The organism is Curtobacterium sp. C2H10 (assembly GCF_025407985.1).
Taxonomy (GTDB): Bacteria; Actinomycetota; Actinomycetes; order Actinomycetales; family Microbacteriaceae; genus Curtobacterium.
In genome coordinates this window covers 1-47,602 of sequence record NZ_JABXGF010000027.1, presented here as the reverse complement: position 1 = coordinate 47,602, position 47,602 = coordinate 1, and the positions used below count along the sequence as shown (strand labels likewise).

The following is a 47,602-nucleotide window of genomic DNA, read 5'->3' as shown; positions in this document are numbered from 1 at the left end:
CGCCACAGCCGGCGTGACCGTGCCGGGACCGCCGGGGAGGAGCTGCGTGGCCGGAGCAGCGACGTCGTGGCCGAGCGCACGGAGTCGCTGTGCGGCCTCGGCCGCCGAGGGCCGGTCCGCCGGGTCCTGCGCGGTCATGACGTGCAGGAGCGTGCGCCAGGCGGTGGGCAGGTGCGGGTCGATCTCCGGACCGCGGGTGAGGCGAGCGGTCGCGGACTCGACCGCGCTGCCCGGGAACGGCTGCTTGCCGGTGAGCGCCTCGAGGAGCATGAGCCCGAGCGCGTACACGTCGGCCTTGCCGGTGATCGGCTGCGCCAGGACCTGCTCCGGTGCGATGTACGCCGCCGTGCCCATCACCGTGCCGGTCTGGGTGGCCCGGGCGCCGTCCCGCAGCAGGGCGATGCCGAAGTCCGCGAGCTTGACGTGGACGCCGTCGCTCTCGAGCAGCACGTTCGCCGGCTTCACGTCGCGGTGGACGATGCCCTGCGCGTGCGCCGCCGCGAGGCCGTCCGCGACCTGCGCCCCGACACCGGCGGCGGTGGCACGGTCGAGCGGCCCCTCGCGCAGTCGCGTCGCGAGGTCGCTGCCCGGGACGAGTTCCATCACGAGGTACGAGTCGCCGTCGACGTCGTCGAGCGCGGCGTCGTACAGGGTCACGAGTGCCGGGCTGCGGAGCGCCGCGAGGGTCTGGATCTCCGCCTCGGCACGGGCGCGTTCGCCGTGGTCGACCGCTCCGATGCGGAAGACCTTGACCGCCACCTCACGCCCGAGCTGCTCGTCGACCGCTCGGTAGACGGAGGCCATGCCGCCGTGCCCGAGCGTTCCCGTGACGCGGTACCGACCGCCGAATACCCGTTCTTCCATGCGGGGCAACCTACCGGGACGACCTGACGGGTCGCGCACCGCGGCGGAGCGCCGTGAGGTAGAGCCGGTGCGCCGTGATCACCAGCGCGAGCCAGGCGAGCCCGAGCGCCCACGCCGCCAGGACGTCGGTCAGCCAGTGGTGGCCGAGGAACACCCGCGAGATGCCGACCGAGACGACGAAGAAGGTGCCGGCGACGATCGTCAGCACCCGGGTCACGAGCTTCGACTGCCGGAGGAGCAGCAGGTACACGATCGTCCCGACGATGACGGTCGCGTTGAGCGTGTGCCCGGACGGGAACGACGGCGAGTGCTCGTACGGCGGGACGGCATCGCGCAGCGGCGGGCGGGCACGGCCGATGAGGTCCTTGCCCGCGATCGTCATGAGCAGGGACCCGCCCGCGGCCGCGACGAGCAGCACGAGGGGCGTCCAGGCACGACGCTGGATCGTGAACCCGACGAGGAACCCCAGGGCGACGATCGGCATCCCGATGGTGCCGGCGACGTCCGTCCACCAGGTCACGAGGGTGTCGGCCGTCGGCGACCGGAGCGTGAGCATCCAGTCGAGCACGGGGCGGTCGAGCACGGCGACGTCGTCGGCCTCGCGCACGGCGTCGTAGACCTCGGAGGCCGCCCAGGTCGCGGTCACGGCGACCCCGATGCCGATCGCGAGGGTGACCACGAGCAGCGGGAGCGCACCCCAGCGGTGGCCGAGCGCTGCCCATCCGTCCGCGGATGCCCGGCCGGCGCGGGTGCGCCACGTCGTGAGGTCGACGTCGCCGACGCGCTGGTCGGGGGCCTCGGGGTGATCGGTCTGCATCGACCCACCCTGCCCGAGTCCCGGTGTGCGGGTGCGGGAGGTCAGCGGAGTGCCGGTGGACGCATCGTGACGGCCACGACGTTCGACGCGCGGAAGACCCTGATCCCCTGGCGCTCCACCTCGCTGAGGATGCCCAGCTCGCACAGCTTCGCCACGGCGTTGCTCGCGGCCTGGTACGTCCTGCCCGTCGCCGCTGCGAGCATCGGGATCGAGACGAACGGCGTACCGATGAGGAAGTCAGCGATCTCCAGCACCATCCCGCGTCCGCCGCTCGCGCGGATGCGCTCGCGGTACTCGGCCTGGACGGCGAGCAGCTCGGTCATGCGCGTGCCGGTGTCGATCGCCGACTGCTCGATGCCATCGGCGAAGAACCGCACCCAGGCGTCCCAGTCCCCGGACGCGCTGACCTCGGCCAGGTGGTCCTGGTACCGCTCTCTTCGCGCCTCGAACCACGGGGACACGCTCAGGAGCGGCTCGGTCAGCACTCTCGCACGCATCAGCTGCAGGACGATCAGGAGCCGACCGAGCCGACCGTTGCCGTCGTTGAACGGGTGGATGGTCTCGAACTGGTAGTGCGCCATCGCCGTTGCGAGGACCGGATCCTCCTGCCGATCGCCGGCATCCTCGATCCAGTGCACGAGGTCCGTGAGCGCCGCGCGCAACCCGGTACCGGGTGGCATCGGGACGAACCGCGCGTCCTCGATGCCGCCACCACGGGTGCCGATCGCGACCGGGACCTCACGGACGCGTCCTGCCTGCCCGGTGTCGGCAGCCGTGCCGCGGACGAGCAGCCCCTGGAGTTCCTCCAGGAGACCGAGGGTGACCGGCGCGGTCGCGACCCAGTCGAAGGCCCGCTCGGCGGTCTCGACGTAGTTCAGCACCTCGGACAGGGCAGCCGAGCGCCCGCTCCCCCCGACCGCCTCGGCTGCGAGCACGTCGTCCAGCGGCGCGAACGTCCCCTCGAGCGCTGACGTGCTCTGTGCCTCGCGTCGGAGGGTCGGTTGGCGGAGGATCCCGGGGTTCGGAAGCAGGACGGCGCCCTGTTCGAGCCGGCCCAGCGCACGGTTCGCCCGCGAGACAGCGGCCCAGGTACTCCCGCTGAGCGGTGGGGCATCCCCGAGCGGGTGCGGCGAGAAACCGAAGTGGTCGTACCGCAAGCCGGTGCGACCGTCGACACCGCCGACCGGTACGAGCGCACCGAGCGGGCTGTCGCGGAAGCGGGCGATGTTCACCTGACGAGTTTAGGCGCCAGGACTTGAATCACGAGAGAACATGTTCAATCAACAAGCCTGGTACTTGCAGCATCGCCAGGTGGTTCAAGTCTTCGTCAGTCCTTCGCGGCGCCGTAGTCGTCGACGACCGCCACCGAGAGCGGGAACACCACCGGGAACTCGCGGAAGAGCAGCCGCCCGGCATCGGCAGCGGCGGCCCGGATCTGCTCGGCCACCCACTCGGCGTGCTCGGCCGGGGTGTGCACCACGATCTCGTCGTGCACGAAGAACACCAGGTGCGGGCCGTCCGTCACCGGCCCCGGGAAGCGCTCGGCGAGCCGCGAGCGCAACGACCCCATCCACGCCAGCGCCCACTCGGCAGCGGTGCCCTGCACGATGAAGTTCCGGGTGAACCGCCCCCAGCTCCGTGCCCGCGACTCCACTGCCCGCTGCATCGCCGGCGTCCCCTCGACCGTGTAGGCCTGGTTCCGCGCCGCGAACCACGAGGCGTCCGGCACCGGTGACGTCCGGCCGAGCAACGTCGTCACGGGTTCGCCCCGCTCCCCCGCCCGGGCTGCCCGGCTGACGAGTCCGAGAGCGGCCGGGAACGCCCGCTCGAGCCGCGGGACGAGCCGCCCGCCCTCGCCCTGGGTCGCCCCGTACATCGCGCCGAGCATCGCGCCCTTGGCCTGCTGCCGGGTCTCGACCGCGCCGGAGGCCACGACGCCGTCGTACAGGTCGCGCCCGTCCCCGGCCGCCGCCATCGCCCGGTCGCCGGCCATCGCCGCGAGCACCCGGGGCTCCAGCTGCGCCGCGTCGGCCACCACGAGCTTCCATCCGTCGTCCGCGACCACGGCGGCGCGGATGCCCTTCGGCAGCTGCATCGCTCCCCCGCCGTCGGCCGCCCAGCGCCCGGTGACGACCCCGCCGACCAGGTACTTCGGGTGGAACCGACCGTCGTGCACCCACTCGTCGAGCCAGGTCCAGCCGTTCGCGGTCAGCAACCGCGCGAGCCGCTTGTACTCGAGCAGCGGCTCGATGACCGGGTGCTCGATCTCCTGCAGCTCCCACTTCCGCGTGCTCGTGACCATCAGGCCGGCTCGGCGCAGGGACTTCAGGACGTCGGCGGGCGAGTCCGGGTTCAGCGACGGGTCACCGAGCCGCTCGCGCACGACGGCCGCGATCTCCTCGAGCCGCCGAGGTCGCACGCCGTACGGTACCCGCGGTCCGAGCGCGTCCTCGAGCAGTCGTTCGTGCACGTCGGCGCGCCAGGGCAGCCCGGCGTGGAGCATCTCCGCCGCCACGAGCGCGCCGGCGGACTCCGCCGTCACCAGGAGCCGCAGCGCACCCGGCGCGGTCGACGACGCGACCGCGTCGAGCTGCGCGCGCAGCTCGACCACCGGGTCCAGCTCGTCGTCGGGAGGCGACACGTCGAAGAGCGCGTCATCGAAGAGACGGGCGTGCGTCGGGCGGGTGACCCGCGCCTCCTGGACGGCGGCGTCCCACGCGTCGACGGGCGCGTCGGCGAGCGCGGTGTCCCGTGCCGCGAGGGCCGATCGCAGGATGCGGCGGCACAGGCGCAGGTCGATGCAGCGCCCGACCCGGCCGCCGGCCGCGAGCACGGCCGGGTACCAGCGCGCGGTGTCGTCCCACACCCAGCGCACGTCGGGCGCGTCCCGGGACGCGACGAAGGCCGGGAGGCGCGGCTCGTCCACCCGGATCGGCTCGCCGTCTGCGGTCCCCGCATCGGTCAGGGGCGTCGCGAGGACGCCGCCGTCGACGCGGCGGAGGACGAGGTGCACGGAACGATCATGCCGTGCGCCACCGTCAGTCGAGCTCGACGACCTCCGCGCCGGGCGCGTTCTGCTGCACGGAGGCGATGCCGTTCTTCGCACCCGCCTTCGAGGCGTACCCCTCGGACGTGGCGATGACCTCGCCGTTGCCCGCCTTGAGGTGGAAGCGGTACTCCCCCTTGGCGTCGGTCCAGATCTCGAACTTGCCGGCCATGTCGACTCCTCGCGTCGATCCGATGGTGCCCGTTGTCCGCGGAACGCGGTCTTCTCCGCACGCTACTGGCCGGGACCGGATCGCGGAAGCCTCAATCCGCGGTGTTCGCGTCCCCGTCACCGCGGGGTCGCTGCGAGGTCCCGCCGCCTGGGCGGACCGCGGCGCTGTCGGAGACGTCGATGCGGACGTCGCCGTCCTCGGCGTGGGACACCTCGACCCGTGGGTCGGCGTCGTGCTCGTCGGAGCCGGACATGCGTCGGAAGGTGTCCTGGCGGCGTTCTTCGAAGGACATGTCGACACCGTCGTCGAGGTGGTCGCGGTCGGGCTTCGTCATGGGTGGGACGGTACGCCCGGGGTGCTGGCACCGGGTCGGGCGGCTCCGGACGATCGCGCTCCGGGCGGTCGCCCCGGGTCGGCGACCCGGATCGTCCCGGTGCGGGCCGTCCAGTGCTCGCCCGACCGCCACCGGGCTGCGACCCCGGCGGCGAGGCGGCCGGAGGGGATCGACCCGCGTGACACCGCCGCGCGGGCGTCGGGCAGCGTCGTGCCGAGGACGAACTTCGCGACACCGCCGTCCCCTTCGGCGGCGTCACCGGACGAGGGCGGTCCCAGGTCGAAGCGGCGGCCGAACCGTACGAGGTTCGCGTCCGTGCCGAGCACGTCGGCGAGCCCGGGGTCGAGGATCCACGAGCGGCACTGCCACCAGCCGGCCACGTGCGCCGGTGCCACGGCACGGAGGATCGCGGGCGCTTCGTCGAACGATCGGTCGCACGCGAGGGCGTCGAGCGGACCCGTCTCGGGGACGTGCACCCCCCAGGCCGCGGAGCCGTCGGCCGTCGTGTCGCCGATCTCGAACTGGAGGCGCCCCACCGTCACCACGCGGGCGGTGAGGACCGCGCAGAACCAGTCCAGCCCGGTTCCCCGGAGGCCGTACCGCGCGAGCTTGCGGTCGACGTCCGCGATGCTGTCGGCCGCCTGGTCGGCCGAGGCGCCGTGGGCACGGAGCCAGGCTGCCGTCCGGGGTCGGACGGCGCGGAGGACGTCGACGATCGAGCTGTCGGGCAGGCCGCGGACGGTCGACTCGAGTGCGGCGGCCAGCTCTCCCGGGTCGGGGACGGTCCCGATCGCCGCGGCGAGGAGCTCGGTCCCGTCGTGCACGATCCGGTCGTGGTCGGGCCGGTCGTGGTCGGGCGTCACTTCAGTCCGGACGCTGCCAGGCCGTCGATCACGCGGCGTTGCAGCACGACGAACATGATCAGCACCGGTCCCATGGCCATGAGGCTCGCGGCCATGAGCACGGGGTAGTCGATCGTGCGGTCGCTGGAGAGGGTCGCGAGACCTGCGGCGAGCGGCATGTCCTCGGCACGGGTCGACACGACGAGCGGCCAGAGCAGCTCGTTCCACGACCAGAGGACCGTGGTGATCGCCAGCACGCTGATCGACGGGCGGGCCAACGGCAGCATGATGCGCCAGAAGGTCTGGAACGGGTTCGCGCCGTCCATCCGAGCGGCTTCCTCGAGCTCCGGGGGGAGGTTGAGGAACGCGGTCCGCATCAGGAACGTCCCGAAGGCACTGAACAGCCCCGGTGCGACGATGCCCATCAGGGTGTCCAACCATCCGAGCCCCTGCACGATCTGGTACTGGGAGATCAGGTACACCTGCGACGGGACGAGCAGGATCGACAGGACGATCGCGAGCAGGATCGCCCGGCCGCGGAACCGCATGCGGGCGAACGCGTAGCCGGCGAGGGTGCAGAGCACGATCTGCGCGAGCGTCCGGATGATCGTGACCATCACCGACGTCCCGAGCTGGCTCAGGAACGGCAGGCGTTCGAACACCTGCGCGTAGTTCTGCCACTGCAGCTCCCCCGGCCAGAAGGTCGGTGTGACGGACTGCACCTGCGCGTTCGTCGACAGGGACATGATGATCTGCCAGAGGAACGGGAACGCCATGACGAACCCGCCGACGCCGAGGACGACGTGGATCCACCAGTGGCTGCCGCCGCGGCGCCCCGGCCGGCGGCCGGTCCTGGTCGGTGTGACGGTGGCGGTCATGCCTGGACCCACTTCCGCTGGAACCGGAACTGCACGAGCGTGACGATGCCGATGAGGACGAAGATCACCATCGCGATCGCCGCCGCGAAGCCCTTGTCGTTGTCGATGAAGCCGGCGCTGTAGAAGTAGAAGACGAGGGACATCGTCTTCGGGATCACCGGGTTGGTGCTGCCGAGGATCGCGTAGAGCAGGTCGAACAGCTGGAAGCTCGAGATGGTCGTGACGATCACCACGAAGAAGATGCTCGGGCTGAGGAGCGGCACCGTCACCGACCGGAACTGCCGCCAGCGAGAGGCGCCGTCGAGCTCGGCTGCCTCGTACAGCTCGGGCGGGATGTCCTTGAGGCCGGCACCGAGGATGATCATCGAGAACCCGAGCGAGGACCACAGCCCGACGAGGCTCACCGCGACGAGTGCGAAGCCGGGCGTCGAGATCCAGTACGGCCCGTCGATCCCGAACAGCCCGATGAACCAGTTCACGATGCCGTAGTCGCCGTTGAACATGATCCGCCAGACGAGTGCGATCGCGGCGGGCATGGCGACGTAGGGCAGGAAGAAGAGCACACGGTAGAACTGCGCGAACCGCAGGCCCGGGGTGTTGAGCAGACTGGCGAGCCAGACCGCCACGGGGATGCCGAGCAGGACGATCACGGTGTAGATCACCGTGTTGAGCAGCGACTGGTAGAGCTGCGGATCGGAGACCAGCCGGACGTAGTTCGCGATGCCGGAGAAGGTGGCGCCGCCGAACACACCCCAGGTGGTGAAGGAGTACCAGAACGTCTGGATGATCGGCCAGATGTAGAACGTCCCGACGCCGACGAGCAACGGGAGGACGAACAGCCACGGCCAGAACCCGTCGGTCCGGTGCGCCGGAAGTCTGGTCGTGCCGGCGGTCGGACGCCGGGAGCCCGGGGCCCCGGGCCCGGACGCGCGCTGCGTCCGGGCCGGGGCGTCCGAGGTCGGGTGTCGCTCGGTGTGGATCGTCACGGTGTGGGGCTCACTGTTCCTTGGTGAGGGCGGCGTCCATCTTCTGCGCGAGCTGCTTCGCCACGTCGTCGACCGGGGTCGATCCGTCGAAGGCACTCGGCAGCAGGTTCGTCTCGAGCGTGTTCCACGCCGCCGTGTTCTTCGAGACCGGGAGCGGCTTGGCGTAGTCCACCGCGTCGAGGAAGACCTGCAGGTCGGCGTCCGGCATCGTCTTCGTGAAGGCGCTCTGCGTGCCCTCGTACGCCGGGATCACCGCACCCATGTCGCCCTGTTGCTGCTGGGCCTGCTTGCTCGCGAGGTAGACCTGGAGCGCCTGTGCAGCGGCCTTGTTCTTCGTGTTCGCGGACACGACGTTGGAGACACCGTGGATGACCGTCGCCTGCTCCTTGCCCTTGGGGAGCGGGTACACGACGACGTCCTTCTCGAGGTCGGTGCCGGTCAACGCGGAGCGGAACCAGCTGCCGCCCTGGTACATGGCGAGCTTGCCCGAGGTGAACCACTGGTCGGCGGTGGTGTCGGTCAGCTGCTTGATCGAGGGCGACGCCCCGGACGCGATGAGGTCGGTCCAGAACTGCAGCCCGGCCTCGGCGGCGGCGGCGTCGTACTCGGACTTCGTGCCGTCCGCGTCGATCACGTTCCCACCGGCCTGGAAGATCGTGTCGTAGTAGGTGGTCTGTCCGTCCATGCCGCCGGCCGCGCCGTACGCGCCGTCGGCCGTGAGCTTCTCGGAGAGCTCGGCTCCGGTCTTCTGGAAGTCGTCCCAGGTCCAGTCCTTCGAGGGCATGGCGACCCCGGCCTTCTCGAAGAGCGCCTTGTTCATCCAGACGCCGATGGTGTCGAAGTCCTTGGGGACGCCGTACTGGGTCTTGTCGTACGTGTACAGGTCGTTGAGGGCGGACGAGTACTTCGCGGGGTCGATCGCGCCGGCCTCGACCTCGCCGGTGATCGGCGCGAGCTTGCCGTTCGCCGCGTAGAGCTGGAAGTTCGGGCCGTTCATCCAGAACACGTCGGGCAGGGTGTTGCTCGAGCCCTGCGTCTGCAGCTTCGTCCAGTAGCTGGCGAACGGGGTCACGTCCACGTTGACCTTGATGTCCGGGTACTCCTCGTTGAAGCCTTCGAGGTTCGCCTTGATCGCCTTGACCTGGTTCTCGTCCCAGACGGCGTACGTCAGGGTCGCCTTGGTGTCCTTGGCGGCCTTCTCGTAGTCGCCGCCGGCGCCGGAGGCGCCGGAGGACGTGCTGCAGCCGGCGAGGAGCACGGCTGCGCCGATCGCGGCGACGGCGCCGAGGAGCGCACGGCGACGGCCGCGGCCCTTGGCAGAGGTGGGTGCGTGCATCGGGTGTCCTTTCGCGAGTCCGTCAGCGGGTGACGGCCGGGGTGGGGTCGGTGAAGTGGGCGATCGTCGCGGCCGCGAGCGGCGGGACGTCGATGGGGACGGAGCCGTTCCGGAGCGACCGGGTCGCGAGCGCTCCTGCGGCGACGGCAGCACGGGCCGCGATCGGCGAGAGGGTCGTCGGCTCCCCCAGCGCGACGTGCCGGAGGAACTCGGTCATGGTGAGGAGGTCGGCATCGGCGTGGCCGGCGGCGACCCCGTCGATCGGGTACTCGCGATCCCCCGCGACGTCCCAGCCGCGACGACGGCTCCAGACCTTCACGACGCCACCGCCGGTGTCGCCGATGTTCTCGAGCCGTCCCTCGGTCCCGATGACCGTGTAGTTGCGCCAGTAGTCCGGCGTGAAGTGGCACTGCTCGTAACTCGCCTGCACACCGTTGTCGAGGGTCATCATCACCATCGACACGTCCTCGACGTCGACGACGGGGTTCAGCCCGGTCTGCTCGAGGGGCGGCCAGTTGTCGAGGGAGAACCAGTCCCCCATGAGCTCGCCGCTGCGGTCGCGACGGTCGGTGACGTCGCCGTAGACCGACAGCGACCCCATGCCGACGACCCGCGCGGTGTCCCCACCGCCGAGCGCGTGGATGACGTCGAGGTCGTGGCTGGCCTTCTGCAGGAGCAGGGAGTTCACCTTGGTGCGGTCGGCGTGCCAGTCCTTGAAGTAGTAGTCGCCGCCGTTGCCGACGAAGTGCCGGCACCAGACCGCCTTGACCTGGCCGATCTCCCCGCGGTCGACGATCTCGCGCATCAGCCGCACGACCGCGGCGTGACGGAAGTTGTGCCCGACGTACAGCGGCGTGCCGGTCTCCGCCGCGGTGTCGAGGACGGCGTCGGCGTCCTCGACCGTGATGGCCATGGGCTTCTCGAGGTAGACCGCGATGCCGCCGCGGAGCAGGTCGATCGCGATCGCGGCGTGCGTCCAGTCGGGGGTCGTGACGATCGCCGCGTCGACGACCCCGACGAGTCCCCCGTGGTGCTCGACGACGAGGGCGTCCGGGTACTCGGCTCGGGCCCGCTCGCGCCCCTGCTCGGTGACCTCGGCGACGGCGACGACCCGCGCCTCCAGGTCGGGAGCGGCGGCAGCCGCCTCGGCCACGTGGCGGGCGATCGCCGCACGCTGCCCCATGCCGACGATGCCGACCCGTAGTGGTCGTCCTGTGAACGCGTCACCCATGCTCATCTCGCTCCCTTGCGTGATTGTGACGCCCATGATGCCGAATCGATCATGAATGCACAATAGGCGCTCAACGAACGCTCATGGGGAGGGTGTGGATGGTTTTACACGATCGAAACGTCGTGCACCTGCCTACGCCGGGGAGTCCCCCGGAGGACTCGTCCGCTCAGTCGGCGACGACGAGCTCCACACCGGCACTGGCGAGCTCCGCGGCGAACGCCGACGGGACGGGCTGGTCGGTGACGAGTGCGTCGATCCGGGCGAGCGGACAGATCCGCGCGAAGGTCGCCCGTTCGATCTTGGTCGAGTCGGCGACCACGATCACCCGGCGCCCGACCGACGCGAAGTGCCGGCTGACCTCCGCCTCGCCCTCGTGCATGGTCGTGGCGCCGTAGTGGCCGCTCAGCCCGTCCACACCGAGCACGACGACGTCGAGCGCGAACTCGTCCAGGGTGTCCCGGACGAGCGGGCCCACGAGCTCGTAGGACTGCCGCCGCGCGACGCCGCCCGTGACCACGATCTTGACGTTGGCGCGGACCGACAGCTCGTACCCGATGTTCAACGCGTTGGTGACGATCGTCACCCCGTACTCGCCGTCCGCCCGGGTGAAGCGCTCGCTCTTGCCGAGCTCACGGGCGACCTCGGTCGTCGTCGTCCCCCCGTTCAACCCGACGGTGTCGCCGGGCTGCACCAGCCGCGAGGCGGCGCGGGCGATCGCGGTCTTCGCCTCGGCCTGGCGGGCGATCTTGTACTGCAGTGGCAGTTCGTAGCCGGCCCCGAGCGCCGCGGCACCGCCGTGGGTGCGGGTGACCAGGCGCTGGTCCGCCAGCGTCGCGAGGTCGCGTCGGGCGGTCGCGGGCGAGATCCCGAGCAGCTCCCCGATCTCGGCGATCGACACGTTGCCGCGTTCGCTCACCAGTTCGAGCAGGGCGTTGAGCCGCTGTTGAGGGGTCATGTCGGCCATCTTATGGCGTCACCTCGCACCTCTGATGATCGGGAATGACGTTTTGCTCTTCCATCGCGCACGATCGCTCGCTACGCTTCCTCATCATCGATCACCCGGATCGAACCGGACCGGAAGGCACCCATGACCGACACCTTCGTGAGCGCAGAACTGACGTCGCAGCCGGAGACGTGGCGCGCTGCCGCCGCGCTCCTCTCGTCGTTCGAGGCGTCGCTCCCCCAGCCCGGAGAACGCGTGGCCGTGGTCGGCTGCGGGACGAGCTGGTTCATCGCGATGAGCTACGCCGTCGCCCGTGAGCAGGCGGGCCTGGGCGTGACGGACGCCTTCGCCGGCTCGGAGTACCCGATCGGCCGCGACTACGACCGGGTCGTGACGATCAGCCGGTCCGGCACCACCACCGAGATCGTGGACCTGTTGCAGGCCCTGCGCGGTCGACGCACCGTGCTCGTCACCGCGGTCCCGGACAGCCCGGCCGCCGCCGTCGCCGACGTCGTCGTGGCACTGCCCTTCGCCGACGAGCGCTCGGTCGTGCAGACGCGCTTCGCGACGACCACGCTCGCGCTCCTCCGTGCGTCGATCGGTGACGACGTGGACGCCCTCGCAGCGCAGGCCGAGACCGCCCTCGGCCTCCCGATCGACGACCTCCTCGATGCTGAGCAGGTCACCTTCGTGGGCCGCGGTCCGGCGGTCGGCCTCACGTTCGAGGCCGCCCTGAAGACGCGCGAGGCAGCGCAGTTCTGGGCGGAGTCCTACCCCGCCATGGACTACCGGCACGGTCCGATCGCGATCGCCCAGCCCGGCCGACTCGTCTGGTCGCTCGGAACCGCGCCGGAAGGGCTCGCGGACGAGGTCGCTGCGACCGGTGCGCGCTTCGTCCAGCACGACCTCGACCCGATCGCCGGGCTCGTCGTGGTGCACCGGTTCGCGGTCGCCCTCGCCGAGGGACGCGGCCTCGACCCGGACAACCCCCGCTCGCTCACCCGCTCGGTCATCCTCACCTGATGCGCGGTGCAGGCGCGGTGCTCGGGGTCGACGTCGGCGGCACGGGCATCAAGGCCCGACTGACCAGCGCCGACGGACTCGTCCTCGACGAGACCCGCGTCCCGACGCCGCGCGGCGACACCGACGCGACGATGCTCGCCACCGTCGTGGCGGAGCTCGCCGAACGGGCGCTGCGCCGTGGCGACCTCGATGCGGTGGGCCTCGTGACGCCGGGTGTCGTGGACGACGGGGCCGGCACCGTCGTCCTCGCGGTGAACCTCGGGTGGCGGGACGTCCCGGTGCGGAACCGGGTCCGGGCCGAGTTCGCCGCACGGGGGATCGACGTCCCGCTGGCCTTCGGACACGACGTGCGTGCCGGCGCCCTGGCGGAGACCTCCGGCGCGGCACCGGCGCTCACCCGTGGTTCCGTCGCCTTCGTCCCGGTCGGCACCGGGCTCGCGAGTGCCCTCGTCGTCGACGGCGTGGTCGTCGCGGGCGGCGGTTGGGCGGGGGAGATCGGACAGGTGCGGATCCCCACCGGTCCGCACGCGGGGCGCCGCGTCGAGGAGATCGCGTCCGCAGGGGGAGTCGCCCGTCGGTCGGGCTCCACCTCGGCACACGAGGCGATGCTCCGCGTCCGCGCCGGGGACCCGGTGGCCACCGCGGTCTGGCACGAGTGCATCGACGTGCTCGCGGACGCCCTGGCGTGGACCACGACGGTCGCCGGCTGCCACACGATCATCGTGGGCGGGGGGCTGGCCGAGTCCGGTCCGCTGCTGTTCGATCCGCTCCGGACGGCCCTCGTCGAACGGCTCCCGGGGTTGCGCGTCCCGGTCCTCGCCCCGGCACGGCACGGCGATGCCGCCGGTGCCATCGGTGCCGGGCTGATGGCGCGCACGGCGCTCGACGCCGAGGTGCACGCATGAGCACCCTGGTGCGTGCGCGGCGGATCCTCACCGCGACGCACGACCTCCACGACGGGTGGTTGGCGGTCGACGACGCCGGTACGGTCCTCGAGAGCGGATCCGGGACGCCCCCGCGGACCGACACCGCGGTGACGATCGAGGGAACGCTGCTGCCGGGGGCGGTCGACCTGCACGCCCACGGGGCGCTCGGGCACGACTTCGCCACGGCCACGACGGACGGTGCCGCGCTCGCTGCGGGCCACCACCGCGCACGCGGGACGACGTCGCTCATCGCGTCCGTCGCGACGGGCCCGGCCGCCGAGACGATCGCAGCACTCGGACGCCTCCGTGTCCTCGTCGCCGAGGGCACGCTCGCCGGGCTCCACCTCGAGGGGCCGTGGCTGTCACCGGCGCGCCGCGGTGCCCACCGGTCGGACCTCCTGCACGCACCGGACCCGGCGGAGCTCGACGACTTCCTCACAGCGGCGGACGGCACGCTCCGGATCGTCACGCTCGCACCGGAACTCCCCGGAGCGATCGACGCCGTGGGCCGCCTCGTCGACGCCGGTGTCGTCGTCGCGATCGGTCACACCGATGCCTCCGCCGACGAGACGCGCGCAGCGATCGACGCCGGTGCCACCCTCGTCACGCACCTCTTCAACGGCATGCCCCCACTGCACCACCGCCGGCCGGGCCCGGTCGGCGTCGCCCTGACCGACGACCGCGTCCTGGTCGAGTGCATCGTCGACGGGCACCACCTCGATCCCGCGGCGGTCGAACTCGTGCGGCGAGCCGCGCCGGACCGCCTCGTGCTCGTCTCGGACGCGATGGCCGCCACGGGCTGCGGCGACGGCGAGCACGCGATCGCGGGTTCGGCGGTCTCGGTCCGTGACGGCGTCGCGCTGCTCACCGACGGCTCGTCCCTCGCCGGCAGCACCATCACCGTGCGGGACGCCGCCCGACGCCTCCTCGACGGTGGCACCCCGCTGCCCGAGGTCGTCGCGGCGACGTCGGCGCGACCGGCACGCCTGCTCGGCCTCCCGGCGCCGCTCTCGGTCGGCGCTCCCGCCGACCTGCTCGTGATCGACGAGGGCCCCAGCAGTGCCGCGCGGTCGGAGCCCTGGCGTGTCCTCGACCTGCAGACGACCGCGGCGGTGCACCGGTGATCCTCATCGTGACGCCCAACCCGGCGGTGGACGTGACCTACCGTGTCGCCCGTCAGCGCGTCGGGACGACGCAGCGCGTCCTGGACGTCGCCCGTCGTCCGGGTGGCAAGGGCCTCAACGTCGGGCGGGTGCTCGACGCGGTCGGGATCCCGTCCCGCGCCGTCCTGCCGCTCGGTGCGGCTGCCGGCCGGTGGATCGCCGACGGCCTCGACGCCCTCGGTCTCGCGCACGTCGACATCGCGGTGACGGGGGAGACCCGCACCACGGTCACCGTCGTCGACGACGTCGAGCACCCGACGATGTTCGGCGAGCCCGGACCCGAGGTGACCACCGACGAGTGGGTCGCCGTCACGGACGTGATCGGTCAGCAGCTCGACGGCGACGTCGAGTTCCTCGTGGTCTCGGGGTCCCTGCCGCACCGCGCCGATCCGGGCGTCATCGCGGACTGGGTGGCCGCCGCTCGGATGCGCGGGGTGCCGAGCCTCGTCGATTGTCCGGGTGGTGCGCTCCTCGCTGCCGCCGACGCCGGGGCGACGATCTGCAAGCCCAACCGCGACGAACTCCTCGAGGCGACCGGTGCCGACGACGAGCGGAGCGGCGCCCTGCAACTGCTCGACCGTGGCGCGGGCGCCGTCGTGGTGTCCCGTGGCGCGGACGGTCTGGCGGCACACACGCGCACCGGGGTCACCGAGGTGCGTGCCGTCCCGGGAGTCTCCGGCAACCCCACGGGTGCCGGTGACGCGGCCACCGCCGGGCTCCTCGCTGCGCTGCTGCGCGGGTCGTCCGACGGCCCGACGAGTCCGACCACGACCACGACCGCGCCGTCCACGCCCCGCGTCGACCACGCCGCGCTCCGATCCGCTGCCGCGTTCGGTGCCGCCGCCGTCCTCCGGCCCGTCGCCGGCGAGGTCGACGTCGACGCCGTCCGCCGGTTCCTCGCGGACGACGACGGTGCCCGGTCCGGCACACGACCCTCCGACCCGACCTGGAGCCACGCATGATCACCGACCTCGCCCTCACCGGACTGCTCGACGCCGCACGGACCGCACACCGCGGCGTCGGGGCGTTCAACGTGGTGCTGCTGGAACACGCCGAGGCGATCGTCGCCGGCGCCGAGCGAGCGGGGCTCCCCGTGGTCCTGCAGATCAGCGAGAACTGCGTCCGCTACCACGGCGGCCTCGCCCCGATCACGACGGCGACCGCGGCGATCGCGCGGTCCGCGGACGTCGAGGTCCTCGTGCACCTCGACCACATCGAGGACCCCGAGCTCGTGCTCGCCGGCATCGACCTCGGGGTGGACTCGATCATGTACGACGGATCGCACCTCGACTTCGCCGCGAACGTGGAGGCCACCCGCCGACTGGCAGTCCGGTGCCACGACGCCGGGGTCGCGATCGAGGCCGAGCTCGGTGAGGTGGGCGGCAAGGACGGCGTGCACGCTCCCGGTGTGCGCACGGATCCGCACGACGCCGCTGCCTTCGTCGCCGACACCGGTGTGGACGCACTGGCGGTCGCCGTCGGGACGTCCCACGCGATGCAGACGCGCGAGGCATCGGTGGACCGGACGCTCGTCGAGCAGCTCCGCGCCACGGTGCCGGTCCCGCTCGTCCTGCACGGGTCCTCGGGGCTGTCGGACGACGAGCTGCGGGCAGCCGTCCGGGCGGGCATGACGAAGATCAACATCTCCACGCACCTGAACGGCCTCTTCACCCGGGCCCTGCGAGCGGTGCTCAACGAAGGTCCGGACGTGGTCGATCCGCGCAAGTACGTCTCCGCGGGGCGCGACGCCATCGCCACCGAGACCGCCCGGCTGCTGACGCTGCTGCACGGCTGACCCGCCCGAGGGCGGAGCTCAGCAGAGCGGGACGTTCACCGCGAGCCCGCCCATCGCGGTCTCCTTGTACTTCGTGGACATGTCGGCGCCGGTCTGCCGCATCGTCTCGACGACCTGGTCGAGCGACACGTGGTGCACGCCGTCACCCCGCAGCGCCATCCGCGCCGCGTTGATCGCCTTGTTCGCGGCGATGGCGTTCCGCTCGATGCACGGGATCTGGACGAGCCCGCCGATCGGGTCGCAGGTGAGCCCGAGGTTGTGCTCCATGGCGATCTCGGCGGCGTTCTCGACCTGCTCGGGCGTTCCTCCGAGCACTTCGGCGAGCCCTGCGGCGGCCATCGACGCCGCCGATCCGACCTCGCCCTGGCAACCGACCTCGGCGCCGGAGATCGAGGCGCGCTCCTTGTAGATCGAACCGACGGCGCCCGCGGTCAGCAGGAAGCGCACCACGGTGTCGTCGCGGTTCGCCGGCGTGACCGTCGGCACGTAGGTGAGCGCGTAGTACAGGACGGCGGGGATGATGCCCGCGGCACCGTTCGTCGGCGCGGTGACCACCCGTCCACCGGTGGCGTTCTCCTCGTTGACGGCCATCGCCATGAGGTTCACCCACTCCATCGCGAAGAGCGGGTCGTGCCCGGGGTCGTCGGCGGTGAGCTGCCCGAACCAGTTCGCGGCGCGGCGTCGCACGGTGAGCCCGCCCGGGAGCGTGCCGGAGCGTTCGACGGACCGTTCGACGCAGGACTCCATGACGCCGTGGATGCGGAGGAGGCCGGCGCGGACGTCGTCGGTGCTGCGCGTGGCGGTCTCGTTGGCGAGTGCGACCCCGCTGACCGGCAGCCCGCTCGCCGCGCAGGCCGCGAGCAGCTCGGCGCCGCTCGAGAACGGGTACGGCACGGCGTCGTCGACGGGGATCGCGGTCTCGGCGACGTCCCCCTCGGAGTCGTTCGTGACGAAGCCGCCGCCGATCGAGTAGTACGTCTCCTCGGCGATGGTCGCCCCGGACGCGTCGGCGGCGCGGAGGCGCATCGCGTTCGGGTGGCGGGGGAGCATCGTCAGCGGGTGGAGCACGATGTCGGCGAGCCGGAACGGGACGCTCGACCCGCCCTGGAGCCGGAGCACGCCGGTCTCCTCGAGCTCGACGAGCGATCGGGTCATCGCGTCGGGATCCACGGTCTCGGGGTCGGACCCCATCAGGCCGGCGACGACCGCGCCGAGCGTCCCGTGGCCCTGGCCGGTCGAGGCCAGCGAGCCGTAGAGGTCGACGGCGATCGTCGCGACGGGAGCCTCGGCCACGCGGGCGGCGAAGGCGCGTCCGGCCCGCATCGGTCCGACGGTGTGGGAACTCGACGGACCGATCCCGATGCTGAACAGATCGAAGACGGAGACCGGCACCCCGCCACACTAACCCGTCCGGACGGGTGGGGGATCAGCGCCGGGAGCCCTGGTTCGGCATGAGGATCCAGAGGACGACGTAGGCGATCCAGAGCGGCCCCGGGAAGAGGCTCAGGATGACCCAGGCGATGCGGACGAGGGTGCGGGACCAGCCGAACCGGTCGGCGATGCCGGCACAGACCCCGGCGAGGAGGCGGCCGGTGCGGGGGCGGAGGAGTGTGTTCATGTCGTCGACGGTACGGAGGATCGATCCGACATCGAATCCGGGGGACACCCGCATCCGTGGTGGGGACAACCCCACCCCCGCCACATCTGACCTACGTGGACCGCTCCATCCCTGCTGTCATGGGAGACTGACGACATGCCCATCCTCAACAAGGACATGCAGGTCTGCATCTCACTCGCCGCTCGACCGAGCAACATCGGCACCCGCTTCCACAACTTCCTCTACGACGAGCTCGGGCTGGAGTTCGTCTACAAGGCGTTCACCACGACCGACCTCCCCGGCGCGGTGACCGGCATCCGGGCACTCGGCATTCGCGGCTGCTCGGTCTCGATGCCCTTCAAGGAAGCGATCATCCCGCTCGTCGACGTCATCGAGGAGTCCGCGGCGGCGATCGAGTCGATCAACACCGTGGTGAACGACGACGGCGTCCTCACGGCGTCGAACACCGACTACGAGGCAGTCGCGTCGCTGCTCGCCTCGCACGCCGTCGATCCGTCCGCGAGTGTGCTGCTCCGCGGCTCCGGCGGCATGGCCAAGGCGGTCACTGCGGCGTTCCGGGGTGCCGGGTTCGACGACCTCACCGTGGTCGCACGCAACGAGCAGTCGGGGTCGGCCCTCGCGGCGCAGTACGGGTACGAGTGGGTCGCCGACGAGCGGGACGCGCCGGTCACCGACGTCCTGGTGAACGTCACGCCCCTCGGCATGCGCGGCGACCAGCAGGACACGCTCGCCTTCGACCAGGATCGCGTCGGAGCGGCGACGACCGTGTTCGACGTGGTCGCGTTCCCGTCCGAGACCCCGCTGATCCGCGCCGGTCGCGCTGCGGACAAGCAGGTCATCACCGGTGCCGAGGTGATCGCGCTGCAGGCGGCGCGGCAGTTCGAGCGGTACACGGGCGTCGCGCTGACGGACGACCAGGTCCGCCGGGCGAGCGAGTTCAGTCGCAGCGAGGCCTGATCGGCTCGTCGGTGTACCGCATGCCCATCCGGGTGCGGACCTCGTCGAGGGTCGCCTCGGCGATCTCGTTCGCCCGACGGTTCCCGGCCGCCAGCACCGCTGTGACGATCGACGGGTCGCGAGCGAGTTCGGCACGACGGCGTCGGTGCGCGGCGAAGCGCTCGTTGACCGCCTCGACCGCGACACGCTTCACCGCTGCCGCGCCCGCTGAGCCGATCTCGTCGGCGATCGCCTCCGGGGTCGAGCCCGTGCACAGCGCCGCGGTCGTGAGGAGCGCTGCGACCCCCGGCCGGCGCTCGGGGTCGAAGGTGATGTGCCGATCACCGTCCGTGCGTGCCCGTCGGATGACGTCCGCGGTCTCGTCGGCGGTCATGCCGAGCGCGATCGCGTTGCCGTAGCTCTTGCTCATCTTCCGGCCGTCGACACCGGGGACCTCGGGGGACGTCGTGACGAGCGGTTCCGGCTCGGGGAACAGCGCGCCGAACCGGTCGTTGAACCGCCGAGCGATCGTCCGTGTCATCTCGACGTGCGGCAGGTTGTCCTTCCCGACCGGGACGAGGTTGCCCTTGCAGAACAGGATGTCCGCGGCCTGGTGGACGGGGTAGGTGAGCATCAGGCCGCTGAGCGCGCGACCGGATGCCGCGACCTCGGCCTTCACCGTCGGGTTGCGGTGCAGCTCCGCTTCGGTGACGAGGCTGAGGAACGGCAGCAGCAGCTGGTTCAGCGCCGGCACCGACGAGTGCGTGAAGACCGTCGTCGCGGCCGGGTCGAGTCCGGCCGCGAGGTAGTCGAGCACCGCCTCGCGGACGTTCGAGGCGACGTGGTCAGCGGTGTCGCGATCGGTGATGACCTGGTAGTCGGCGAGCACCAGGAAGGTCTCGACGCCGCGCCGCTGCAGCGCGACGCGCTCGGCGATCGTGCCGAAGAAGTGCCCGAGGTGCAGCCGACCGGTCGGCCGTTCGCCGGTCAGGACGCGGAACCGGTCCGGTCGCGCCCGGATGCGGGCGTCGAGGTCGTGCATGCGGTGTTGTGTGGCGGTGAACGTGTCCACTGGAGTTGCCCTCTCGAGAGAAAGGGCTGCACGACGGTCCTGCGGTCTGCGAGCTGCCGTGCAGCCCGCGACCATGCGTCAGGAGGCTGCTACCGCAGCCACCACGAAGAACGAGGAGAACGCATGTCGGGATCGTAGCGTGAGCGTCGGCGCAGCGACACCCGTCCCCACCGCTCGATGTCGGCGCTCTACGCTGGTCGGATGCTCTCCCGACGTGACGCCGCCGTCCGGCTCGACATCTCCCTCGAGATGGCGACCCGGCACGGGATCCCCTCGCACCTCAGCGAGGCCGAACTCACGGCGATCGAGCAGGACCCGCCCGCCTGGCTCGTGCAGTCCCGAGTCAACCGCACGGGCACCAAGAAGGTCTGGGTCCGCCTCGAGTGCGTGGTCTGCGGCTTCGCGGAAGAGGCACGTCCGAAGAAGTGGTGGCCCGATTGGGACCACCTGATGTGCGACTACCACGAGCCCTACCAGGCGCCGGACCCCGTCGCGGGCTTCACCCGGCACGAGGTCGAGGGCATCGGCAGCCGCTTCGTCGCGCTCGTCGACACCCGGCCGTAGCGCGGAGCACACCCGCACCCCGCACCCGCGGCCGCACCCGCACCCGCACCAAGACGCACCCGCGCCGCGCCCTGATCGCGCACCGTCCACGACGGAAGGCACGGTACCGACCGGCACCGCGCCTCCCGTCCTGCCCGCACACGGCGCCCACCGGCGCCGTCACGCGGCTCCGTCAGTCGACGGCGTCCCCGATGGCGGCACCGACCCCGGCCGCCGCCACGACGGCGCCGGCCCAGGCCACCGCTGCCGGGGTGGCCGCGACGGGACGGAGACCACGGAACGTGGTCGCCTCGTCGCTGTCGAACGGGACGGCGTCGAGCTGTCGTGTCTGCTGCATGCGCTGCTTCCTTCCTCGATGTCCTGGTGATCAGTTCCCGACGGCCTCTTCGACCGCGTACGCGGCGACCGCACCCGTGAAGACCGAGGTGGCGGCGAGCGCTGCGAGCGGGGTCGCGGCGAGGGGCTGCTCCGGTGCGAACCGCTGCCCGCGGTCGCTGTCGAACGCGATGTCGGCGATGGTGGTCATGCTGGATTCCTTCCGTTCTGCGATGGTGATGATCGGGCGCTGGGCCCGGTTCCCGGCCCGGTGGGCCGAGGTCACTCTCGTCGTGCCGAGACGACGAAGACTGCGGCTGCGATGCCGAGCACGACCAGGACCGACAGCCACGCGAAGCCGGGCAGGTCGAACAGGAGTATCGCCACCGCGATGGCGATGAGCACGACGGGTGCTGCGAACCACAGCGCGGTCCGTGTGTTGGCGTTCATCTGGTCTCCTCCTTCGGTCGTGCGGACGCTGCGGAGGCGGCGTCCGGCTGCCGACGGGGGCCGTCCCCGTCGTGCATGGGTTCCCGTCGGGATGCGAAGAGCTCCTCGACGGGCACGGTGTCGTCGTGACCGCCCGTGCGGACGATCGCGAACTGGACGGCATCGGCGCGACCACCGGTCTGCGCGGCGACGACGCGGCGGACGAAGGCGAGCAGCGCGCGGTAGTCGGCACCCGTCTCGTACCCGTCCGGCAGCTGTTCCGCTGCCACCAGGAACCGTCCGACCACGTCGAACAGGCCCTTGTCGACCCGCCGGTCCGGGAACCACAGCATGTGCCGGAGCCGGCGTGCTGCGACGTCCTTGGTGCGCGTCCACTCGCTGACCACGTCGTCCTGCCGGTACCGGTGCAGCAGCTCCAAGTCCATCGAGGCGGGGATCGGTGCGAAGAAGCGCCAGTTCGGGATCAGCAGCGCGGCGGTGTCGACCTGCCGGACCCGGTCGAACCGACGGTTCGGGTGCTGGCCGATGACCGTCGCGATGATCCAGAGCGCGAGGCCGATCGCGAGGGGCAGGGCCCGACCGTCACTGCGGCGGCTCATCGGTCCACCCCGATCGCCTCGCGGACGAGTGCACCGACCCGTCGGACCGGTCCGGGGTGGACGAGCAGGCCGTCGTGGGTGGACCGGACGACCTCGCGGCGACCGTCGTGCTCGTGCGCGACGCGTTCGTGCGCGGCGCTCACGGCCGGTTGGAGTTCGTCGCTCGTGCTCGCCGTGACGACGAGCACGTCGGCACCCTCGGGGATGCGGCGTCCGGGTCGGTCGGCGACGAGGTCCGGCTCCGCCGCCTGCCACTCCGCACGGCCGGTGCGCCACAGTCGGGCGTTCCGGTACACGGGGCTCAGGTCGTCGGTCCGTTCCTGGCGTGCGGGGATCGCCCAGGTCGTGGCGTCGAGCAGCCATCCCCAGCCGGTCCGCAGGGACCACTCCATCAGCGGGAAGCCGTCGGTGAGCGACCGGACGGCGGTCAGGACGTCCTCGTCGGGTCGGTCCACGAAACCGGTGGTCGGGTCGAGGAGGACCACCCCGGCGACGTCGCGCCCGAGCTCGGCCGCGTGGCGTCGGAGCAGGTGCCCGCCGAACGAGTGCCCGACGAGCCAGATGGGTCCGTCGTCGGCGTGGCGGCCGACGAGGAAGCGGAGGTCCTCAGCGTAGGTGGCGAGCGTCGCACCGGGAGCCGTGCTCGCCCCGGTTCCGGGACGGTCGTACGTCAGCGTGGCGACGTCGCCGCCGAGCTCCGCGATGATCGGGTCCCAGTACTCCTGGACCGCGACGAGCGAGTTCTCGAACACCACCAGGGGTGCACCCGGGCCCGAGGTCGCCGGCCGGTACCGCACGGCCAGACGCGATCCGGCGGGCGTCTCGACCACGGTCTGCCCGGCACGGGGACGTCGACTGCGCCGGGCGTCCACGACCTGCCGGACCACGGCCTGCGTCCCGACCGCGGCCCCGATCACGCCGAGGACCCACGGGAACCCGTCGTGACGACGCGGCACGACCGATCGACGGTCCGCGGTGACGTAGAGCACCGCGGGCTGCAGTGCGAGGAACGCAGGGAGGAACCGACCGAGCCCCATGGTCGCGGCGATGGTGAGGTGCATCCCGGCGATCGCGCCGAGGTACGCCACGCGCATCCTCGGGCCGAGCACGAACACGATCGGGAACGCGCACTCGAGGACGAGCGTGGCGACCTCGCCCACCCGCGCCAGTGCCGGCCGGTCGCGCAGGACCCGCCACACCCACTCCGAACCGTAGGTCCGCGTGCGCATCACCCCGAGCAGCGCCGAGCCGTTCCGCCAGGGCTCACCCATCAGCTTCACCCACCCCGAGACGAGGTACGACAGCGTCGCCTGGCTCGCGACCGCCCACAGCGCGGTGTCCACCGTCGCGGGTCGTCCGGAGGCCCGGGCCACACCCGACAGCGCCTGCGTGAAGAACGCCGCCTGGTCGCTGCCGTCGCCGCCGTTGTGGTGCAGCGGCCCGAGTGCGTAGCCGGTGAGCACCGTGACGGCGGACGCCGCGGCGCGGACGTGTCGGTCGCGGACCGGGGACAGGTGGACGAGGGCGGCGGCCACCCGGAGCCCGTGCATCGCGGTCACTACCCGGGGCCGGTAGACGCGGTCGAGCACGCGGCGCAGTCGCTCGTTGCGGACGAGCGCGGAGCCCCGCAGCAGGGTCCAGTCGTTCAGGCCGCCCGTCCGGCGGTTGTCCGCGTTCGCGAGGTGCTCGAGACTCCCCATCAGCACCACGAGCGCGGAGGCCCGCTCGGTCGCGGCGAGCACGTTCCCGCGGTCGGCCGACCGGTCGACGACACTGCGGACGACGCGGTCCACGAACCCGATCACGACGCCACCTCGAACTCGACCGTGTACGTGGGGGACTCCGTCGTCACCGGACCGCCGTCCCGGTCGCCCGTCACGGACCGAACGGCGAGCCCGAGCTCCGCACCGAGGCCCGTCAGGACCTCGACCGGTGTGAGGAGGCTCACCTCGTTCCCGATGGTCGTCCGTCCGCCGTCGTGCCACAGGTGACTGACCTGCCAGAGGCCGGTCGGCTCGTCCAGGGTCGCGTAGGTCTGCAGACCACGGCCGGCGCCCGGGTACGGGACGAACCAGGTCTCACGACGACGTCCGCCGTGCAGGCCGAGCACCGCGTCCGGGTTGTGCGTCTCGACGACCAACCGGCCGCCGTCGGCGAGGTGGTCCCGCGCCGTGGCGAGCGTCTCGCGCTGGTGCTCGCGGGTCAGCAGCATCGAGATGGACGCGCAGACGCAGAAGACCAGGTCGAACCGCCGTCCGAGGCGGAGGTCCGTCATCGAGCCCTGCACCAGGTCGAGGTCGACGCCGGCGTCGTCGGCGCCGTCGCGGCACCGGTCGAGCATCTCGGCGGACAGGTCGACGCCGGTGACGGTGATGCCCCGCTGCGCGAGCGGGATCGCCACGCGACCGGTCCCCACGCCGAGCTCGAGCGCCGTCGCCGGTGCGCTGGAAGCGAGCACCTCGACGAGGCCCGGGTCCGGCGGGAAGACGTCGTCGTAGATCTCCGCGAACTGCTGCCCGTACGTGTGCTGCACGACCCGACCCCCCTCGGCGCCGGGCTCCCTCGGCCCGACACCGAGGGACGGTAGGCCTGTACGTCCGCTCAGTCCCACGAGTCCCGACGATCGCTCAGGCTGCTCGGAGGCGTTCGCCAGGTCCGGTCGGCACCCCACCCCGGCGCGTGCGCCGCGTCGAACCGCACCAGCTCGGGGAAGCAGCCGGATGTGCACCGGATCGGGTCGGTCGGGCACGCGGTGGACCGGTGTGTACCCCGGCCCCGCGGTCAGTCGGCGGCGGTCGCCGCGAGGTCGCTGTAGGTGGCCGCGTACCAGCCGACGGTCGAGTCCCCGGACGTCGGACCGATGGTGACGTACTCGCTCCGGGTGCGCAGGTACAGGTCCTCGTCGTGTCCGCACCGGATCTCGCCCGAGGCGAGCCGCTTGCCGCTCTCGGCCCCGTCCACGATCCGGCCGGCCCACACCGCCATGTGGACGGTGCCGTCGCCCTGGCACGTGATCGACACCCTCACCCGGGCAGGTGCCCCGTCCTCGCCGGTGCCGAGGGACAGTCGGCTCGACGAGTCGTTCGAGCCGGTGCCGCTGCCGAGTTCGCCCGGCTGTCCCGCCCAGCGGTCCTGCACGCCCTTCGCCCAGTCCGGGAACGCATCGTCGAGGCCCACGGGCTCGGCTCGGTGCGAGCACCCGGAGACGGCGGTCGCGGTGATCAGCGCCAGGCCGACCACGAGGGTCGCGCGTCGGGGCCGGAGGGGGCGGTGGTCGGGTGCAGCGGGCATGTCCCGGTCAGTCTGGCGGACCCAGGACCCCGCCACAGCGTCCCCGTTCGCGGGGCCGGTGCCGAGGCGACCACAGGACGGACGGGAGGCGCGGTGCGGGCCCGCACCGCGCCTCCCGGCCCTCAGGACGTCGCGATGCGACCCGCGGCCACCCAGCCGAGCCGCCGCAGCGTCTCGCGGTTGCGGATCCAGATCATCGGCTGCATCAGGAGGTCCGGCACCCAGGCGCCCGGCCCCGCCACGGCGTTCTCCACGATGGTGACCTTGCAGCCGCGGCGGTGCTCCTCGACGACGAGCTCGACCCGGGCCTCGCCGAGGGGCCACCCCTTCGGCTGGATGACCATGCGGTGCGGGGCGTCCCACTCGAGGACCGTCGTCACGTCGTCGATCACGAGCGGCCAGACGCCGAACGAGTGGTGCAGGCGGGTGCCGACCGCTGGCCAGCCCGGGTCCTGCCCGCGCATCCGCGAGGCGCCGACGACCCACGTCGTGAAGAGCCAGCCGTCCGCGAGCACGTCGAAGACGTCCTCCGGGCGGCAGTGCAGGATGCGGACGTTCTTCGCCATGGTCAGTCCTCCGGTGTGAGATCGACGTGCTCGGGCAGCCCGAACGTGTGTCGCAGGGCGCTCCGGGCCGCGTGCCAGCCGGCCATGCCGTGCACACCGGGGCCGGGGGCGGACGCCTCGGAGCAGAGGTACATGCCGCCGCCCATGCGCCACGGGTCGGACGACAGCACCGGGCGCTTGACCAGCTGCCAGAAGCTCGCGGCACCCGCGGCGATGTCACCGCCGACGTAGTTCGGGTTGTACGCGCCCATCTCGACCGCGGTGCGGCTGCTCGACTGCAGGACGGTGTCTCGGAAGCCGGGCGCGAACCGCTCGATCTGCCGCGTGATCGCCTCGGTCTGGTCGACGTCCGACCCGGCGGGGACGTGCGCGTACGCCCAGAAGACGTGCTTGCCCGCGGGCGCGCGGCTCGGGTCGACCACGGTGGGCTCCGAGCCGAGCACGTACGGACGCTCGGCGTGCTGGCCGCGTGCGACCGCGCCCTCGGCGGCCGCGATCTCGGCGCGGGTCCCGCCGATGTGCACCGTGCCGGCACGGCGGAGCGCCTCGTTCGTCCACGGGACCGGGTCGGAGAGCGCGAAGTCGACCTTCGCGGCGGCGTTGCCGAACCGGAAGCGCCGGAGGGCGCCCCGTCGCGGCGTCGGGATCTGCTTCCCGGCGATCCGCAGCATCCCGGGGACGCTCGTGTCGAACAGCACCGCCTTGGCCGGGGTGAGGTCGGCGAGCGAGCGGACCTCGCGCCCGGTCTCGATCCGGCCGCCGTGCGCGACGAGGTCGGCGGCGAGCGCGTCGACGATCGCCTGGCTGCCGCCGATCGGGACGGGCCAGCCCCGCGCGTGCGCGTAGGCGCCGAGGGACAGCGCGGCGGCGGCCGTGGCGAGGGACGGCATGTGCTGGATCGAGTGGGCCGCGACGCCGGAGACCATGGCGGGGGCGACCTCGTCGCGGAAACGGAGGTTCCACGCACTCGTGCCCTGCTCCAGCGCCCGCAACCCGAACCGGAGGACGCTCAGCGGGTGCCCCGGGACGTGCAGCAGGGCGCCGGTGGCGAAGTCGGCGACCTGGTCGGCGTTGTCGGACAGGGGGGCCATGAGCTGCCGGAACGCCGGGCCGTCGATGCCGAGCGACTCCGCGGTGCGCGCGAGGTCCTGGTACGCGATCCCGGCACGGCCGCCGTCGAGCGGGTGCCCGTACTGGACCTCGGGCAGGCGGAGTTCGATGCGGTCCTCGAGGCGGAAGCGCCGGAAGAACTCGGACTGCAGCGCCATCGGGTGCACGGCGGAGCACACGTCGTGCAGGAACCCGGGCAGCGTGAGTTCGGCGGTCCGCGCACCACCGCCGATCGTGTCGGCGCGTTCGACGACCTCGACCGACAGCCCGGCACGCGCGAGCGTCACCGCCGCCGCGAGTCCGTTCGGTCCGGCTCCGACGACCACCGCATCCACCATGCCCCCGAGCCTAGGGACCGCTGCTGCGCGCCGTCTCGGGCAGCGCGCCCGCTTCCCCCTCACGGCGAGCGGTGATCGAGGCGCGCTCCGCACCGTTCGGTGCCCTGGAGGCGCGGGTCTGCGACGCCCCCCGCGTGCAGCCCGTCATCGCGTCCGTTCCAGGGCCGTTCCCGGTTCTGCAGATGACCGTTCCGGTTCGCGAACCCCGTGATCCGCGAACCGGAACGGTCACGGCGCGGACGACTTCAGCAGATCCGCTCCGAGCCGCAGCGCGTGGACCGAGGTGCCGGGCATCAGGCGCAAGCCGGTTGCCGGCGACGGGCCGCAACGCCGTCGAGATCGCTGCGCTCCGACGGCCGGTCCGGTCAGACGCGCGCCGCGTCCGGGTCCGCCGGGTCCGACCCGTCGTCGCCCGCGTCCGCTGCGTCGGGCTCGTCGGCGTCCACCGGGGTCGATCCCACCGGGTGCTCCGCCAGCAGCGCCGCGAAGTCCTCGTCGAGCATCTGCTGCAGCCGGTCGTCCCGCCCGACCTCGTAGTCGTCCGCCGGACGCTGCGCCCACCCGAGCCGCCCGACGACGGTCGTGCCGATGTCGTCCCAGGCGCGGGCACGGGCGGCGAGGACGATGCCGTCGACGAAGCCCTGGTCGTCCCGGCGCTTGTCGAGCATCGTCGCGAGCTGCTCGTACGTCGCCTCACGCGTGCGGAGCTTGAGGTCGTCACCGCGGCGGTAGTCGTGCTGGTGCCGCGAACGGCCCTTCTGCTTGCTCGACCTCGAGCGGATCTCGCGCATCCGGGCAGCGTCACCGCGCTGTTCCTCGGCCATGCGGTGGAGTTCCTCGCGCGCGGCGTCGGCGATGACGGCGTGGTCGAAGTACCCCTCGTCGCGGAGGGCGTTCGTGATGATCCGGTTGCCCACGGCGATGGTGACCGCGGCCTTCGCGATGAGGAAGCCCTCGTCGACGGCGCGCTTCAGTTCGACCTGACTGACGGGTCGGTCGCGCACGTCGTGCTTGCTGCGTCGTCCGAACAAGGCCATGCAGTCGACGATACCGGCGTCCGGTGACCATCCGTCCGCAGGTGGACCCGGATCAGGCCCTGGAGGGACGACCCGCCTCCCACGGACCCGTAGCGTCGGGTGCATGGTCACGTACTCGGAATCCCCCCGCACCGGGCTCGGCACGGCGAGTCTCGTCCTCGGCGTCTGCTCGTTGCTCGCCGGCTGGACGTTCGTCGCGCCGATCGTCGGGCTGTGCCTCGGCATCGCCTCGCGGAGCCGCGAACCGTTCGCCCGCGGGCGTGCCGGGTGGGGGATCTTCCTGAACCTCGTCGCACTGGCGGTGTGGATCCTGCTGCTCGTGCTGCTCGTGGTGGGCGGCGCGTTCGCCGTGTGGTCGGGCGCGACGCAGGGCCGCTGACCCGGTCGGCCCTGGGCCCCGGGGCTGCCCGCTCAGAACACGAGGCCGTACACGGCGACGTCCACCCGCACCGACCCCAGCGGCATCGCGCTCCGTAGGGTGCCCTCGTGCGTGAAGCCGAGCCGCTCGGCGAGGCCCCGGCTGCGCACGTTGTCGACCGCCGTCCGGATCTCGGCACGCGCGGCGCCCCGCGCCCGGGCCACCCCGACGAGGACGGTGGCGGCACGCCGGGCGACACCCCGTCCCTCCTGGCCCGCGTCCACCCAGTAGCCGAGCGATGCCTGCCCCAGGTACGGGTCGAAGGCGAGCGAGGCGGCACCCACGACCCGGTCGTCCTGCCGGATGACGCAGGGCAGCGCGCGGTCCATCGCGTACTGGCCGAGCAGGTGTTCAGTGTGCAGGCCGATCGTCTCGACGGTCTGCTCCTGCCACGCCCACGGCTCCGCGGCACGGAGCCGGTCGGCGTTCGCGACGACGAGCTCGTGCAGCGGCCGGACGGTGGTGAGGTCGCGCAGCGTCAGCGTGTACCCGTCCCCGAGGTCCCGTCCGAACGCCGCCACCCCTCAGAGACTAGGCACGCGTGCGCCTACTCGTACCGGAGCGCCTCGATCGGGTTCTGCCGGGCCGCCCGACGCGCCGGCAGCGTGCCCGCGAGGAAGGCGATGAACATCACCACGAGGATGATCGTGATCACCGAGGACGGCGCGAACTGCATGATCTGCAGCCCGGGCAGGTCCTTGAGGACGGTCCCGGCGAGGACGTTCGAGATCCCCGTCCCGAGCAGGATCGCCACGCCCGCACCGATCGCACTGCCGAGGAACCCGATGAACACGGCCTCGAGCGAGAACAGCGTGTAGACCTTCCCGCCGCCCATGCCCATCGCCTTCATCAGGCCGATCTCACGCGTGCGCTCCTGCACGCTCATGAGCAGCGTGTTGATGATGCCGAACCCGGCCGCGACGAGCGCGATCACGGCGAAGGCGTTGAGCACGCCGACGATGCCGTTGATGACCGTCTGGAACTGGCCGAGCTGGTCCTGGATGGTCTGCCCGGTGTAGCCGTCCTTCGACAGGGCGCTCTTCACGCTGCTGGCCGACGCACCGCTGTCGAGCGTGGCGGTGGCGCTGGCGTACGAGGTGGCGATCGACGAGGGCTTGCCGGTCTCCTGCGCGGCCTGCATCGCGTCGGTGAGCGCGGCGTTCGCACCGGCGCCGCCGCCGAACAGCGACTCGTTCTGCACCCCCGCGATCGTGGCGGTCAGGGTGTGCTCCTTGCCCTGGTAGTCGTCGACCGCGACGGTCAGCTCCTTGCCCACGGCGGCCTTCGCGCTGCCGAGCCCGAGGTTCTCCAGGTAGTTCGTGGGCAGGAGCACCTGGTTGCCGGCGGAGGACGCGTCGTCGAGCTGCTTCCCGGCGGCGAGGTCGGCGTCGAGCTCCCCGGCGTTGGCGGCGATGTCGACGACGTACTTGCCCTTCCCGTCGTACTCGACCCACTTCGTGCTCAGGGCGACGGCGGGGCGGACGCTCTTCACCCCCGAGACGTCCGTGATCTTCGCGACGTCCGACTGGGACAGGTACGCGAACGAGGCCGGCCCGCGGTCCACGCTCTGGCTCGACTCGTCGGGGTCGTACTTCGCCGGCCCGGAGTCGGTCGACGACTCGACGGCCTTGGTGATCGTCAGCGACCCGGTGTCGCCGATGGAGGCCACCTGGGTGTCGATGTAGTTGCTGACGCCCGTACCGATGGCCGAGGTCAGGGTGATCGTGAACGCGCCGATGAAGATCGCGATGACCGTCAGCGTCGTGCGCAGCTTCGACCGGAAGGTGTTCGCGACCGCGGTGCGGAAGAGGTCGAGGACGTTCATGCGGAGTGCCTTCCGTGGGTGGCCGGCGCGTCGACGGCGTCGTCGCTCCCGCCCACGATGAGTCCGTCGCGCACGTTGACGCGTCGGTCGCAGCGTTCGGCGAGTTCCTCGTCGTGGGTGACGACCACGAGGGTGATGCCCCGGTCGCGCTGCAGCCCGAAGAGCATGTCCTCGACCACCTGCCCCGTGTTCGTGTCGAGGTTGCCGGTCGGCTCGTCCGCGAAGATGACGCTCGGCTCCCCGACCAGTGCACGCGCGATGACCACGCGCTGCTTCTGCCCGCCGGACAGGTCGTTGGCGTCGTTCTTCGCCTTGTCGGCAAGGCCGAGGGCGTCGAGTGCGGCCATGCCCCGGCGCTTCCGCTCGGCACCGGAGACGCCGGCGATCTTCAACGGGAGCACGACGTTCTCGAGCACCGAGGTCTTCGGCGTGAGGAAGAACTGCTGGAAGACGAACCCGAAGGTGCTGTTCCGCGTGCGGTTCACCTGCCGCGCGCTGAGCGTCGCGGCGTCGGTGCCGTCGAGGAGCACCTGGCCCGCCGACGGCTTGTCGAGCAGCGCGAGGAGGTGCATGAGCGTGGACTTCCCGGAGCCGGACTTGCCGACGATCGCGAGGCTCTCGCCCTGGTTCACCTGCAGCGACACCCCCTTGAGCGCGTCGAACCGCGTCGCGCCGCGGCCGTAGGTCCTGGCGAGGCCACGGGCCTCGAGCACGGGAGTGGTCATGCGCCCACCGTACTGTCCGCTGCACGACTGCAAGTTTGCGTTTGCTGTAAACGATGTGACGTTCCGGTTACAGTCGGGCCATGCCCGACACCGCGCCCGCCTCCGAGATGGGCCTCCGCGACCGCAAACGCCTCGAGACCCGGCACCGGATCGCCGAGGCGGCACGCTCCCTCGCACTCGAACAGGACATCGACCGCACCACGATCGAGCAGATCGCCGCGCGCGCCGAGGTCTCCCCGCGCACGTTCTTCAACTACTTCGAGAGCAAGGAGGACGCGGTCCTCGGGCACACCGAGCTCGACCTCACGCCCGAGACGCTCGACGCCCACCTGGCCGCGGTCGCGGGGGAGCCCGCGGCGCAGGCCGTGGTGGACCTGGCGTTCCTGGTGTTCGGGGAGTCCTTCGGTGACGAGCACGAGCGGCTCGCCCGGAAGGAGGTGATCGTGCGCTTCCCGCAGCTCATGCGCCGCCAGGTCTCCCGGATGACCTCGGTCGCCGAGGCGATGACGGGCGCGGTCCGGACGATCCTCGAGCGGGATCCGGCCTGGGGTCCGGACGCGGCCACGCCCCAGGCGGCCGAGATGCTGCTCGGCATGTGCATGACCGGGCTGCGGAGCTCGGCGCGCCACGAGGGGTCGGATCCCGAGGAGGTCCGCGCGCGGGTGGTCGCGACGATCCGCGACACCGCGGCCCGCATCACGGGCCAGTAGCGGACGGGAGGCGCGGGGCGGGGCCGCCACGCGCCTCCCGTCCGTCGCATCACGGGCCAGTAGTCCGCCGCATGGTGAGCAGAAATGGTCGGGTGCCGCTCGAGGACCCGACCATTCCTGCTCACGATGCGAGCGCGCGGCGCGCGGCGCGGCGCGCGCGCCCGTCACGGCTTCGTGATGAAGCCCTCCTTGACCATCCAGTCGAAGGCGACGTCGGCGGGCTCCCGACCCTCGACGTCGACCTGCCGGTTCAGCTCCTGCAGCACGGCGTCCGTGAGCTTCGGCGAGATCTGGTCGTAGACGTCCTCGAGCTGCGGGTACTCCTTCAGCGTCGCCGAGTCGAGCACGGGCGCGACGTTGTACGCCGGGAAGAAGCCCTTGTCGTCCTCGAGCACGGTGAGCCCGAGCGACTTGATGCGGCCGTCGGTGGTGAAGACCTCACCGAAGTTGCACTTGCCACGATCGGTCGCGGTGTAGACCGTGCCGGTGTCGAGGATGCTGACGTTCTTCGTCGGGATGCCGTTGTCGCCCGAGCCGCCGAGCTCGAGCCCGTACTTCTTCAGCATCGGCTTGAAGCCGTCGGCACGGGAGTTGAACTCGGATTCGACGCAGAACGTGCGATCGCTGACGGGGAGCTTCGTGATGTCGGAGAGGGTCGTGATGTCGCCGAGCTCCGCCACGGCCTCGTCGCGGACGGCGAAGGCGTACGTGTTGTTCATCGGCGCCGGCTCGAGCCAGGTGAGGCCGTTGCCGGCGTCCTCCTGCTTCACCGCTTCCCACTGCTCGGTCTTGTCCGGGATGCCCTCGCTGTGGCCCATGAAGGTCAGCCAGGCCGTGCCCGTGTACTCGTACGTGAAGTCGGCGCCGTGCGAGGTCATCAGCTCGCGGACGGCGACGCTGCCCGGCACGTTCGTCTCGTCGGTGACGTCGAACCCGGCGGCCTTCGCGGCGAGCACGGCGATCTTGCCGAGCACGAGCTGCTCGGTGAAGTTCTTCGAGGTCACGGTGATGTGCGCGCCGTCCGGCAGGTCGTCGATGCGCTGGATCGAACCGGGGCCCGCGGCGGGGACGAAGGACGTCGCCGGCTGCAGGCCGCAGCCGGTCAGGACGAGGGCGGCCGCGCCCGCCACGGCGGTGGCGGTCGCGACCCGGCGACGGACGGTCGGACGGGAGGCGCGGCGTGCGCCCCGCAGATCGGCGCACGGCACGTCGTGGGTCGCGTTCGGGGCGTCGTGGGTCATCGGAGTCCCTTCGGTCGTGCGACCGTCTCGACCACGCGGCCGATCCAGTCGATGGACAGGGCGAGGAGCGCCACGAGGAGCGCCCCGGAGACGAGGACCTTCGGCAGGAACAGGTTCACGCCCGTGGTGATGAGCAGTCCGAGGCCACCGGCGCCGACGAACGTCGCCAGGCTCGCGGTGCCGACGAGCAGCACCAGCGCGGTGCGGATGCCGGAGAGCATGACCGGCACGGCCAGCGGCAGCTCGACCTTCATGAGCACGCTGAACGCGCTCATGCCCATGCCCCGCCCGGCCTCGACCAACCGCGAGTCGACGCTCTGGATGCCGATCATGGTGTTCCGGAGCACCGGCAGGATCGCGTAGAGCACGAGGGCGACGACGGCCGACCACGAGTTCAGGCCGAGCCACGCGGCGAGCAGCACGATGAGCCCGACGGCCGGTGCCGCCTGCCCGAAGTTGGCGACGGCGAGCACGTACACGCTCGCACGACGGAGCGGCCCGCGGGTGAGCAGGACGCCGAGCGGGATGCCGATCACGAGCACGAGCACGGTCGACTCGAGGGTCAGCACGAGGTGCTGCCCGGTGAGCGCGAGGATGTCCGCCGGGTTGAGCGTGGTGCGCTCGGTCGGCGTGAGGTCCGCCGTGGCGAGCCAGACCGCGAACCCGGCGAGGACGACGAGGATGGCGATCGGCTGCACGAGCAGGCCCTTCCACCCGGTGCGGCTGCCCGTCCCCGTCCCGGCGGCGACCGCGCTCACAGGTCCTCCCCGCTGGTCGCCACCACGGGCGACGACGGCATGGTCTCGATCGGGTTCGTGTTCGTCCCGACCGGCGTGTACGCCTGCTCCTGGGCGGCGGCGGCGCGGGACCGGGTGATCGCGTCCATGACCGTCTCGACGGTGATGACGCCCTGGAACGCCTCGCCGCGGCCGGTCACGAGTGCGGCGCCGGCACTCGACACGAGCATGGTGTCGAGCGCGTCGTTCAGGGTGGCGGCCCCGCCCACGACGGGCAGGTCGGGCTCGATGCCCTCCGGGATCCGGTCGAGCCGCTCGAGCTGACGACGCGTCGGCCACCCGATCGGACGCTGTCGGCGGTCGACGACGACGGCGTGCCCGTGGCCACCGGCCTCCTGCATGCGCTGCAGCACGGCCTTCGCCTCCTCGCCCGGCGAGCAGGTCACCGCGGGGGCGAGCTCGACGTCGCGGACCCGGTTCAGCGTGAGCTGCTTGAGCCCGGCGCCGGACCCGATGAAGTTCTCGACGAACTCGTTCGCCGGCTCCGCGAGGATCCGCTCCGGGGTGTCGTACTGCACGATGTGGGCGCCCTCGGTGAAGATCACGATCCAGTCGCCGAGCTTCACGGCCTCGTCGAAGTCGTGGCTCACGATGACGATCGTCTTGTGCAGCTCCTCCTGGATGCGGAGGAGCTCGTCCTGCAGGCGCTGGCGGGTGATCGGGTCGACCGCGCCGAACGGCTCGTCCATGAGCAGGACGGGCGGGTCCGCGGCGAGCGCCCGGGCGACGCCGACGCGCTGCTGCTGGCCGCCGGAGAGCTCGCGGGGGAACCGGTCGCGGTAGGTGTCGGGGTCGAGCGAGACGAGGTCGAGGAGCTCGTCGACGCGGGCCGCGATCTTCTCCTTCGACCACCCGAGCATCTTCGGGACGATCGCGATGTTCGCCGCCACGGTCATGTGCGGGAAGAGCCCGCCGGCCTGGATCACGTAGCCCATGCGGCGACGGAGCTCGTCCGCGTCGATCCCCGTGACGTCGTCCTCGCCGACGACGATGCGTCCCTCGGTCGGTTCGATCAGGCGGTTGATCATCTTGAGCGTGGTCGTCTTGCCGCAGCCGGACGGGCCGACGAGCATGACGATCTTGCCGGCCGGGATCTCGAGCGTGATGCCGTCGACCGCGGGCTTCGTCTGACCGGGGTACCGCTTCGTGACCTCGTCGAGCAGGATGCGGCGGCCGGTGACGTCGCCGGCGGGAGCGGTGGTGGTGGCGGAGTCAGTGCTGGACACGGATACCTCTCGAGATGGTCAGACGGCCGAGGCCGAGGAGGAGCACGTCGAGGACGAGGGCGAGCAGGACGACCCCCACCACCCCGACCGTCACGGAGAAGAGGGCGTTCGCACCGCCGAGGCGGGACAGCCCGGAGAAGATGAAGCCGCCGAGCCCGGGGCCGAGCGCGTAGGCGGCGATCGCGGCGATGCCCATCACCATCTGCGCGGACACCCGCACACCGCTGAGGATGATCGGCCACGCCATCGGCAGCTCGACCTGGAGCAGGGTGCGGAACCGGCTCATGCCGATGCCCCGCGCCGACTCGACGACCGTCGGCGGGATCTCGGCGAGGCCGACGACGGCGTTGCGCAGGATCGGCAGCGTCGCGAAGAAGACGACCGTCACCACGGACGGCACGACGCCGAAGCCGAGCGGCACGATGAGCAGGCCGATGACCGCGAAGGACGGGAGCGTCAGCCCGATCGCCGAGACCCCGTTCGCGACGGAGGTGAGCCGTTCGCTGCGGTAGACGAGTGTGGCGAGGACCACGGCGATGAGCGTCGCGAGCACCGTGCACTGGACGACCAGTGAGAAGTGCTGCCACGACGCGAACCAGATCTGGTCCCACCGCTCCCCGATGTACTGGAACACGCGCAGAACGCTCCCCTCCGGTCGGCCGAACTGCCCACGGGTCGGGGCACAAGTGGGTTCGAACCTACGCAGGGGGCCGGGTCACCGCACAACCGGGGACCGGCGCCGGAGCGACTCCCTGCAGATCCGCGAAGCCGGAAACACCCGGTCAGGACCGGTGCAGCGCCCCGACCCTGGGAGAACGGTAACGATCCCGAGCACTCGTCGGCTATGCGCCGAGGTCGCGGAGTCCCGACCGCTCGGCGACGTCGACGAGGTGCTCGCGCCAGAGGACCCACTCGTCCGGGGTCTTCTCGGCGAGGTTGCCGTCCCCGTCACCCGCGAGCCCGTCGAGCATCTCGCGCACGATGTCGGCGTGCCCCGCGTGCCGGGCCGTCTCGTACCCCATGTGCACGAGGATCCGGTGCAGGGTCACCCGTCGGCGGTCCTCCGGCCACCAGGGAACGACCCCGCGGGCGTCGAGGTCGAGCGCCTCGATCGTGGCGTCGGCGTGCGCGGCACTGCGGTGGTGGAACGCGACGACGTCGTCCAGGGTCTCGTCGAGCGTCGCGTACATGTCGTCGCCGTCCTCGGACTCGAGCCAGGCGGGCGGGTCCGGCAGCGGGCGTCCGAAGACCTCGCCGAAGTACATGGCCTGCACGCCCGCGACGTGCTTCACGAGACCGAGCACGTTCGTCCCGGTCGGCGTGACCGGCCACCGCGCCTGCCGTTCGGCGAGCCCGTCGAGCTTGGCGACCAGTGCCGCGCGGTGCTTCTGCAGGTACCGGTGCAGCGTCCGCTTGAGGACCTCGGCGTCGATGCCGGTCGTCGACCCCTCGTCCGACAGCATCGAGCCGCCGCTCGAGGCGATGGTCGGTGCTGCCGGTGCGGGGTGGACCTCGGGGATCGGGTCGGCGCTCGTCATGCCCTCGATCGTGCCACCGAACGCTCGCGGACGCGCTCCGACTCCTGCACGGCGACGCGTTCGGCGGTGAGCAGGAGCCCGGCGACCTCGCCGGAGTTCCGCGCCGGGGCGTCGTTCCAGCTGGTCAGGTCGCGGACCCGTCCCATCCGGACGTCCGGCGCCGGGCACCAGAGGACCGGCTGTCCCTCGTCGACGGCGAGGGCGTGCCACACCAGGTCGAGGGCGCGCTGGACCTGCTGCGAGTGCACGGCGTGCGGGCCACCGGCAGCGGAGACCACGGACCCGACCAGGCACGCGGCGACGAGGGGGCGGCCCTGCACGTCCATCGCCGCGGCACTGGAGGCCTTCCGCATCCGACCGTGTTCGTCGACGTACGCGAACCACGCGTGCTGGATCCACCCCCGTTCGATGACGCCGCGCGCCCCGGAGAGCAGCCGGGCGAGGTCGTCCAGCTCCTGCAACCGGGCCTCGACGCGACGGTCGCGCGCAGCGGAACGGCGTGCGGAGAACCGGTCGAGGAGCCCGCGGAAGCCGGTGCGGGTCGGGGTGGACGGGACGGGAGAGGCGTCGGTGGCGACGTCGTGCTGGACGCGGAACTCGAGGGTCATGACGGCCCCTCCGATCTTCACGTGCACGGATTGGTGCGGTCACGATAGCCCCGCGCGGACTCAGTCGTCCAGCACTTCTCCGATCACCCGGCGTGCGACGGCGCGGAACGCGCGGTCGTCGGACAGGTGGAGTGCCGAACCGATCGAGACGGCCCAGGCACGCGCCCGTTCCCAGGTGTCGTCGTCGGCCGCGATGCGCGTGCGGAAGGTGCGCCGCGCCTCCCGGTCGAGCGTGAGCCACGCGGTGGCGAGGTCGACGGCCGGGTCGCCCGCCGTCACGTCGCCGAAGTCGACGACCGCCGACAGGCGGGTCCCGCCGTCCGGTGCCGTCTCGAAGAGCACGTTGAAGGGGTGCAGGTCGCCGTGCACCCAGACGGGAGGCCCGGCGTACGCGGGCAGCGCCGCCGCGGTCCGCCAGACTGCCGCGAGTTCACGGGCCCGGGGCACGTCCGCCGTCGCGAGTCGCGTCAGGACGCTGTCGCTGCGCGTGGCGAGCGGCACCGCGCGGACGGGGTTCACGGGGGCGTCCGGCGGCGCGGGGACGTGCAGCAGCTCGACGAACGCGGCGAGCGCCTCGGCCACGTGCACGCCGCCGGCGCGTTCGCCCGCCGGGGTACCGGGCAGCCAGCGGACGACGCTCCACGACCACGGGTACCCGAGGGCCGGGCGTCCGGTGCGGACGGGATCGGGGACGGGCACGATCGCTGCCACCCGGTGCGCGATCTCCGGCAACCACCGCTGCTCGTGCTCGATGAGCGCCGCGGCGGCCGCCCGGCGGGGGAGCCGCACGGCGAGCAGCTCGCCGAGCCGGACCACGACGTTGTCCCAGCCGCTCGCCACGATCGCGAGCGGGAGGTCCGCGAGGTCCGGGTGCTGGTCGCGGAGCAGGGCGGCGACGAGCGGGACGTCGACGTCGACCTCGGCGGCGGGAGTGGCCATCGGGTCAGGGTAGCCGGGGGCGCGCACACCCGTGAACTGGGGAGAGCCGGGCGGGATGGGCGCTCGGTAGCCTCGAGGGACCAGCGACGTGGGTGTCCATGGGGGGACCCGCGTCGCGTGGCGGTCGGGTCAGGCGTCGTCGGGCAGCGGGGCGATGAGCGCGACGAGCCGGGGGATCTCGGGGCGCACCCGGTCGGAGACGATCGCCGCGAGCAGGACCGTCCAGAGCTCACGGAGCCGGACGTACAGGTCCGCACGGTCGGCGAGGACGTCCGAGACGGTCTGCACCCCCGTGTACGCGGGGATGACGACGCGGCCGACGAGTTCCGGGTCCCACGCGGGGTCGACCTCGCCGGCGTCGATCCCCTGTCGGACGAGGTCGGTCACCACGGCGATCCAGTCGGCGTAGGGGTCCTGCCGGGCCACGTCCGCCGTCGCGGCCTCGGTGGACAGACGGATGCCGGCGCTCACGACGGTCTCGTGGATCATCTGCGACGCGAGGCCCTGGGACATCCACATGAGCACCTCGAGCGGGGTCGTCCCGCGGGCGGCCGCCGCCTCGCCGTACCGCCGGGAGACCTCGTGCTGCCGGGCGATCACCGCGCCGGCGAGGTCGGCCTTCGACGTGAAGTGGAAGTACAGCGCACCCTTGGTGAGGCCGGCCCGCTCGGCGACGGCGTCCATCGAGGTGCCGAGGTACCCGCGCTCGTCGAACTCGCCCGCCGCCGCGTCGAGGATCGCGGCACGGGTGGCGACCGCCCGCTGCTGCCGCGTGCCACCGTCCTGCGCCATGATCCTGCAAGCGTACCGATGCGGCCGTCCCAGGCGGTGTCCGGGTGACGTCCGGGAACCTCCCCGGTCGGCTGTCGTACGGTTCCCGGCATGGACGGATGGCGGAACCCGGTGCGATGGGCACGGACGGGTCGGTGGCTGCTGCTGCCGATCGCCGTGCTCGACTGGGTCGCGCTGGCGCCGCAGACCGTCGTCGTGCTGGCGTTCGCGATCGCCGTGGTCGGGCTGGCCGGCATCGCCGCGGCGCTCGTCGCCCGGATGCTCCGAGGGTCGCGGGGTGCGATGGCGGCGCTCGGGGTGGTGCTCCTGCTCGGCGGGCTCGTCGTGTTCGGCCTCGATCCGTTCCCGGCGTCGATCCCGCTCATCGACGGGTGGTGGCCGGAGTCGATCACGCAGCCGCAGGTCGTGGGGAGCGCCTACTGGCAGCTCGCCGGCCTCGGGATCGAGCTCGCCGGGTTCGGGATGCTCGCGACGCTGCTGGTCGTGTCCCTGACCGCGAAGCCCGCGCAGCGCTGACGACCGCGGGCGCTGACGCGCGGGCGGTCGGTCGCGGGCGCTGGCGGCCCGTCGCGCTCAGTCGCGCCTGAGGACGAGGAGCGTGCCGGCCGTGGCGACACCCCGGACCCGGTCGACCAGGCTCGCGGTGTCGTCGGCGCCTCGCACCCATGCGATCAGCGTGTCGAGGTCCCCGACCGCGGCCAGCAGTCCGTCGGTGCACAGCACGACGCGGTCTCCCGACGCGAGGTCGAGCGCGCCGGGGGTCCGCGGCGTCCCGTCCGGTTGCAGGCCGATCGGCAGGTCGTGCGACCGGAGCACCGCAGCACCGCCGTCCGCGCGCACGACGGCCGCGAGGCCGTGCCCGGCGTCCCCGTACACGACGTGACCCGACGCGGGGTCGAGCCGCAGGTGGAAGAGCGACCCGACGGTGTCCGCAGCCGACAGGTCGGCGGCGACCTGCGCCTCCAGGCCGACGATCGCGGTCTCCATGTCGACGTCGGTCCGCGCGATCACGGCTGCCCGGACCGCTGCTGCCAGGAGCGCCGAGGCGCGACCGGCTGCCGGGACGGCTCCGACGGTGCAGTGCAGGCGGCCGTCGGCGGCGACCCGCCAGTCCGCGACGTCACCGGAGTCCTCGCGGGGGAGCGTCAGCACCTCCAGCGAGTACCCCGGAACTTCGACGGATCCGGGGACCAGGCCCTCCACGACCCGCCGGACCCGGTCGCGCTCGATCGTGTGCCCGAGCTCCCGCTCCGCCCAGCGCGCGAGGTCGCGGAGCAGGTCGATGTCCTCGGCCGTCAGCGTGCGCGGCGTCGCGTCCATGATGCAGAGCGTGCCGACGCGCGTGCCGTCGAGCATCGACAGCGGCGCGCCCGCGTAGAACCGGATGCCCTGCTCGGTGACCGCGGCGAGGTGGGCGAACCGCGGGTCGAGCGTCGCGTCCGGCACCACCATCGGCTCGTCGGTCAGGACCGTCGTCGAGCAGAACACCTGCTCCGCCGGAGCGCTGCCGCCCTGACGCCAGCCCTGCGTGGACTGCGCCGTGACGAGCCCGTCGTGCACGAGGTTGAGGAAGGACAGCGGGACCCCGAAGGCCTCCTGCGTCATGCGGGTGATGCGGTCGAAGCGCTCCTCGGGGCCGCTGCCGAGGACGCCGAGCGCCTCGACCACGGCCGACCGGTGCGCTGCGGCGTCGAGGTGGGTCACCCGTCCTGTCTACCCGCACCCTCGCCCAGGAACCAGTCCCGCGGGTGGGGGTCGGCGGTCAGTTCGCGTCGCTCGGACACCGGCGCCGCCCACGCGGCCGCGTTCGACAGCACCCGCTGGATGTCCGGGTGGTGGTACACCGGGTACTCCTGGTCACCGGGGGAGAAGTAGAAGACCCTCCCGAGGCCCCGGCGGTACGCGACGCCCGAGCGGAAGACCTCGCCGCCGGCGAACGTCGACAGGAAGACCTCCTCGTCGGGGCGCGGGATGTCGAAGTACTCGCCGTACATCTCCTGGCGGTCGATGACGATCGGGTGCGGGACGCCCGCGGCGATCGGGTGCTCGGGCGCCACGGTCCAGACGAGCTCGCGCTCCCCGTCGTTCCGCCACTTCAGGGAGCAGGTCGTGCCCATCAGGCGCTTGAACGGCTTCGAGTAGTGCCCGGAGTGCAGCACCACGAGGCCCATGCCCGCGTGCACGGCATCGACCACGAGGTCGACGACGGCGTCGCTGACCTCGTCGTGGGCGGCGTGGCCCCACCAGAACAGGACGTCGGTGGTGGCCAGGCGCTCGGCGGTGATGCCGTGGTCGGGCTCCTGCAGGGTGGCCGTGCTCACGGTCGCGTCGGGGTGGTGCTCGCGGAGCGCGGCGGCGATCACGGTGTGCATGCCGTCGGGGTAGTGCCCGACGACGGTCTCGTCACCCCGGCTCTCGTGCACGTTCTCGTTCCAGACGACGATGTTCAGGGGACGGGATTCGGTCGGCGTCGACATGGCTCCCACGCTAGTCCGCCTGGTCGTCGAATCGATACGACCACCGGAGTGTCGGGGCTTTCCCGGGAGGCGTCCGCGACGATGTCCGCATGACTCCCCGCTCCCTGTTCCGCGCCGCCGCGGTCGCCGAACTCGTGACCTGGACCATGCTCATCGCCGGGATGGTGCTCAAGTACGGCCTCGGTGCCGGCGACTGGGGCGTCCGGATCGGGGGCGGGGTGCACGGGTTCGTGTTCCTGGCGTACCTCGTCGTGACGACCGTCGTCGCGGTGAACCAGCGGTGGTCGGCCGGAGCGCTCGTGCTCGGGTGGGCGAGTGCCGTCGTGCCGTACGCGACGGTGCCGTTCGAGGTCGCCGTGGCCCGGCGCGGGATGCTCGAGGGTCCGTGGCGCCGTGGTGCCGAGGGGCGCGTCGGCTTCTGGGACCGCCTGCTGTTCTTCGTGGTGCGGCACCCGGCGGTGTCGATCCTCATCGGCGTCGTGGCCGTCGCCCTGGTGTTCGTGGCGCTGCTGGCCGCCGGCCCGCCCGTCCCGTCCCGCGGCTGACGCGCTGCCTTCGTGAGCAGGAACGGTCGGGTTCGTGATGCGGACCCGACCGTTCCTGCTCACGAAGCGCGGCCCGGGTCGCGACCACACGACGGACAGGAGGCGCGGTGCCAGCCGGCACCGCGCCTCCTGTTCGTGCGTCCCGCGTCTACAGCGCGGCGAGGATCCCGTTCAACGTGGCGGACGGGCGCATCACGGCGCTCGTCTTGGCGTCGTCCGGACGGTAGTAGCCGCCGATGTCCGCCGGGTGCCCCTGCACGCTGTTCAGCTCCTCGACGATCGTCGACTCCTGCTCGTCGAGCGTCGCCGCGATCTCGGCGAACGCCGAGGCGAGCTGGGCGTCGGTCGTCTGCGCCGCGAGCTCCTGGGCCCAGTACTTCGCCAGGTAGAAGTGGCTGCCGCGGTTGTCGATCGACCCGAGCTTGCGCCCCGGCGACTTGTCCTCGTCGAGGAACGTGCCGGTCGCACGGTCGAGGGTCTCGCCGAGGATCTTCGCCCGCTCGTTGCCCGTCACACCGGCGAGGTGCTCGAGGCTGACCGCGAGGGCCAGGAACTCGCCGAGGCTGTCCCAGCGCAGGTAGTTCTGCTCGACGAGCTGCTGCACGTGCTTCGGCGCCGAACCACCGGCACCGGTCTCGAACAGGCCGCCGCCGCCGAGGAGCGGGACGACGGAGAGCATCTTCGCCGAGGTGCCGAGCTCCATGATCGGGAACAGGTCGGTGAGGTAGTCGCGGAGCACGTTGCCCGTGACGGAGATGGTGTCCTCGCCGCGGCGGATGCGCTCGAGCGAGAAGCGCATCGCGTCCTCGGGGGAGAGGATCTCGATCTGCAGCCCGTCGGTGTCCTGCTCGGCGAGGTAGGTCCGCACCAGGCCGATGAGGTTCGCGTCGTGCGCACGGGTCTCGTCGAGCCAGAACACCGCGGGGGAGCCGGTCGCACGGGCACGCGTCACGGCGAGCTTCACCCAGTCGCGGATCGCGACGTCCTTGGTCTGGCAGGCGCGCCAGATGTCACCGGCCTCGACCTCGTGCTCGATGACCGTCTCACCGCCGCTCGTGACCACGCGGACGCGGCCGGCTGCCGGGACCTCGAAGGTCTTGTCGTGCGAGCCGTACTCCTCGGCCTTCTGCGCCATCAGGCCGACGTTCGGCACCGAGCCCATGGTGGCCGGGTCGAACGCACCGTTGGCACGGCAGTCCTCGATCGTGGCCTGGTAGATGCCGGCGTAGCTCGAGTCCGGGATGACCGCGAGGGTGTCGTGCTCCTCGCCGTCCGGACCCCACATGTGGCCCGAGGTGCGGATCATCGCGGGCATGGAGGCGTCCACGATGACGTCGCTCGGGACGTGCAGGTTCGTGATGCCCTTGTCGGAGTCGACCATCGCGAGCTCGGGGCCCGCGTCGATCCCGTCCGCGAACGCCTGCTTGATCTCCGCACCGTTCGGGACCGCGTCGAGCCCGGCGAGGATCGAGCCGAGGCCGTCGTTCGGGTTGAGCCCGGCGGCGGCGAGGTCGGCGCCGAAGCGCTCGAAGACGCTCGGGAAGAACGCCCGGATGACGTGGCCGAAGATGATCGGGTCGGAGACCTTCATCATCGTGGCCTTGAGGTGCACCGAGAACAGGATGCCCTGCTCCTGCGCCGCGCGGATCTGGTCCTGCAGGAAGGCCTCGAGCGCCCGGACGTGCAGCACCGTGCCGTCGACGACCTCGCCCGCGAGGACGGGGATCGACTGCTTGAGGACCGTGGTCGCACCGTCGGCACCGACGAACTCGATCGTCAGGACGTCGTCGGCGGGGGCGATCCAGGACTGCTCGTTCGAGCGGAAGTCGTCCGTGCCCATCGTCACGACGTTCGTCTTCGAGTCGTGGCTCCAGGCGCCCATGCGGTGCGGGTGCTTGCGGGCGTAGTTCTTGACGGAGAGCGGTGCGCGGCGGTCGGAGTTGCCCTCGCGCAGGACCGGGTTCACGGCGCTGCCCTTGGTGCGGTCGTAGCGGGCGCGGGCGTCGCGCTCGTCGTCGGTCGTCGGCTCGTCGGGGTAGTCCGGCAGGTCGTAGCCCTGCGCCTGGAGCTCCTTGATCGCGGCCTTGAGCTGCGGGATCGACGCCGAGATGTTCGGCAGCTTGATGATGTTCGCCTCGGGGGTCTTCGCGAGGTCCCCGAGCTCGGCGAGGGCGTCGTCCAGGCGCTGCTCGGCGGTGAGCCGCTCCGGGAACTGGGCGATGATCCGGCCCGAGAGCGAGATGTCGCGGGTCTCGACGTCGACACCTGCGGTGCCGGCGAAGGCCTGGATGACCGGGAGGAAGGAGTGGGTGGCGAGGAACGGCGCCTCGTCCGTGAGGGTGTAGATGATCTTGGCCATGCTGGCGGGTACTCCCTTGTTCGACCGTCGGTACGTCCACGCTACTCGCGCAACGGGATGTCTCGACATCAAGATACATGGTGCCGCCTGCGTGGAGCAGATGCTCGGATGGCTTCCTGGAGGCGCACTGTCGACTCATAGGAACGTCGCGTGGAGTGGTCTTCCGCACCACACGACCGCAGGAGGCGCGCATGTCGACGACACGGCAGACACCGGAGGACTTCGGGTGGTCCGCGGAGGACCTCCGTTCGGCGTACGCCGTGGACGGCAGCGGGCCGTACCGGTACGCGCCGGACGGGTCCGGGCCGTTCTCGTACGACGAGGACGGCTCCGGGCCGTGGCTGGTCGGTCCGACGCCGCGTCGTGGGCTCGCCCGCTTCGCGCCGCGGGACCGCGGGTCGGGCTCGCGGTTGCGGCGGATCGGGACCGCCGTGACCGCGGGCACGCTCGCGCTCGTCCTGGCCGCCGGCAGTGTCGCGGTCGTCGCCCACGTCGTTCCTCCACACCACGCGGTCAACGCCTCGGCGGTCCACAGCGCGGAGCCGGACCGGGACTGATCGCCCGGAACGGTGCCACGCTGGGGGAGTGAACGAACTCCTCGTCATCGGCGTGATCGCCCTGGTCGCCATCGCGGGTGCTGCCGTGCTCGGCCCGCGCATCGGGGTCGCCGCGCCGCTCGTCCTCGTCGCGGTCGGCGTCGCCGCGAGCCTCGTGCCGTGGATCCCGAACGCCCGGATCGAACCGGAGTGGATCCTCGCGGGGGTGCTGCCGCCGTTGCTGTACTCGGCGGCGGTGTCGATGCCGTCGATGAACTTCCGGCGGGAGTTCGGCGCGATCAGCGGCCTGTCGGTCCTGCTCGTCGTCGCGTCGAGCCTGGTGCTCGGGCTCTTCTTCGCGTGGGTCGTCCCGGGGCTGGGCTTCTGGTGGGGCATCGCGCTCGGGGCGATCGTCAGCCCCACCGACGCCGTCGCGACCTCGATCGTCAAGCAGACCTCGGTGTCGCGGCGGGCGATCTCGATCCTCGACGGCGAGTCACTGCTCAACGACGCGACCGCGCTCGTGCTGCTCCGCACCGCGATCTTCGCCGCGGGCGCGTCGTTCTCGTTCTGGGGCGCACTCGGGGACTTCGCCCGAGCGGTCGCGATCGCCGTCGTCATCGGCTGGTTCGTCGGCTGGCTCAACGTCTGGGTGCGGTCCCGGGTGCCGAACGCCGCGGTGAACACGGCGCTGTCCTTCGCGGTGCCGTTCGTCGCCGCGATCCCGACCGAGCACTTCGAGGGGTCCGGCCTGGTCGCGGCCGTCGTCGCGGGGCTGTTCACGGGCATCGTCGGCCCGCGCAGGCTCCCCCCGGGGCACCGGCTGTCGGACGCCCAGAACTGGCAGACGATCGAGCTCGTGCTCGAGGGTGCCGTGTTCCTGACGATGGGGCTGCAGCTCGCGTCGATCCTCGGCGACGTGCAGGACCAGCACGCCGGGATCGGGCCGGCGCTCCTCATCGCCGTCGGCGCCCTCGTGCTCACCGTCCTCGTCCGGGCCGCCTACGTCGTGCCGCTGCTGCTCGCCCTGTCCGCCAGCGCCAAGCGCGGCGAACGGATGCAGACCCGCTTCGCGGATATGCACGCGCAGGACCGCGACGCCATGAGCGAGGTGATCCGCGAACACCGACCGGGCAACCGGGCGCCGTCCGAACGGGAACTCGACCGGTTCGCGGTGCGGGTCCGTCGCACCCTGGCGGACATCGCGTACTACACGAAGGCGCCGCTCGGCTGGCGGGAGGGCACCGCGGTGGTCTGGGCGGGGATGCGCGGCGCGGTGACCGTCGCGGCGGCCCAGACGCTCCCCGAGGGCACGCCCCAGCGGTCACTGCTCGTCTTCGTCGCGTTCGCCGTGGCCCTGCTGTCGCTCGTGGTCCAGGGCGGGACGATCGGGCCGCTCCTCCGTCGCATCGCCGCGCCGACGACGGACACCGCCGCGCAGGACACTGAGGAACGCAAGCGGCTCCTCGAGCTCATGCGGGCAGCGGCGGAGCAGGTCCCCGGGACGAGCGAGGCCGGACCCCGCGCGCGGGAAGAGCTCGAGGCCACCGACCCCGCCGAACTCCGGGCGTGGATGGGGCGCGAGAAGGCCCGGCGTCTGGCGGTGCTCGAAGCGCAGCGCGCCGCGATCCTCGACGCCCGCGACGACGGCAGTTTCGACGCCGAGGTGCTCGAGTCGATGCTGCAGAACCTCGACGCCGAGCAGATCGCCCTCGAGCTCAGGGGCGCTCCCGCACGGTGACGGTCACTCGCCGATGCGCACCCGGAAGACCCGGACGCCGGCGGTCTTCAGGGCCGCGAGTCCCACGCGCATCCGGAAGTTCCGGAACGGCCGCTCGAACCCGGACGGTGCCGACGCCGCGCCGATCTGGTGGAGCACCTCGGACGTCAGCGTCCGCTCGACCTTCGGCGCGAGCCGGGTCAGCCCCGAGACCGTCACGACGATCCGGACCGCGTGCGGCGCGAGCAGCGGGTCGATCATCTCGGCGGCCTCGTGCGCACGGTGGAACGCCGGGTCGTCACCGGGCCGACGGATCGCGATGACCGCGAGTTCGGCGTCCCAGGTCTCCTCGGGGTCGGGCAGGTCGTCCACCCCGACCACGCGCATCCGGGCGGCGTCGACCCCGGCCCGGACGGCAGCGGTCCGGAGCACCGGCAGGAGCTCCTGCGTCCCGGCGAGCACGACGTGCGCCGACGCCAGGTCGACCGGTTCGTGCCGCTCGCGCGGTGTTCGGGCCATGTGGAGGGTCCTTTCCGCTCGCTCACTGCGGACACTACTGATCGGGCGGCCTCCGGGGCCGGGGCGGGCTGTGGGATCAGCAGCCTCCCAGCACTTCGGTAACGATGAGATCACGAAAGGACCTGTACAAAGCGACAGAGTCGTGCAGAATGGTGGGCGGCCATGACGACTGCACGCGAACTCGACCAGCACCCGGACACCCCGGTGGTGCACCTGTCCCGTCGCGCCGCCCTCGAGGCCGAGCGCGCCGCAGCCCGCAAGCCGGCCCGCCGCGAGCGGACGCCGAAGCCCGAGCGCGCACCGAAGGCCGAACGCACGCCCGCGCCGCCTCGCGCGCCGAAGCCCGAACGCACCGGCCGCCGAGCGGCCGCCGCG

52 protein-coding genes and 2 pseudogenes are annotated in these 47,602 nt (G+C 72.0%); 14 read left to right on the top strand and 40 right to left on the bottom strand.

Annotation, left to right across the window (positions count from 1 at the left end):
- From HWD93_RS11410 to HWD93_RS11355, 12 genes and pseudogenes are all read right to left on the bottom strand, one after another.
- The coding region (locus tag HWD93_RS11410) for a serine/threonine-protein kinase (RefSeq protein WP_261646885.1) at positions 1-864 on the bottom strand (864 nt) is incomplete at its 3' end.
- A 10-nt stretch (positions 865-874) separates the two neighbouring features.
- Complete coding sequence (locus HWD93_RS11405) at positions 875-1,681, bottom strand: phosphatase PAP2 family protein (protein ID WP_071295652.1); 807 nt, start codon at positions 1,679-1,681, stop codon at positions 875-877.
- Positions 1,682-1,722: 41 nt separating this feature from the next.
- The gene (locus tag HWD93_RS11400; protein ID WP_092385406.1) at positions 1,723-2,913 is read right to left on the bottom strand and encodes a Fic family protein; all 1,191 of its coding nucleotides are present in this window, start codon (positions 2,911-2,913) and stop codon (positions 1,723-1,725) included.
- Positions 2,914-3,008: 95 nt separating this feature from the next.
- Complete coding sequence (locus tag HWD93_RS11395) at positions 3,009-4,694, bottom strand: bifunctional 3'-5' exonuclease/DNA polymerase (protein ID WP_261646884.1); 1,686 nt, start codon at positions 4,692-4,694, stop codon at positions 3,009-3,011.
- A 55-nt stretch (positions 4,695-4,749) separates the two neighbouring features.
- Positions 4,750-4,899 (bottom strand): annotated as a pseudogene (locus HWD93_RS11390) (YegP family protein); the annotation flags it as partial.
- A gap of 91 nt (positions 4,900-4,990) precedes the next feature.
- Positions 4,991-5,233, bottom strand: coding sequence for a hypothetical protein (locus HWD93_RS11385; protein ID WP_261646883.1), 243 nt, complete (start codon positions 5,231-5,233; stop codon positions 4,991-4,993).
- Positions 5,230-6,096, bottom strand: coding sequence for a hypothetical protein (locus tag HWD93_RS11380; RefSeq protein WP_261646882.1), 867 nt, complete (start codon positions 6,094-6,096; stop codon positions 5,230-5,232). The genes HWD93_RS11385 and HWD93_RS11380 overlap by 4 nt, the downstream gene beginning before the upstream one ends.
- Complete coding sequence (locus tag HWD93_RS11375) at positions 6,093-6,953, bottom strand: carbohydrate ABC transporter permease (RefSeq protein WP_261646881.1); 861 nt, start codon at positions 6,951-6,953, stop codon at positions 6,093-6,095. The genes HWD93_RS11380 and HWD93_RS11375 overlap by 4 nt, the downstream gene beginning before the upstream one ends.
- Positions 6,950-7,939 (bottom strand): carbohydrate ABC transporter permease, encoded by a 990-nt coding sequence (locus HWD93_RS11370; RefSeq protein ID WP_261646880.1) that lies wholly within the window; start codon positions 7,937-7,939, stop codon positions 6,950-6,952. The genes HWD93_RS11375 and HWD93_RS11370 overlap by 4 nt, the downstream gene beginning before the upstream one ends.
- A gap of 10 nt (positions 7,940-7,949) precedes the next feature.
- The gene (locus HWD93_RS11365; RefSeq protein ID WP_261646879.1) at positions 7,950-9,275 is read right to left on the bottom strand and encodes a sugar ABC transporter substrate-binding protein; all 1,326 of its coding nucleotides are present in this window, start codon (positions 9,273-9,275) and stop codon (positions 7,950-7,952) included.
- Between the two features lie 22 nt (positions 9,276-9,297).
- Complete coding sequence (locus tag HWD93_RS11360) at positions 9,298-10,512, bottom strand: Gfo/Idh/MocA family protein (protein ID WP_261646878.1); 1,215 nt, start codon at positions 10,510-10,512, stop codon at positions 9,298-9,300.
- Between the two features lie 160 nt (positions 10,513-10,672).
- Positions 10,673-11,461, bottom strand: a complete 789-nt coding sequence (locus tag HWD93_RS11355; protein WP_261646877.1) for a DeoR/GlpR family DNA-binding transcription regulator — start codon at positions 11,459-11,461, stop codon at positions 10,673-10,675.
- A gap of 132 nt (positions 11,462-11,593) precedes the next feature.
- Between HWD93_RS11355 and HWD93_RS11350 the strand changes: the two genes are divergently transcribed.
- Genes HWD93_RS11350 through HWD93_RS11330 form a run of 5 tightly spaced genes read left to right on the top strand, consistent with a single transcriptional unit; the run spans position 11,594 to position 16,356 of the window.
- The gene (locus tag HWD93_RS11350) at positions 11,594-12,472 is read left to right on the top strand and encodes an SIS domain-containing protein (protein ID WP_070417591.1); all 879 of its coding nucleotides are present in this window, start codon (positions 11,594-11,596) and stop codon (positions 12,470-12,472) included.
- Positions 12,472-13,377, top strand: coding sequence for an ROK family protein (locus HWD93_RS11345; RefSeq protein ID WP_261646876.1), 906 nt, complete (start codon positions 12,472-12,474; stop codon positions 13,375-13,377). Before HWD93_RS11350 ends, HWD93_RS11345 begins: the two co-directional genes overlap by 1 nt.
- On the top strand, positions 13,374-14,522 hold the full coding sequence (gene nagA / locus HWD93_RS11340; RefSeq protein WP_261646875.1) for an N-acetylglucosamine-6-phosphate deacetylase: 1,149 nt from the start codon (positions 13,374-13,376) through the stop codon (positions 14,520-14,522). Before HWD93_RS11345 ends, nagA begins: the two co-directional genes overlap by 4 nt.
- On the top strand, positions 14,519-15,523 hold the full coding sequence (locus tag HWD93_RS11335) for a PfkB family carbohydrate kinase (protein ID WP_261646874.1): 1,005 nt from the start codon (positions 14,519-14,521) through the stop codon (positions 15,521-15,523). The genes nagA and HWD93_RS11335 overlap by 4 nt, the downstream gene beginning before the upstream one ends.
- Positions 15,520-16,356 (top strand): class II fructose-bisphosphate aldolase, encoded by an 837-nt coding sequence (locus tag HWD93_RS11330; RefSeq protein ID WP_261646873.1) that lies wholly within the window; start codon positions 15,520-15,522, stop codon positions 16,354-16,356. The genes HWD93_RS11335 and HWD93_RS11330 overlap by 4 nt, the downstream gene beginning before the upstream one ends.
- A gap of 18 nt (positions 16,357-16,374) precedes the next feature.
- On the opposite strand, the gene HWD93_RS11325 is transcribed toward HWD93_RS11330, so the two are convergent.
- Positions 16,375-17,748 (bottom strand): L-serine ammonia-lyase, encoded by a 1,374-nt coding sequence (locus tag HWD93_RS11325; RefSeq protein WP_261646872.1) that lies wholly within the window; start codon positions 17,746-17,748, stop codon positions 16,375-16,377.
- 34 nt (positions 17,749-17,782) lie between these two features.
- Positions 17,783-17,974, bottom strand: coding sequence for a PspC domain-containing protein (locus tag HWD93_RS11320; protein ID WP_261646871.1), 192 nt, complete (start codon positions 17,972-17,974; stop codon positions 17,783-17,785).
- 135 nt (positions 17,975-18,109) lie between these two features.
- On the opposite strand from HWD93_RS11320, the gene HWD93_RS11315 reads away from it, so the two are divergent.
- A complete protein-coding gene (locus HWD93_RS11315) occupies positions 18,110-18,931 on the top strand; it encodes a shikimate 5-dehydrogenase (protein ID WP_261646870.1) in 822 nt (273 codons plus the stop codon).
- Here the strand turns inward: HWD93_RS11315 and trpS are convergent.
- On the bottom strand, positions 18,912-19,952 hold the full coding sequence (gene trpS, locus HWD93_RS11310) for a tryptophan--tRNA ligase (RefSeq protein WP_261646869.1): 1,041 nt from the start codon (positions 19,950-19,952) through the stop codon (positions 18,912-18,914). The two genes, HWD93_RS11315 and trpS, sit on opposite strands and share 20 nt — an antisense overlap.
- Before the next feature lie 231 nt (positions 19,953-20,183).
- Between trpS and HWD93_RS11305 the strand changes: the two genes are divergently transcribed.
- A complete protein-coding gene (locus HWD93_RS11305) occupies positions 20,184-20,546 on the top strand; it encodes a hypothetical protein (protein WP_261646868.1) in 363 nt (120 codons plus the stop codon).
- 172 nt (positions 20,547-20,718) lie between these two features.
- Here HWD93_RS11305 and HWD93_RS11300 read toward each other — a convergent pair whose 3' ends face one another.
- The 10 genes from HWD93_RS11300 to HWD93_RS11255 form a co-directional block, all read right to left on the bottom strand.
- The gene (locus HWD93_RS11300) at positions 20,719-20,883 is read right to left on the bottom strand and encodes a hypothetical protein (protein WP_156794816.1); all 165 of its coding nucleotides are present in this window, start codon (positions 20,881-20,883) and stop codon (positions 20,719-20,721) included.
- 30 nt (positions 20,884-20,913) lie between these two features.
- Positions 20,914-21,072, bottom strand: coding sequence for a hypothetical protein (locus HWD93_RS11295; protein WP_156794815.1), 159 nt, complete (start codon positions 21,070-21,072; stop codon positions 20,914-20,916).
- Between the two features lie 71 nt (positions 21,073-21,143).
- Positions 21,144-21,311 (bottom strand): hypothetical protein, encoded by a 168-nt coding sequence (locus HWD93_RS11290; RefSeq protein ID WP_022905510.1) that lies wholly within the window; start codon positions 21,309-21,311, stop codon positions 21,144-21,146.
- Positions 21,308-21,910 carry a hypothetical protein gene (locus HWD93_RS11285; protein ID WP_261646867.1) on the bottom strand — a complete coding sequence of 201 codons (603 nt, stop codon included), beginning with the start codon at positions 21,908-21,910 and terminating at the stop codon, positions 21,308-21,310. The genes HWD93_RS11290 and HWD93_RS11285 overlap by 4 nt, the downstream gene beginning before the upstream one ends.
- On the bottom strand, positions 21,907-23,715 hold the full coding sequence (locus tag HWD93_RS19505; RefSeq protein WP_261646866.1) for an alpha/beta fold hydrolase: 1,809 nt from the start codon (positions 23,713-23,715) through the stop codon (positions 21,907-21,909). The genes HWD93_RS11285 and HWD93_RS19505 overlap by 4 nt, the downstream gene beginning before the upstream one ends.
- Positions 23,712-24,443, bottom strand: a complete 732-nt coding sequence (locus HWD93_RS11275; RefSeq protein ID WP_261646865.1) for a class I SAM-dependent methyltransferase — start codon at positions 24,441-24,443, stop codon at positions 23,712-23,714. Before HWD93_RS11275 ends, HWD93_RS19505 begins: the two co-directional genes overlap by 4 nt.
- A 248-nt stretch (positions 24,444-24,691) precedes the next feature.
- A complete protein-coding gene (locus HWD93_RS11270; RefSeq protein ID WP_156794814.1) occupies positions 24,692-25,201 on the bottom strand; it encodes a hypothetical protein in 510 nt (169 codons plus the stop codon).
- Positions 25,202-25,323: 122 nt separating this feature from the next.
- Positions 25,324-25,767: an SRPBCC family protein gene (locus tag HWD93_RS11265; protein WP_071294160.1), complete on the bottom strand. Its 444-nt coding sequence runs from the start codon at positions 25,765-25,767 to the stop codon at positions 25,324-25,326.
- 2 nt (positions 25,768-25,769) lie between these two features.
- Positions 25,770-27,215: an NAD(P)/FAD-dependent oxidoreductase gene (locus HWD93_RS11260; RefSeq protein ID WP_261646864.1), complete on the bottom strand. Its 1,446-nt coding sequence runs from the start codon at positions 27,213-27,215 to the stop codon at positions 25,770-25,772.
- Positions 27,216-27,580: 365 nt separating this feature from the next.
- Entirely contained in the window at positions 27,581-28,252 is a 672-nt protein-coding gene (locus HWD93_RS11255) for a hypothetical protein (protein WP_071294162.1), read from the bottom strand.
- A gap of 103 nt (positions 28,253-28,355) precedes the next feature.
- On the opposite strand from HWD93_RS11255, the gene HWD93_RS11250 reads away from it, so the two are divergent.
- On the top strand, positions 28,356-28,631 hold the full coding sequence (locus tag HWD93_RS11250) for a hypothetical protein (protein ID WP_261646863.1): 276 nt from the start codon (positions 28,356-28,358) through the stop codon (positions 28,629-28,631).
- A gap of 32 nt (positions 28,632-28,663) precedes the next feature.
- Here HWD93_RS11250 and HWD93_RS11245 read toward each other — a convergent pair whose 3' ends face one another.
- The 3 genes from HWD93_RS11245 to HWD93_RS11235 are packed head-to-tail and all read right to left on the bottom strand — an operon-like array spanning position 28,664 to position 31,220.
- The gene (locus HWD93_RS11245; protein WP_261646862.1) at positions 28,664-29,191 is read right to left on the bottom strand and encodes a GNAT family N-acetyltransferase; all 528 of its coding nucleotides are present in this window, start codon (positions 29,189-29,191) and stop codon (positions 28,664-28,666) included.
- A gap of 26 nt (positions 29,192-29,217) precedes the next feature.
- Positions 29,218-30,495: an ABC transporter permease gene (locus tag HWD93_RS11240; RefSeq protein ID WP_261646861.1), complete on the bottom strand. Its 1,278-nt coding sequence runs from the start codon at positions 30,493-30,495 to the stop codon at positions 29,218-29,220.
- A complete protein-coding gene (locus tag HWD93_RS11235) occupies positions 30,492-31,220 on the bottom strand; it encodes an ABC transporter ATP-binding protein (RefSeq protein WP_070417572.1) in 729 nt (242 codons plus the stop codon). The genes HWD93_RS11240 and HWD93_RS11235 overlap by 4 nt, the downstream gene beginning before the upstream one ends.
- 80 nt (positions 31,221-31,300) lie before the next feature.
- Between HWD93_RS11235 and HWD93_RS11230 the strand changes: the two genes are divergently transcribed.
- Positions 31,301-31,930 carry a TetR/AcrR family transcriptional regulator gene (locus tag HWD93_RS11230; protein WP_261646860.1) on the top strand — a complete coding sequence of 210 codons (630 nt, stop codon included), beginning with the start codon at positions 31,301-31,303 and terminating at the stop codon, positions 31,928-31,930.
- Positions 31,931-32,094: 164 nt separating this feature from the next.
- Here HWD93_RS11230 and HWD93_RS11225 read toward each other — a convergent pair whose 3' ends face one another.
- The 8 genes from HWD93_RS11225 to HWD93_RS11190 all read right to left on the bottom strand — a co-directional run bounded on the left by HWD93_RS11225 (position 32,095) and on the right by HWD93_RS11190 (position 39,071).
- On the bottom strand, positions 32,095-33,171 hold the full coding sequence (locus tag HWD93_RS11225; RefSeq protein ID WP_261646859.1) for a glycine betaine ABC transporter substrate-binding protein: 1,077 nt from the start codon (positions 33,169-33,171) through the stop codon (positions 32,095-32,097).
- Positions 33,168-33,929, bottom strand: coding sequence for an ABC transporter permease (locus tag HWD93_RS11220; RefSeq protein ID WP_261646858.1), 762 nt, complete (start codon positions 33,927-33,929; stop codon positions 33,168-33,170). Before HWD93_RS11220 ends, HWD93_RS11225 begins: the two co-directional genes overlap by 4 nt.
- Entirely contained in the window at positions 33,926-35,194 is a 1,269-nt protein-coding gene (locus HWD93_RS11215; protein WP_070417569.1) for an ABC transporter ATP-binding protein, read from the bottom strand. The genes HWD93_RS11220 and HWD93_RS11215 overlap by 4 nt, the downstream gene beginning before the upstream one ends.
- Positions 35,181-35,828 (bottom strand): ABC transporter permease, encoded by a 648-nt coding sequence (locus HWD93_RS11210; RefSeq protein ID WP_261646857.1) that lies wholly within the window; start codon positions 35,826-35,828, stop codon positions 35,181-35,183. The genes HWD93_RS11215 and HWD93_RS11210 overlap by 14 nt, the downstream gene beginning before the upstream one ends.
- Before the next feature lie 208 nt (positions 35,829-36,036).
- Positions 36,037-36,732 (bottom strand): DinB family protein, encoded by a 696-nt coding sequence (locus tag HWD93_RS11205; RefSeq protein ID WP_261646856.1) that lies wholly within the window; start codon positions 36,730-36,732, stop codon positions 36,037-36,039.
- Complete coding sequence (locus HWD93_RS11200) at positions 36,729-37,340, bottom strand: hypothetical protein (RefSeq protein WP_139199256.1); 612 nt, start codon at positions 37,338-37,340, stop codon at positions 36,729-36,731. The genes HWD93_RS11205 and HWD93_RS11200 overlap by 4 nt, the downstream gene beginning before the upstream one ends.
- Before the next feature lie 60 nt (positions 37,341-37,400).
- Positions 37,401-38,279: an aminoglycoside phosphotransferase family protein gene (locus tag HWD93_RS11195; protein WP_261646855.1), complete on the bottom strand. Its 879-nt coding sequence runs from the start codon at positions 38,277-38,279 to the stop codon at positions 37,401-37,403.
- 129 nt (positions 38,280-38,408) lie between these two features.
- Entirely contained in the window at positions 38,409-39,071 is a 663-nt protein-coding gene (locus HWD93_RS11190) for a ScbR family autoregulator-binding transcription factor (protein WP_261646854.1), read from the bottom strand.
- Positions 39,072-39,161: 90 nt separating this feature from the next.
- Between HWD93_RS11190 and HWD93_RS11185 the strand changes: the two genes are divergently transcribed.
- Entirely contained in the window at positions 39,162-39,587 is a 426-nt protein-coding gene (locus HWD93_RS11185) for a hypothetical protein (protein WP_070417563.1), read from the top strand.
- 57 nt (positions 39,588-39,644) lie between these two features.
- Here HWD93_RS11185 and HWD93_RS19500 read toward each other — a convergent pair whose 3' ends face one another.
- On the bottom strand, positions 39,645-40,775 hold the full coding sequence (locus tag HWD93_RS19500; protein ID WP_261646853.1) for a GAF domain-containing protein: 1,131 nt from the start codon (positions 40,773-40,775) through the stop codon (positions 39,645-39,647).
- Complete coding sequence (locus HWD93_RS11175; RefSeq protein ID WP_254791796.1) at positions 40,772-41,548, bottom strand: ThuA domain-containing protein; 777 nt, start codon at positions 41,546-41,548, stop codon at positions 40,772-40,774. Before HWD93_RS11175 ends, HWD93_RS19500 begins: the two co-directional genes overlap by 4 nt.
- An 89-nt stretch (positions 41,549-41,637) precedes the next feature.
- On the opposite strand from HWD93_RS11175, the gene HWD93_RS11170 reads away from it, so the two are divergent.
- Positions 41,638-42,093 (top strand): DUF3817 domain-containing protein, encoded by a 456-nt coding sequence (locus tag HWD93_RS11170; protein WP_071294172.1) that lies wholly within the window; start codon positions 41,638-41,640, stop codon positions 42,091-42,093.
- A gap of 148 nt (positions 42,094-42,241) precedes the next feature.
- On the opposite strand, the gene HWD93_RS11165 is transcribed toward HWD93_RS11170, so the two are convergent.
- A complete protein-coding gene (locus HWD93_RS11165) occupies positions 42,242-44,452 on the bottom strand; it encodes an NADP-dependent isocitrate dehydrogenase (RefSeq protein WP_070417560.1) in 2,211 nt (736 codons plus the stop codon).
- A 191-nt stretch (positions 44,453-44,643) separates the two neighbouring features.
- Here HWD93_RS11165 and HWD93_RS11160 point away from each other — a divergent pair, with 191 nt between their 5' ends.
- Together HWD93_RS11160 and HWD93_RS19495 are read left to right on the top strand one after the other, a co-directional pair.
- Positions 44,644-45,009, top strand: a complete 366-nt coding sequence (locus tag HWD93_RS11160) for a hypothetical protein (protein ID WP_139219768.1) — start codon at positions 44,644-44,646, stop codon at positions 45,007-45,009.
- A gap of 28 nt (positions 45,010-45,037) precedes the next feature.
- A complete protein-coding gene (locus tag HWD93_RS19495; protein WP_261646852.1) occupies positions 45,038-46,729 on the top strand; it encodes a sodium:proton antiporter in 1,692 nt (563 codons plus the stop codon).
- Positions 46,730-46,732: 3 nt separating this feature from the next.
- Here the strand turns inward: HWD93_RS19495 and HWD93_RS11150 are convergent, their stop codons facing one another.
- A complete protein-coding gene (locus tag HWD93_RS11150; protein WP_070417557.1) occupies positions 46,733-47,227 on the bottom strand; it encodes a hypothetical protein in 495 nt (164 codons plus the stop codon).
- Between the two features lie 162 nt (positions 47,228-47,389).
- Between HWD93_RS11150 and HWD93_RS11145 the strand changes: the two are divergent.
- Positions 47,390-47,602: pseudogene (locus tag HWD93_RS11145) on the top strand (hypothetical protein); the annotation flags it as partial.

Excerpts from the sequence above, each read along its gene's own strand:
- HWD93_RS11405 (WP_071295652.1), bottom strand. The coding sequence starts at position 1,681 with ATGCAGACCGATCACCCCGAGGCCCCCGACCAGCGCGTCGGCGACGTC.
- HWD93_RS11385 (WP_261646883.1), bottom strand. The coding sequence starts at position 5,233 with ATGACGAAGCCCGACCGCGACCACCTCGACGACGGTGTCGACATGTCC.
- HWD93_RS11375 (WP_261646881.1), bottom strand. The coding sequence starts at position 6,953 with ATGACCGCCACCGTCACACCGACCAGGACCGGCCGCCGGCCGGGGCGC.
- HWD93_RS11365 (WP_261646879.1), bottom strand. The coding sequence starts at position 9,275 with ATGCACGCACCCACCTCTGCCAAGGGCCGCGGCCGTCGCCGTGCGCTC.
- HWD93_RS11360 (WP_261646878.1), bottom strand. The coding sequence starts at position 10,512 with ATGAGCATGGGTGACGCGTTCACAGGACGACCACTACGGGTCGGCATC.
- HWD93_RS11355 (WP_261646877.1), bottom strand. The coding sequence starts at position 11,461 with ATGACCCCTCAACAGCGGCTCAACGCCCTGCTCGAACTGGTGAGCGAA.
- HWD93_RS11350 (WP_070417591.1), top strand. The coding sequence starts at position 11,594 with ATGACCGACACCTTCGTGAGCGCAGAACTGACGTCGCAGCCGGAGACG.
- HWD93_RS11345 (WP_261646876.1), top strand. The coding sequence starts at position 12,472 with ATGCGCGGTGCAGGCGCGGTGCTCGGGGTCGACGTCGGCGGCACGGGC.
- nagA (WP_261646875.1), top strand. The coding sequence starts at position 13,374 with ATGAGCACCCTGGTGCGTGCGCGGCGGATCCTCACCGCGACGCACGAC.
- HWD93_RS11330 (WP_261646873.1), top strand. The coding sequence starts at position 15,520 with ATGATCACCGACCTCGCCCTCACCGGACTGCTCGACGCCGCACGGACC.
- HWD93_RS11320 (WP_261646871.1), bottom strand. The coding sequence starts at position 17,974 with ATGAACACACTCCTCCGCCCCCGCACCGGCCGCCTCCTCGCCGGGGTC.
- HWD93_RS11315 (WP_261646870.1), top strand. The coding sequence starts at position 18,110 with ATGCCCATCCTCAACAAGGACATGCAGGTCTGCATCTCACTCGCCGCT.
- trpS (WP_261646869.1), bottom strand. The coding sequence starts at position 19,952 with ATGCACGACCTCGACGCCCGCATCCGGGCGCGACCGGACCGGTTCCGC.
- HWD93_RS11305 (WP_261646868.1), top strand. The coding sequence starts at position 20,184 with ATGCTCTCCCGACGTGACGCCGCCGTCCGGCTCGACATCTCCCTCGAG.
- HWD93_RS11300 (WP_156794816.1), bottom strand. The coding sequence starts at position 20,883 with ATGCAGCAGACACGACAGCTCGACGCCGTCCCGTTCGACAGCGACGAG.
- HWD93_RS11295 (WP_156794815.1), bottom strand. The coding sequence starts at position 21,072 with ATGACCACCATCGCCGACATCGCGTTCGACAGCGACCGCGGGCAGCGG.
- HWD93_RS11290 (WP_022905510.1), bottom strand. The coding sequence starts at position 21,311 with ATGAACGCCAACACACGGACCGCGCTGTGGTTCGCAGCACCCGTCGTG.
- HWD93_RS11285 (WP_261646867.1), bottom strand. The coding sequence starts at position 21,910 with ATGAGCCGCCGCAGTGACGGTCGGGCCCTGCCCCTCGCGATCGGCCTC.
- HWD93_RS11270 (WP_156794814.1), bottom strand. The coding sequence starts at position 25,201 with ATGCCCGCTGCACCCGACCACCGCCCCCTCCGGCCCCGACGCGCGACC.
- HWD93_RS11265 (WP_071294160.1), bottom strand. The coding sequence starts at position 25,767 with ATGGCGAAGAACGTCCGCATCCTGCACTGCCGCCCGGAGGACGTCTTC.
- HWD93_RS11260 (WP_261646864.1), bottom strand. The coding sequence starts at position 27,215 with ATGGTGGATGCGGTGGTCGTCGGAGCCGGACCGAACGGACTCGCGGCG.
- HWD93_RS11255 (WP_071294162.1), bottom strand. The coding sequence starts at position 28,252 with ATGGCCTTGTTCGGACGACGCAGCAAGCACGACGTGCGCGACCGACCC.
- HWD93_RS11250 (WP_261646863.1), top strand. The coding sequence starts at position 28,356 with ATGGTCACGTACTCGGAATCCCCCCGCACCGGGCTCGGCACGGCGAGT.
- HWD93_RS11240 (WP_261646861.1), bottom strand. The coding sequence starts at position 30,495 with ATGAACGTCCTCGACCTCTTCCGCACCGCGGTCGCGAACACCTTCCGG.
- HWD93_RS11235 (WP_070417572.1), bottom strand. The coding sequence starts at position 31,220 with ATGACCACTCCCGTGCTCGAGGCCCGTGGCCTCGCCAGGACCTACGGC.
- HWD93_RS11230 (WP_261646860.1), top strand. The coding sequence starts at position 31,301 with ATGCCCGACACCGCGCCCGCCTCCGAGATGGGCCTCCGCGACCGCAAA.
- HWD93_RS11225 (WP_261646859.1), bottom strand. The coding sequence starts at position 33,171 with ATGACCCACGACGCCCCGAACGCGACCCACGACGTGCCGTGCGCCGAT.
- HWD93_RS11205 (WP_261646856.1), bottom strand. The coding sequence starts at position 36,732 with ATGACGAGCGCCGACCCGATCCCCGAGGTCCACCCCGCACCGGCAGCA.
- HWD93_RS11200 (WP_139199256.1), bottom strand. The coding sequence starts at position 37,340 with ATGACCCTCGAGTTCCGCGTCCAGCACGACGTCGCCACCGACGCCTCT.
- HWD93_RS11195 (WP_261646855.1), bottom strand. The coding sequence starts at position 38,279 with ATGGCCACTCCCGCCGCCGAGGTCGACGTCGACGTCCCGCTCGTCGCC.
- HWD93_RS11190 (WP_261646854.1), bottom strand. The coding sequence starts at position 39,071 with ATGGCGCAGGACGGTGGCACGCGGCAGCAGCGGGCGGTCGCCACCCGT.
- HWD93_RS11185 (WP_070417563.1), top strand. The coding sequence starts at position 39,162 with ATGGACGGATGGCGGAACCCGGTGCGATGGGCACGGACGGGTCGGTGG.
- HWD93_RS11175 (WP_254791796.1), bottom strand. The coding sequence starts at position 41,548 with ATGTCGACGCCGACCGAATCCCGTCCCCTGAACATCGTCGTCTGGAAC.
- HWD93_RS11170 (WP_071294172.1), top strand. The coding sequence starts at position 41,638 with ATGACTCCCCGCTCCCTGTTCCGCGCCGCCGCGGTCGCCGAACTCGTG.
- HWD93_RS11165 (WP_070417560.1), bottom strand. The coding sequence starts at position 44,452 with ATGGCCAAGATCATCTACACCCTCACGGACGAGGCGCCGTTCCTCGCC.
- HWD93_RS11160 (WP_139219768.1), top strand. The coding sequence starts at position 44,644 with ATGTCGACGACACGGCAGACACCGGAGGACTTCGGGTGGTCCGCGGAG.
- HWD93_RS11150 (WP_070417557.1), bottom strand. The coding sequence starts at position 47,227 with ATGGCCCGAACACCGCGCGAGCGGCACGAACCGGTCGACCTGGCGTCG.